The sequence below is a fragment of the Pseudomonas sp. A39 genome (genome assembly GCF_058145955.1).
This window is the reverse complement of the sequence record NZ_JBYVMD010000012.1, coordinates 1-55,401: the sequence shown is the minus strand read 5'-3', so window position 1 is coordinate 55,401 and position 55,401 is coordinate 1. Positions and strand designations below refer to the sequence as shown.

The 55,401-nt window shown below is 57.3% G+C and carries 59 protein-coding genes (1 of these 59 only partly in view); 34 read left to right on the top strand and 25 right to left on the bottom strand.

Annotation, left to right across the window (positions count from 1 at the left end; all coding sequences use genetic code 11):
* From AC3ZU9_RS12020 to AC3ZU9_RS12010, 3 genes are all read right to left on the bottom strand, one after another.
* On the bottom strand, positions 1-876 hold the 5' portion of the coding sequence (locus AC3ZU9_RS12020; RefSeq protein WP_102060525.1) for a zinc-dependent alcohol dehydrogenase family protein. 126 nt of this gene lie to the left of the window's left edge; the window shows 876 of its 1,002 coding nt (coding positions 1-876); its start codon is at positions 874-876; its stop codon lies beyond the left edge, outside the window.
* 68 nt (positions 877-944) lie between these two features.
* A complete protein-coding gene (locus AC3ZU9_RS12015; RefSeq protein ID WP_490090770.1) occupies positions 945-1,922 on the bottom strand; it encodes an LLM class oxidoreductase in 978 nt (325 codons plus the stop codon).
* Positions 1,923-1,931: 9 nt separating this feature from the next.
* Positions 1,932-2,804 (bottom strand): sugar phosphate isomerase/epimerase family protein, encoded by an 873-nt coding sequence (locus tag AC3ZU9_RS12010; RefSeq protein WP_490090769.1) that lies wholly within the window; start codon positions 2,802-2,804, stop codon positions 1,932-1,934.
* 183 nt (positions 2,805-2,987) lie between these two features.
* Here AC3ZU9_RS12010 and AC3ZU9_RS12005 point away from each other — a divergent pair, with 183 nt between their 5' ends.
* From AC3ZU9_RS12005 to AC3ZU9_RS11980, 6 genes are read left to right on the top strand one after another with little or no spacing between them, the layout of a single operon-like run.
* Positions 2,988-3,626: a TVP38/TMEM64 family protein gene (locus AC3ZU9_RS12005; protein ID WP_256581471.1), complete on the top strand. Its 639-nt coding sequence runs from the start codon at positions 2,988-2,990 to the stop codon at positions 3,624-3,626.
* A 10-nt stretch (positions 3,627-3,636) separates the two neighbouring features.
* Positions 3,637-4,020, top strand: coding sequence for a nuclear transport factor 2 family protein (locus AC3ZU9_RS12000; protein ID WP_102060528.1), 384 nt, complete (start codon positions 3,637-3,639; stop codon positions 4,018-4,020).
* Positions 4,021-4,076: 56 nt separating this feature from the next.
* A complete protein-coding gene (locus AC3ZU9_RS11995) occupies positions 4,077-4,463 on the top strand; it encodes a nuclear transport factor 2 family protein (RefSeq protein WP_064052537.1) in 387 nt (128 codons plus the stop codon).
* 44 nt (positions 4,464-4,507) lie between these two features.
* Complete coding sequence (locus AC3ZU9_RS11990) at positions 4,508-4,957, top strand: SRPBCC family protein (RefSeq protein WP_102060529.1); 450 nt, start codon at positions 4,508-4,510, stop codon at positions 4,955-4,957.
* Positions 4,958-5,013: 56 nt separating this feature from the next.
* The gene (locus AC3ZU9_RS11985; RefSeq protein ID WP_102060530.1) at positions 5,014-5,601 is read left to right on the top strand and encodes a flavin reductase family protein; all 588 of its coding nucleotides are present in this window, start codon (positions 5,014-5,016) and stop codon (positions 5,599-5,601) included.
* Positions 5,601-6,635, top strand: coding sequence for an aldo/keto reductase (locus AC3ZU9_RS11980; RefSeq protein ID WP_490090768.1), 1,035 nt, complete (start codon positions 5,601-5,603; stop codon positions 6,633-6,635). The genes AC3ZU9_RS11985 and AC3ZU9_RS11980 overlap by 1 nt, the downstream gene beginning before the upstream one ends.
* 49 nt (positions 6,636-6,684) lie before the next feature.
* On the opposite strand, the gene AC3ZU9_RS11975 is transcribed toward AC3ZU9_RS11980, so the two are convergent.
* The 4 genes from AC3ZU9_RS11975 to AC3ZU9_RS11960 form a co-directional block, all read right to left on the bottom strand.
* Entirely contained in the window at positions 6,685-7,980 is a 1,296-nt protein-coding gene (locus AC3ZU9_RS11975) for an NAD(P)/FAD-dependent oxidoreductase (protein WP_490090767.1), read from the bottom strand.
* 106 nt (positions 7,981-8,086) lie between these two features.
* On the bottom strand, positions 8,087-8,830 hold the full coding sequence (locus AC3ZU9_RS11970; RefSeq protein ID WP_490090766.1) for an SDR family oxidoreductase: 744 nt from the start codon (positions 8,828-8,830) through the stop codon (positions 8,087-8,089).
* A 70-nt stretch (positions 8,831-8,900) separates the two neighbouring features.
* Entirely contained in the window at positions 8,901-10,004 is a 1,104-nt protein-coding gene (locus AC3ZU9_RS11965; RefSeq protein WP_102060534.1) for an alkene reductase, read from the bottom strand.
* Between the two features lie 51 nt (positions 10,005-10,055).
* Positions 10,056-10,637, bottom strand: a complete 582-nt coding sequence (locus AC3ZU9_RS11960) for a TetR/AcrR family transcriptional regulator (RefSeq protein ID WP_490090765.1) — start codon at positions 10,635-10,637, stop codon at positions 10,056-10,058.
* Positions 10,638-10,743: 106 nt separating this feature from the next.
* Between AC3ZU9_RS11960 and AC3ZU9_RS11955 the strand changes: the two genes are divergently transcribed.
* Positions 10,744-11,058: a LysR family transcriptional regulator gene (locus AC3ZU9_RS11955; RefSeq protein ID WP_102060536.1), complete on the top strand. Its 315-nt coding sequence runs from the start codon at positions 10,744-10,746 to the stop codon at positions 11,056-11,058.
* 129 nt (positions 11,059-11,187) lie between these two features.
* Entirely contained in the window at positions 11,188-11,826 is a 639-nt protein-coding gene (locus AC3ZU9_RS11950; protein ID WP_064052529.1) for a TetR/AcrR family transcriptional regulator, read from the top strand.
* Between the two features lie 65 nt (positions 11,827-11,891).
* Here AC3ZU9_RS11950 and AC3ZU9_RS11945 read toward each other — a convergent pair whose 3' ends face one another.
* Genes AC3ZU9_RS11945 through AC3ZU9_RS11935 form a run of 3 tightly spaced genes read right to left on the bottom strand, consistent with a single transcriptional unit; the run spans position 11,892 to position 14,939 of the window.
* Positions 11,892-12,770, bottom strand: a complete 879-nt coding sequence (locus AC3ZU9_RS11945; RefSeq protein ID WP_064052528.1) for an N-acyl homoserine lactonase family protein — start codon at positions 12,768-12,770, stop codon at positions 11,892-11,894.
* 31 nt (positions 12,771-12,801) lie between these two features.
* A complete protein-coding gene (locus AC3ZU9_RS11940; protein ID WP_064052527.1) occupies positions 12,802-13,290 on the bottom strand; it encodes a hypothetical protein in 489 nt (162 codons plus the stop codon).
* Positions 13,287-14,939 (bottom strand): GMC family oxidoreductase, encoded by a 1,653-nt coding sequence (locus tag AC3ZU9_RS11935; protein ID WP_490090764.1) that lies wholly within the window; start codon positions 14,937-14,939, stop codon positions 13,287-13,289. The genes AC3ZU9_RS11940 and AC3ZU9_RS11935 overlap by 4 nt, the downstream gene beginning before the upstream one ends.
* Positions 14,940-15,220: 281 nt before the next feature.
* On the opposite strand from AC3ZU9_RS11935, the gene AC3ZU9_RS11930 reads away from it, so the two are divergent.
* From AC3ZU9_RS11930 to AC3ZU9_RS11885, 10 genes are all read left to right on the top strand, one after another.
* Entirely contained in the window at positions 15,221-16,552 is a 1,332-nt protein-coding gene (locus AC3ZU9_RS11930) for an MFS transporter (RefSeq protein WP_490090763.1), read from the top strand.
* 391 nt (positions 16,553-16,943) lie between these two features.
* Entirely contained in the window at positions 16,944-18,035 is a 1,092-nt protein-coding gene (locus AC3ZU9_RS11925) for an NAD(P)-dependent alcohol dehydrogenase (protein WP_102060539.1), read from the top strand.
* Positions 18,036-18,045: 10 nt separating this feature from the next.
* Positions 18,046-18,339, top strand: a complete 294-nt coding sequence (locus AC3ZU9_RS11920; protein WP_158242094.1) for a putative quinol monooxygenase — start codon at positions 18,046-18,048, stop codon at positions 18,337-18,339.
* A 54-nt stretch (positions 18,340-18,393) separates the two neighbouring features.
* Positions 18,394-19,137, top strand: a complete 744-nt coding sequence (locus AC3ZU9_RS11915; RefSeq protein WP_064052522.1) for an SDR family oxidoreductase — start codon at positions 18,394-18,396, stop codon at positions 19,135-19,137.
* A gap of 66 nt (positions 19,138-19,203) precedes the next feature.
* Positions 19,204-20,292: an ABC transporter substrate-binding protein gene (locus AC3ZU9_RS11910; RefSeq protein ID WP_490090762.1), complete on the top strand. Its 1,089-nt coding sequence runs from the start codon at positions 19,204-19,206 to the stop codon at positions 20,290-20,292.
* 60 nt (positions 20,293-20,352) lie between these two features.
* Entirely contained in the window at positions 20,353-21,891 is a 1,539-nt protein-coding gene (locus AC3ZU9_RS11905) for a sugar ABC transporter ATP-binding protein (RefSeq protein WP_102060543.1), read from the top strand.
* On the top strand, positions 21,888-22,832 hold the full coding sequence (locus tag AC3ZU9_RS11900; protein ID WP_490090761.1) for an ABC transporter permease: 945 nt from the start codon (positions 21,888-21,890) through the stop codon (positions 22,830-22,832). The genes AC3ZU9_RS11905 and AC3ZU9_RS11900 overlap by 4 nt, the downstream gene beginning before the upstream one ends.
* Positions 22,829-23,818 (top strand): ABC transporter permease, encoded by a 990-nt coding sequence (locus AC3ZU9_RS11895; protein WP_102060545.1) that lies wholly within the window; start codon positions 22,829-22,831, stop codon positions 23,816-23,818. Before AC3ZU9_RS11900 ends, AC3ZU9_RS11895 begins: the two co-directional genes overlap by 4 nt.
* A 149-nt stretch (positions 23,819-23,967) precedes the next feature.
* Positions 23,968-25,191: a maltoporin gene (locus AC3ZU9_RS11890; RefSeq protein WP_490090760.1), complete on the top strand. Its 1,224-nt coding sequence runs from the start codon at positions 23,968-23,970 to the stop codon at positions 25,189-25,191.
* Positions 25,192-25,459: 268 nt separating this feature from the next.
* Positions 25,460-26,140, top strand: coding sequence for a GntR family transcriptional regulator (locus AC3ZU9_RS11885; protein ID WP_064052516.1), 681 nt, complete (start codon positions 25,460-25,462; stop codon positions 26,138-26,140).
* Positions 26,141-26,189: 49 nt separating this feature from the next.
* On the opposite strand, the gene AC3ZU9_RS11880 is transcribed toward AC3ZU9_RS11885, so the two are convergent.
* Positions 26,190-27,398, bottom strand: a complete 1,209-nt coding sequence (locus tag AC3ZU9_RS11880) for a pyridoxal phosphate-dependent aminotransferase (RefSeq protein ID WP_490090759.1) — start codon at positions 27,396-27,398, stop codon at positions 26,190-26,192.
* Positions 27,399-27,690: 292 nt separating this feature from the next.
* Between AC3ZU9_RS11880 and AC3ZU9_RS11875 the strand changes: the two genes are divergently transcribed.
* Entirely contained in the window at positions 27,691-28,362 is a 672-nt protein-coding gene (locus tag AC3ZU9_RS11875) for an SDR family oxidoreductase (RefSeq protein ID WP_490090758.1), read from the top strand.
* Positions 28,359-29,015: an NAD-dependent epimerase/dehydratase family protein gene (locus AC3ZU9_RS11870; protein ID WP_490090757.1), complete on the top strand. Its 657-nt coding sequence runs from the start codon at positions 28,359-28,361 to the stop codon at positions 29,013-29,015. Before AC3ZU9_RS11875 ends, AC3ZU9_RS11870 begins: the two co-directional genes overlap by 4 nt.
* Here the strand turns inward: AC3ZU9_RS11870 and AC3ZU9_RS11865 are convergent.
* On the bottom strand, positions 29,012-29,593 hold the full coding sequence (locus tag AC3ZU9_RS11865) for a TetR/AcrR family transcriptional regulator (RefSeq protein ID WP_064052513.1): 582 nt from the start codon (positions 29,591-29,593) through the stop codon (positions 29,012-29,014). The two genes, AC3ZU9_RS11870 and AC3ZU9_RS11865, sit on opposite strands and share 4 nt — an antisense overlap.
* 97 nt (positions 29,594-29,690) lie before the next feature.
* On the bottom strand, positions 29,691-31,136 hold the full coding sequence (locus AC3ZU9_RS11860; protein WP_490090756.1) for an APC family permease: 1,446 nt from the start codon (positions 31,134-31,136) through the stop codon (positions 29,691-29,693).
* Between the two features lie 385 nt (positions 31,137-31,521).
* Between AC3ZU9_RS11860 and AC3ZU9_RS11855 the strand changes: the two genes are divergently transcribed.
* Complete coding sequence (locus AC3ZU9_RS11855; RefSeq protein ID WP_490090796.1) at positions 31,522-32,535, top strand: helix-turn-helix domain-containing protein; 1,014 nt, start codon at positions 31,522-31,524, stop codon at positions 32,533-32,535.
* A gap of 63 nt (positions 32,536-32,598) precedes the next feature.
* Positions 32,599-33,474 carry a LysR family transcriptional regulator gene (locus AC3ZU9_RS11850; protein ID WP_490090755.1) on the top strand — a complete coding sequence of 292 codons (876 nt, stop codon included), beginning with the start codon at positions 32,599-32,601 and terminating at the stop codon, positions 33,472-33,474.
* Between the two features lie 14 nt (positions 33,475-33,488).
* Here AC3ZU9_RS11850 and AC3ZU9_RS11845 read toward each other — a convergent pair whose 3' ends face one another.
* From AC3ZU9_RS11845 to AC3ZU9_RS11825, 5 genes are all read right to left on the bottom strand, one after another.
* Positions 33,489-34,016: a DUF1097 domain-containing protein gene (locus AC3ZU9_RS11845; protein WP_490090754.1), complete on the bottom strand. Its 528-nt coding sequence runs from the start codon at positions 34,014-34,016 to the stop codon at positions 33,489-33,491.
* Between the two features lie 141 nt (positions 34,017-34,157).
* Entirely contained in the window at positions 34,158-35,279 is a 1,122-nt protein-coding gene (locus tag AC3ZU9_RS11840; protein WP_110623609.1) for an LLM class flavin-dependent oxidoreductase, read from the bottom strand.
* Between the two features lie 46 nt (positions 35,280-35,325).
* On the bottom strand, positions 35,326-35,742 hold the full coding sequence (locus tag AC3ZU9_RS11835; protein WP_034105481.1) for a carboxymuconolactone decarboxylase family protein: 417 nt from the start codon (positions 35,740-35,742) through the stop codon (positions 35,326-35,328).
* Between the two features lie 97 nt (positions 35,743-35,839).
* A complete protein-coding gene (gene ribB / locus AC3ZU9_RS11830) occupies positions 35,840-36,487 on the bottom strand; it encodes a 3,4-dihydroxy-2-butanone-4-phosphate synthase (RefSeq protein ID WP_064052508.1) in 648 nt (215 codons plus the stop codon).
* 33 nt (positions 36,488-36,520) lie between these two features.
* Positions 36,521-37,024 (bottom strand): flavin reductase family protein, encoded by a 504-nt coding sequence (locus AC3ZU9_RS11825; RefSeq protein WP_034105483.1) that lies wholly within the window; start codon positions 37,022-37,024, stop codon positions 36,521-36,523.
* Positions 37,025-37,171: 147 nt separating this feature from the next.
* On the opposite strand from AC3ZU9_RS11825, the gene AC3ZU9_RS11820 reads away from it, so the two are divergent.
* Together AC3ZU9_RS11820 and AC3ZU9_RS11815 are read left to right on the top strand one after the other, a co-directional pair.
* A complete protein-coding gene (locus tag AC3ZU9_RS11820; protein WP_490090753.1) occupies positions 37,172-37,798 on the top strand; it encodes a glutathione S-transferase family protein in 627 nt (208 codons plus the stop codon).
* Between the two features lie 17 nt (positions 37,799-37,815).
* Positions 37,816-38,577 (top strand): SDR family oxidoreductase, encoded by a 762-nt coding sequence (locus AC3ZU9_RS11815; protein WP_490090752.1) that lies wholly within the window; start codon positions 37,816-37,818, stop codon positions 38,575-38,577.
* A gap of 108 nt (positions 38,578-38,685) precedes the next feature.
* On the opposite strand, the gene AC3ZU9_RS11810 is transcribed toward AC3ZU9_RS11815, so the two are convergent.
* The 6 genes from AC3ZU9_RS11810 to AC3ZU9_RS11785 form a co-directional block, all read right to left on the bottom strand.
* Positions 38,686-39,924, bottom strand: coding sequence for an alpha/beta fold hydrolase (locus AC3ZU9_RS11810; protein WP_490090751.1), 1,239 nt, complete (start codon positions 39,922-39,924; stop codon positions 38,686-38,688).
* A gap of 180 nt (positions 39,925-40,104) precedes the next feature.
* Positions 40,105-40,827, bottom strand: a complete 723-nt coding sequence (locus AC3ZU9_RS11805) for a GntR family transcriptional regulator (protein WP_034105491.1) — start codon at positions 40,825-40,827, stop codon at positions 40,105-40,107.
* Between the two features lie 286 nt (positions 40,828-41,113).
* Positions 41,114-42,793, bottom strand: a complete 1,680-nt coding sequence (gene ggt / locus AC3ZU9_RS11800; RefSeq protein WP_490090795.1) for a gamma-glutamyltransferase — start codon at positions 42,791-42,793, stop codon at positions 41,114-41,116.
* A 234-nt stretch (positions 42,794-43,027) separates the two neighbouring features.
* Positions 43,028-44,287, bottom strand: coding sequence for a cation:dicarboxylate symporter family transporter (locus tag AC3ZU9_RS11795; protein ID WP_236417011.1), 1,260 nt, complete (start codon positions 44,285-44,287; stop codon positions 43,028-43,030).
* A gap of 113 nt (positions 44,288-44,400) precedes the next feature.
* Positions 44,401-44,826 carry a VOC family protein gene (locus AC3ZU9_RS11790; protein ID WP_032885513.1) on the bottom strand — a complete coding sequence of 142 codons (426 nt, stop codon included), beginning with the start codon at positions 44,824-44,826 and terminating at the stop codon, positions 44,401-44,403.
* A gap of 165 nt (positions 44,827-44,991) precedes the next feature.
* Positions 44,992-45,918 (bottom strand): LysR family transcriptional regulator, encoded by a 927-nt coding sequence (locus tag AC3ZU9_RS11785; RefSeq protein WP_490090750.1) that lies wholly within the window; start codon positions 45,916-45,918, stop codon positions 44,992-44,994.
* An 88-nt stretch (positions 45,919-46,006) separates the two neighbouring features.
* On the opposite strand from AC3ZU9_RS11785, the gene AC3ZU9_RS11780 reads away from it, so the two are divergent.
* Positions 46,007-46,660 (top strand): SDR family oxidoreductase, encoded by a 654-nt coding sequence (locus AC3ZU9_RS11780; RefSeq protein ID WP_490090749.1) that lies wholly within the window; start codon positions 46,007-46,009, stop codon positions 46,658-46,660.
* Between the two features lie 171 nt (positions 46,661-46,831).
* Here AC3ZU9_RS11780 and AC3ZU9_RS11775 read toward each other — a convergent pair whose 3' ends face one another.
* Positions 46,832-47,929, bottom strand: a complete 1,098-nt coding sequence (locus AC3ZU9_RS11775; protein WP_490090748.1) for an oxidoreductase — start codon at positions 47,927-47,929, stop codon at positions 46,832-46,834.
* 102 nt (positions 47,930-48,031) lie between these two features.
* On the opposite strand from AC3ZU9_RS11775, the gene AC3ZU9_RS11770 reads away from it, so the two are divergent.
* From AC3ZU9_RS11770 to AC3ZU9_RS11730, 9 genes are all read left to right on the top strand, one after another.
* The gene (locus AC3ZU9_RS11770; RefSeq protein WP_490090747.1) at positions 48,032-48,967 is read left to right on the top strand and encodes a LysR family transcriptional regulator; all 936 of its coding nucleotides are present in this window, start codon (positions 48,032-48,034) and stop codon (positions 48,965-48,967) included.
* Positions 48,964-49,827: a LysR family transcriptional regulator gene (locus tag AC3ZU9_RS11765; protein ID WP_490090746.1), complete on the top strand. Its 864-nt coding sequence runs from the start codon at positions 48,964-48,966 to the stop codon at positions 49,825-49,827. Before AC3ZU9_RS11770 ends, AC3ZU9_RS11765 begins: the two co-directional genes overlap by 4 nt.
* A gap of 228 nt (positions 49,828-50,055) precedes the next feature.
* Positions 50,056-50,481: a VOC family protein gene (locus tag AC3ZU9_RS11760; RefSeq protein WP_032885513.1), complete on the top strand. Its 426-nt coding sequence runs from the start codon at positions 50,056-50,058 to the stop codon at positions 50,479-50,481.
* A 160-nt stretch (positions 50,482-50,641) separates the two neighbouring features.
* The gene (locus AC3ZU9_RS11755; protein WP_490090745.1) at positions 50,642-51,421 is read left to right on the top strand and encodes a 5-oxoprolinase subunit B family protein; all 780 of its coding nucleotides are present in this window, start codon (positions 50,642-50,644) and stop codon (positions 51,419-51,421) included.
* Positions 51,418-52,359 (top strand): 5-oxoprolinase subunit C family protein, encoded by a 942-nt coding sequence (locus AC3ZU9_RS11750; protein ID WP_490090744.1) that lies wholly within the window; start codon positions 51,418-51,420, stop codon positions 52,357-52,359. The genes AC3ZU9_RS11755 and AC3ZU9_RS11750 overlap by 4 nt, the downstream gene beginning before the upstream one ends.
* The gene (locus AC3ZU9_RS11745; protein ID WP_490090743.1) at positions 52,352-53,122 is read left to right on the top strand and encodes a LamB/YcsF family protein; all 771 of its coding nucleotides are present in this window, start codon (positions 52,352-52,354) and stop codon (positions 53,120-53,122) included. The genes AC3ZU9_RS11750 and AC3ZU9_RS11745 overlap by 8 nt, the downstream gene beginning before the upstream one ends.
* Before the next feature lie 238 nt (positions 53,123-53,360).
* Positions 53,361-54,707: an MFS transporter gene (locus AC3ZU9_RS11740; RefSeq protein ID WP_490090742.1), complete on the top strand. Its 1,347-nt coding sequence runs from the start codon at positions 53,361-53,363 to the stop codon at positions 54,705-54,707.
* A gap of 47 nt (positions 54,708-54,754) precedes the next feature.
* Complete coding sequence (accB, locus tag AC3ZU9_RS11735) at positions 54,755-55,177, top strand: acetyl-CoA carboxylase biotin carboxyl carrier protein (RefSeq protein ID WP_490090741.1); 423 nt, start codon at positions 54,755-54,757, stop codon at positions 55,175-55,177.
* Positions 55,178-55,194: 17 nt separating this feature from the next.
* Positions 55,195-55,401 (top strand): biotin carboxylase N-terminal domain-containing protein (locus AC3ZU9_RS11730; RefSeq protein WP_490090740.1); only part of this gene is annotated, 207 nt, incomplete at its 3' end.

The window sequence follows — 55,401 nt, the reverse complement described above, 5'->3', positions numbered from 1 at the left end:
AAGGCGTGTGGCATGCCGCAGAATCTCACCGTGATGCGCACGCCCCTCCCCGCTCAACATCGGCAACAATACGAATATCCCGGACACCGTCACGCACCGCAGCGAGCTTGGCGCCAGGTTATGAGTGCCGAACGCAAAGCAACTCAATACATGACCATAGGCGCGAGCGGCTACCAGCGAATCATCAAGGGTCTGACCGCCGACGGTATCGTAAACCAGATCGAAACCTGCCCCACCCGTATGCTGTTTTACATACTGCTCAACCGTACTGCTGCGGTAGTCGATGGCCGTTGCACCATAGAACTCAACAATTGCGCGCTTCTGGGATGATGCTGTGGCGAACACCTTGGCGCCATGAGCAACCGCGATTTGTACCGCCATGTGCCCTACTCCACCGGCGCCGCCTTGCACCAGCACAGACTGCCCCGATTGCAGGCCAGCACGGTCAATCAGCCCCTCCCACGCGGTCAGGAATACCAACGGTATCGCCGCGGCTTCGCGCATGCTGAGGTTACTCGGTTTGGGCGCCAGCAGGTCGGCATCGACGGCGGCGTACTCAGCCATGGAACCTTGCAGGCCACGTACGCCACCCGTCAGCCCATACACCGCGTCCCCAACCTTAAAGCCGGTGACACCCTCGCCCACGGCTTCCACCACGCCGGCGAGGTCAGTGCCGAGGATCGCGGGAAGTTCAGGCATCGCATAGGGCGCCTGCCCCTTGCGAATCATGAAATCAATCGGGTTGACCCCGCTTGCCGCTATCTTGACAAGTACTTGGCCGGCTCCAGCCAAAGGGCGATCAACCTGGGTCAGGGTGAACGTACCGTCGGCATAATCGCTCAACACCTGAGCCTGCATCTGTGTCTGTATGCTCATGACGCTCTCCTGTTTACAGCCTTGTAAAACGACAGTCTTTACCTTTGAGTAACAATGGTTGATGCAGCTTAGACACCTCGTGTCAACGCGGGAAATTGCGGCACGATGAACTCTCCCAATTCGTCCAGAACCTCCGGGGCCGAGCGCTGCCCATATTTGAGCTGGATCATCACGTGGTTAACCCCGAAGGATTGCAGGGTGTGCAGCATCTCCAGCAGTGCATTGCGGCCTAACCTGAAGCCTTGGTGAATAGGTGTGGGGGCAGTATCGGGGTCGAGGGTCAGGTCGATAAAGAGGGACTGACTGAATGGCTTGAAGGCATCGCCTGCCTGCTCGCGCACAGTCTCGTGCCAGAGGCGAACGATATCCCTTTGCTTATCCAAGGCGCGCGGGTAAGAGATCCAACCGTCGGCTTCCCTGGCGATCCACTGCAATGTCTGGCGACTACTGCCGGTGATAAGTAATGGAATGGATTGGCCTGAGGGTTTGGGCACCAGGTCTGCATGCCTCAGCTCGCCCTCGCTCCAGCGAATCGGTTCGAACTGAGTGCTGAGGGATTTGCGCATAACCTCCAGATGCTCGACGAATCGCTCCCCACGGCTGTGGGATTCCACATTGAAAGCAGGGTATTCCACCGGACGGTCGCCAGAAGCCACGCCGAGCAACAACCTGCCTCCGCTGAGTTGATCGATGCTCGCTGCAGCCTTGGCCAAATGGAGCGGATGACGAATGGGAACAACGATCGCGGCGGTTCCCAGTGCGATATCCCGGGTTTGCCCGGCAAGATAGCCCAGGTAAGTCCAGGGGTCGTAGATTTGCCCGACATCGCCAAACGTCGGATCGCGCAGCGGGACATCACGAAACCATAAGCAGGCAAAACCGGCCTTTTCCGCCTGCTGAGCCAACGCGACCTGGTTGCGCATTGTGGGCATATCGCCCTCGTAAGCCTCTATCGGAAAAAACAAACCGAGGGTCAGTTTCCCAGGCTGGAAGGTCCGACGAAAACCCGGTAACGCCTGGTACGGTGTACTGGACAACGAAAACATAAAAACTCCTTATTGATGATCGACGTGACGGGCCCAATGCGGGAATTTGCGCACGCGCTCGTCCATGCTGCGCAGGGCCTCCAGCGACTTGCGCAGCTTGGTAAAGGCATCGCCGCTTTCATCCCATCCTTGCCAACCGATATAGCCGTCGTAACCCAACCGCTTCAACAGCGCCATGACCGCAAAATTGTCCATTTCGCCCTGGTCGAGGGTTTCAATGGTCGCGGTCTGGCCCCAGCCCAGAGGGCTACGGCGTGAACCTGAAAGATTCACTTGCTTGAGAAAGGGCAGCGCCCGCCTGAGCGTGGCGCCCAGCCGCTCGCCGTCGCCGGCGTACCAGTGGTAGCCGCAGAAAACGATCCCCAGATTGGGGTGATTGAGTCGCTCACAAATACGCAGGGCGTCGTCGTGCTTTTCGCTCCAGTGCAGTAAATGCGAGTAGATCAGGATGCGGATATTGCGCTGCTGCGCGATAGACAAGGCTTCGGCCAACCAGCGCACCACAGGCTCATCGCCCGCAGGATCCGAACGCGCGAAGTCCCCCGCGGTTTTAATCGCCAATTCAACGGTGGAGCCTGGCGGTGCCACTTTCAGCATCTGATAGATGCCCGCGTTCTGCTCTGCCTCTACGCCAAGGCGCAGGTTGAGCACCACATAGATGCCCGCTACCTCCAGGTCGTAACGCTCCTTGACGCTGCTCAATTGCTGGACAGCTGCCCAGTTGCGTCCATCCCAGATTGAAAGATAGGTGGCGTCATAACCCACCGCCTTAGTCATCTCGCACCTGTCCTCAAAACCGTAGGTGCCCATGGAGCTGTAGAAACAGGTGTCCTGTGCGTAAAACTTTTGCGTCATGGTGCTCTCCAGCAGGCCGTCAGGCATTGATCGCAAAGCACCGTCGAACGTCCACTTCGCCTTCACCAACACCGACAGCAAATGTCTTGACACTAACTGTAGTGATCACTATAAAATACACACAATATGTAGCGATCGCTACCTAAATAGCTTTCAGTGATGTGCCGGACGGGAACCATTCCCACCGACCGAATGAATGGGATAGGCAACGTGATAGACCTCGCCGTACACCACATCGCGCAGTGGATCGAGATTATTCGCTCGCTAGACGTCGTCGGGATTGCGCTGTATGCCGCGATATTTGTGGTGGGCACGGTCGCCTTCGTACCCGCCTCGGTGCTCACGGCGCTCGCCGGTTTTTTGTACGGCCCGATGTGGGGAACGCTGCTCATCTCGCCCGCTGGTTTGCTGTCTGCAGCGATCGCGTTCGCCTTGGGCAGATCGCTTCTGCGCCCTTGGGTCAAACGACGCCTGGCGAACAGCCCCACATCAGCGGCGGTCGACCGCGCTATCGAGTCTGGAGGTTTTCGAATTGTTTTCCTCTTGCGCCTGGCGTCCATCGTGCCGTTCGCTCCGCTGAGCTACGGACTCGGAGCCAGCCGAATCACCCGTCGAGATTTCCTTCTGGCGACCTGGATCGGCCTGCTCCCTGGAACATTTCTGTATGCGTATCTGGGCTCTCTGGCGGCTGATGTCACACAGATAATCAGTGGCGAGGTAACGACCAATCGCTCGACTCAAATGATGACTTGGGCGGGACTGGTCGTTGCATTGATCGCCTTACTGACCATCGCTCGATATGCACGCAAAGCAATCAACCAAGCCCTTCTTCAACCCTCTTCAAACTAGGAGTAACACCATGAGCAACCCAACTTACGTCGAAGACTACAACGCCATCGTCACGGTGCTGAACCACTACAACGAAGGTGGCAAGCAAGCCAAAAGCAGCATCATGAAACCTGCCTTCAGCGAGCAGGCCACCATCTTTGGTGTAGATAGCGAAGGCAAGCTGACCGGAGGCCCGATCCAAGGTCTGTTCGACATCATCGACAGCGCCTTCCGGCCGTCACCGGAAGCCAAAGGTGCCATCGTCAACGTCGATATCGTGGGCACCGCTGCCAGCGCACGCATCGATACCAATGACATCTCCGGCTTCTGCTTCACCGATTTCTTCAACCTGCTGAAGGTTGATGGAAAGTGGACCGTCATCAGCAAGATCTACCACACCCACGTTGCTCCTTAACCCACCCGCTTGAACCGCGCCCCATTGGCGCCAAAACCATGCAAAGGAGTTTGACCATGAGCAAGAACATCAAGGCAGTACCCACCCAGGACTACAACGCCGTTGTCGCCGTGGCCCAGCAATACGCAGACGGCCTGCGTGCCGGCAGCCCGGAAGTGCTGGAGCAGGCCTTCCACAAGGAAGCGGTGATGTACGGCTTCACCAACGGCAAACTGCTGGGCGGCCCGATCAGCAATCTGTTCGACTTCGTCCGCACTAATGGCAAGGCCCCGGATATCAGCACTCGCCTGGACGTGCTGGCGATCACCCCAACCACCGCCGTGGTACGGGTGGACATGGAAAAGGACGCGATTGGCGCCGACTACAACGATTACCTGACACTGATCAAAATCGACGGCACCTGGAAGGTGATCGCCAAGGTTTATCACCAGTTCGAAGGCTGATCCGAGCGGCCTGAACGCAATGCTGTTTCTTAAGGTGATAAATCATGGCAAAAGTTGAATACAGCGCCGTTGTAGACGGCGGCGCCGAGCGCGTTTGGGATGTACTCAAGCGCTTCGGGAAAATCAGCCAGTGGCACCCGGCGATCCCGCAGAGCGTCATCGAAGACGGTCAGCCGGACGGTCTGGTCGGTTGCATCCGTCGGCTGACGTTGCAGGATGGCGCCATTCTGCGCGAGCAGTTGTTGTCGATAGACGCGGTAAATCTGCAGTTCTCCTACCGTTTCGTTGAAGCGCCACTGCCCGTCGACAACTACGTGTTGACCGTGCGCCTGATCCCGTTGACTGGCAAGGACGAAACCGTGATTCTGTGGTCTGCGACCTTCGATACGCGCGAGCCTGACCCAGAGGGGCAATGGACCTCGACCATCGAGTCGCTCATTGTCGGTGGTCATGAAAGCCTCCAGGTTTACCTGAACCAAGCCGCCACCGCGTGAATGTGCCCTACCCCGCTCCAGCAATGGATGCGGGGTTCAATTTTTCTGGAGTTACGATGCACGACCACATTGCCGAAGTGCCGCTTGAAAAAGCTTATCGGCTGATCAACCACGGTCCCACCGTGCTGGTTTCTGCTCAACACGAGGAGACTCGAAATGTGATGGCCGCGGCATGGGCCTGTGCATTGGATTTCTCACCGCCCAAAGTCACTGTGGTGCTGGACAAGATCGCCAAAACCCGCGAACTGGTAGAGCGTAGCGGCCTCTTTGTGATTCAGGTTCCCACCGTGGCACAGCTGCAATTGACCCGCGATGTCGGCAGCGTCAGCCTGCAGGAAGATCCACAGAAGCTGGCTCATAGCGGCGTCGAGCTGTTCAGTTTCAGCGGGCATGACGTGCCATTCGTGGCCGGCTGCTCAGCCTGGCTTGCGTGCAAACTTTTGCCCGAACCGCACAACCAGTCGACCTACGACCTGTTTATCGGTGAAGTCGTCGCTGCCTGGGCCGACACACGGGTATTCAGCGACGGCCATTGGCACTTTGAGCGTGCGCACCCGGACTTTCGTAGCCTGCACTACATCGCAGGTGGCCACTTTTATGCGATCGGAGAAGCGTTGGACGTCGCGACAAAGGAGGACGCGTAATGAACCCCATCGAGAAACGCCCGCTCGGTCAAGCCAACGTGGCACTCAGTGCCGTCGGCTTGGGCACGGTGCAGATCGGCTATAACGCCCACATCGATTACGACCAGGCGCTGGCCATCGTGCAGTCAGCTCATGAAGCGGGTATCCGCTATTTTGACACGGCACCGATGTATGGCACGGGCCGCGCGGAATACACCTTGGGTCGTGCGTTACGCGAACTGAATATACGCAACGATGTGGTCGTCAGCACCAAGGTAGGCCGGGTACTCGACACCGGCGACATCCCGGCTGCCCAGCGCCCGGCGGACTCAAGATGGTTCCTGCACAACCCTCACTACCAGTACGATTATACCTATGACGGATTCATGCGCTCGGTGGACCACAGCCTTGAGCGCTCCGGCCTGGATCGTATCGACGTACTCCTGGTGCACGATCTGGGACGTGCCTGGCATGGTCGACGGGCTGAAGTTTATTGGAATCAGATCCGTGAGAGTGGATTCAAGGCACTGGACGAACTGCGCAGCACAGGGGTGGTGTCTGCCGTTGGCCTGGGTGTCAATGAAACCGAAGTGGTCGTGGAGGTGGCGCGGGAGTTCGCCCTCGACTGTGCGATGATTGCCGGCCGTTATACGCTGCTCAACCATGAGCCACTCAACGGGCATTTTGATGAATTGCAACGTCGCGACGTTTCGATCATCGCGGCAGGCGCCTTCAATTCAGGCGTGCTGGCGATGGGTGCACGTCCCGACGCAATGTTTGATTATCGTGCCGTTCCGGCCGACATCGCAGCGCGCGTGGCCGTCATACAGTCGATCTGCGCCGACCATGGTGTGGCGATGTCGGCTGCGGCGTTGCAGTTTTGCGCCTGTCATCCAGCTGTACGGGCGCTGGTGTTCGGCGCTCAGTCGGTGGCGGAGGTTCAGCAGAACGTCGCAGCGTTTTCGACACGGATCCCCGGCGCATTTTGGGCACAGCTCAAGCAGCAGAAACTTATTCCCGAACACGCACCGGTGCCTGGCGACACCCCGCGCTGACGCGCCAAGAGCGCAGCCCACAAGGCGCTGCGCGCTCCCAGTTAATGATCTAGTGCAGTTTCAACCGAGGCTCGGTGCCTCGTCCCAGGCGGTTACCCAACATCAGCAATGCGGTAGGCACCAGTCCATAGAGCGCGACCTGGTGCATGCGGTACAGCGATGCATAGAACACCCGCGCCAACCATCCTTCCAGCGTCACACTGCCCGTCAGTTTACCCATCAGGTTACCCACCGCCGAAAAGCGTGACAGCGAAACCAGCGAGCCATAGTCCTTGTAGACATAAGTCGGCAGGGCTTTACCTTCAAGCCTGGCCTGCAGGCTCTTGACCAGCATTGACGCTTGCTGGTGGGCGGCCTGAGCACGCGGCGGCACATTCTGCTCACTCCCCGGCTGAGGACACGCGGCACAGTCACCGAACGCAAAAACATTGTCGTCCAGCGTGGTTTGCAACGTGGGTCGCACCTTCAGCTGGTTGATGGGGTTAGTCTCCAGGCCATCAATATCCTTGAGGAAGGACGGTGCACGAATACCGGCCGCCCAAACCTTGAGGCTGGCCTCGATCAATTCTCCGTTGCGGGTTTTAAGGTGCTCGGCGGTGACCTCACTGACGGCGGCGTTTGTCATCACGGTCACCCCCAGTTTTTCCAGCGTGCGGTGCACGGGATCGCCGATGCGCTTGGGCAGCGCTGGCAGCACACGGGGGCCCGCTTCTATCAAGGTGATGTGCATGTCATGCGGCTGAATGCGATCCAGCCCGTAGGCGGCCAGCTCATGGGCAGCGTTGTGCAACTCGGCAGCCAGCTCCACGCCCGTTGCGCCTGCACCGACGATCGCCACACGGATATTCTCACCTGCAACGCCGAGCGCTTGTGCACGCAGGTAATGGTTGAGCAACTGCTGATGGAAGCGTTCGGCTTGCTCGCGGGTGTCGAGGAACAGGCAGTGCTGTGCCGCACCGACGGTGCCAAAATCATTGGTGGTACTGCCGACGGCGATGACCAGGGTGTCATAGTTCAAAACACGTTCAGGCACCAGCTGCCGGCCGGCGCCATCCAGGGTAGGTGCAAGCCGAACGGATCTGGCGGCACGGTCCAGGCCGCTCATGCGGCCGAGTTGGAAATGGAAGTGGTTCCACTTGGCCTGGGCCACGTAGTTCAACTCGTCATCATGGGCATTGAGTGAGCCCGCCGCGACTTCATGCAACAGTGGCTTCCAGATGTGGGTGAGGTTGGCGTCAACGAGGGTGATGTGAGCGGTGCCGCGCTTGCCAAGGGTCTTGCCCAAACGCGTCGCAAGTTCCAGACCGCCAGCGCCACCGCCGACAATCAAAATACGGTGTGTCATTGAAGGGTCTCATTGCTTTTACAGGGGGAGACAGGACGGATCCTGTAGCGCCCAGGCACACGGCGTTGCGCCGGTGCCTGGGCTGGGTGATTTCAACGCTTATGACTTACCAATCCTGACGGGTCGGCGAAATGATCAGGTCGTTGACGGTGACGTTTTCAGGCTGATTCAGTGCATACACCACTGCGCGACCAATGTCGTCCGGCGAGATAGCGATTTTATTCAGCTCTTGAGCCGCTTTACGGCCTGCCGGGTCGGTGACTTTATCGGCCCAACCGGTGTTGATCACACCCGGGCTGACCGTGTTGACACGGATGCCGTGCTGCACGCCCAGCTCTTTGCGCATCGACTCAGTCATGGCCTGCACGAAGAATTTGGTGGAGCTGTAGATACCCGCAGCCGGCCCAACCTGGTGACCGGCGACCGAATCCATATTCAGGATCTGGCCCGACTTCTGTTTCAGCATGAACGGCAACACCGCCGCGATACCATGCAGGTAGCCTTTGATGTTCACGTTGATCATCTTTTCCCAATCATCGGTGGCCAGGTCGACCCAATTGGAAAACAGCATCAAGCCTGCGTTGTTGATCAGGATATCCACCGAACCGAAAGAGTCCTGGGCGAATTGCGCGAGCGCTTTCATATCCTCAGGGTTGGTAACGTCGCTGACGCGACCTACCGCGTCCCCGCCCTTGCCTTTCAACTCGCTGACGATGGCGTCCAGGCCTTGCTGGTCCAGGGCTGCTGCGACAATTCGAACGCCTTTCTCGGACAAGGCACGTGCCGATGCAGCACCCAGGCCGGACGATGCGCCAGTGATGATCGCGGTTTTATTCTGCAGATAGTTCATGGGCGTTCCTCTCGTTGGTGACTGCCCGTCTGTGCGGGCAGTTTTTGGGGTTATCGCGGATATAAGCGGATCAGTAGTTGCCGACAGGCCAGTCGGTGTAGCCTTTGGCGCCGCCGCCGTAATACGACTCGCGCGGTGCGATGGTCAGTTCGGCCCCACGACGCAAGCGCTCAACCAGGTCCGGGTTGGAGATAAACAGGCGACCAAACGCTACGGCGTCGATCTTGCCTTGGGCGCGGCGCTCGATAGCCATGTCCAGGTCGTAGTTGTTGTTGCCGATGAAGGGCCCGTTGAACTGCGCGCTCAATGCGTCCATGTCCACGCCTTCCGGCACTTCACGCGAGGTGGCGGTCGCGCCTTCAACGAAGTGCAGGTACGCCAGGTCGAAGGCGTTCAACTGCTGGATCAGGTAGCCGTACATCGCCATCACGTTGCTGTCGGGCGGCGTGTTGCCTGCGTCAGGCGTGACCGGCGACAGGCGGATGCCAACCCGGTCGTTGCCCCAGATCTTGACGATTGCTTCGGTCACTTCCAGGGTCAGGCGCGCACGGTTCTCGATGGAGCCGCCGTACTGGTCAGTGCGATGGTTGGTCGAGTCCCGTAGGAACTGGTCCAGCAGGTAGCTGTTGGCCGAGTGAACCTCTACCCCGTCAAAACCAGCACGCTTGGCATTCTCGGCAGCACGTTTGTACTGCTCGATGATCCCCGGGATCTCATCGGTTTCAAGCGCCCGTGGCATCGACACCGGGACGAAGCCGTTGGTGGTATAGGTGTCGCCTTCGGCCTTGATCGCGGAAGGCGCGACCGGTGCGGCACCGTCAGGTTGCAGCTCGACACTGGAGAACCGCCCCACATGCCATAGCTGGCTGACGATCTTCCCGCCGGCGGCATGCACGGCGTCCGTGACTTTCTTCCAGCCCGCAACTTGCTCCTCACTCCAGATGCCTGGAGTGGCCGCGTAACCGCGGCCTTGCGCGGAAATATTGGTGGCCTCGGCGACGATCAAGCCCGCGGTGGCGCGTTGAGCGTAATACTCAGCGTGCAGCTCGTTGGGGATACCATCTTCGGCATAGCGGCTACGGGTTACAGGTGCCATCAAAATACGATTGGCAAGTTTCATCGCGCCCAGGTTGATGGGGGTGAATAAGTCGGTACGAGTGGCGTTGTCTGTCATGATAGACCTCTTTTAAATAGACCGGTCGTCTAGTAAGTTGGTAAAAAATAGCTACGACAAAAGTCGCTTTGCCAGAGTCAGGGATATTTCAAAGGCGTCGTCGCGCTTGCCGATCTTCATCATCAACGAAGCGCCGAGCCAAACCTGATAGAGCGATTGCGCAAGCGTCGCGCTTGGCGCTGCGGACGTGATCGAGCCATCGACAAGCCCCTGCTCAATACAGCGCTCAAGCTTTGCGTGGATAGCCTGCGTACCTCGGTCGAGCACCAGGCGCATGCCCTCCGAGAGGTCACAGACCTCGGCGCCCAACTTGACCACCAGGCACTTGTCGGTAGGCAAATCAGAGCACTGGGTCTGCGCCCAATATTGGAAGTAACTCAGCAACCTTTGCGCGGCGGGTGCAGAGCCCATCAACAGCGTGTCGACTGTTGCGAGGTAGTCGGAAAAATACTGTTCAAGCAATGCCTGACCAAATTCTTCCTTGGATTTGAAGTAGTGGTAGAACGAACCTTTCGGTACGCTCGCAGCCGCTACCACCTCAGCTAACCCTACGCTGGTGTAGCCTTTGTGAGTCATCAACGTCCTGGCGACATCCAGGATGTGTTGGCGTGTTTCAGAATGATGCTTTTTCATAATGCAGCCACTCTAATTAAAACTAGACCGGTCGTCTAGTAAATTTTAGAATAGCTTCACGTTCTACGACCAACGGCGAACGAAGACAAATGACAGGGTCAAGCTCATGAACACCCCTCCCCCCACGTCAACGTTCAATACCGAGTGCCTTGCGCAATTCAACCTCAATTGCCTGGTGATCTTCGCTGCGCTTTATCAGGAAAAAAGTGTCACCAGGGCGTCCGAGCGCTTGAACATCGGACAGCCCGCGGTCAGCAACAGCCTGTCGAAGCTCAGGCTGATTTTTCAGGACCCACTGTTTTTTCGCCAAAACGCAGAGATGGTGCCCACCGCAGTCGCCGATGATATTGCGAAGCATGTGATACCGCTATTGAGCGGTATTGGCCATGTACTTGAGCGATACACCGTACCGCCCTTTTGACACGCGTCACGGTAGACCTGAAATCTCAACATTATGCTGCGCAACCGAAAAGTTCATTTTGTGTATCATTAGGGGAGAAATCTATTCCAGGCATGCTGTCTGGCGATACGCCCCAAGGTGCTGCACTCAATGACCGACCCCGCCCCAACCCCTGTTCCACGCGCAAAAGGCCGCCCGCGCGCGTTCGACCGCGACCAGGCTCTGCTGCATGCGCTGGCAGTGTTTTGGAAGCGTGGCTACGAGCCGGCCTCTGTGGCGGAGTTGTGTTCAGCCATGAGTATCAGCCCTCCCAGCCTGTATGCGGCGTTTGGCAACAAAGCCAAGTTGTTTCTGGAAGCGGTTGCCTACTACGAAGCGACCTTCTGGGATGCCACGTGGGAGCGCATGGACACCGAGCCGGACATCGTGCGCGCCATCAGCGACTTCTTCCACACCTCAGCGTCGATCCTGACCGAACCCGAAGCCCCCTGTGGCTGCATGGTCGTACTCGCGGCCGTCAATGTCTCCGACGATGCCGGCGAAGTCACCGCAACCCTCAAGGCCTTGCGTCAGGAGGGCCGTGACTACCTGCAGCAACGATTGGACCGCGCGGTTGCGGACAGGCAACTGCGCCACGACACCAATACCCGCCTGCTCGCCTCTGCCTTGAATACCCTGCTCGAAGGCATGTCGCTGCAAGCGCATGACGCTGCCAGCCGTGAAGACCTCCAAGGCATAGGCGCCACAGCGGTAGCCATGCTTGCTCCTGCCCTCGTAGAGCCCGCATAGGCGCGGACGACCTCTGACAATGGAGGGTGCTGGAAGCACTGCACCCTCCTGGCGATCTCCGTGATTCAATTCACGAACGACTGCTGCCCCTCCCCCAACGCCACCTCGACAATATAATGCCCGTTCTTCGTGACCCGGCTTGGGTACAGATTGGCCATTTCTGTTTCATGGGGAGCAAGCACCCGCGACATCTCTCCGCCGACCGTTTTCATTATTTCATCGGAGGTCATGATTAAATTGGTCTGACTTCCGAATGCCAGCCCTACCGGAAGATAAAAGGGATCGGCCGGGTTGCCGCCATGAAGATTCTCATGGCGGTAAACCAAATCACCGGTATAGACGAACACATCGGCACTTTGCGGCTTGTTATCGTTCCTGATAACAATGTACTGCGACGCAGCAGTGTGGGTGTCTTTCGCCAGGCGCACATCAACACCCGGGAACAGATCTTCAATATCCCCCTTGAGCCCACGCATTCTGCCTTCACGCGCCAACTGCACGGCGTAGATCATGTCACCGGTGTCAGTTGCAGTGAGCAGCCAACGGAACCGGCGCTCCATTGCCATGATCGACACCCAGGAGGCTAACTCTTCCTGCTGAATATAGAAGGTTGCATTGGGGAAAAGCTCCAGCCCTCCCATGTGATCAAAGTGCGCATGGGTGAGTACCACATCCGTCACCTCTTCCGGCTTACAGCCCACTTCAGCCAAGACATCTTGCGGCCCGAACCAATTCTGGACATTGAAGCGATTGACGAATTCGGCACCGTGGGACGCGTTGTTGAGCCCGCAGTCCAGGAGGATGGTACGCCCCTGGCCTTTTAGCAACGTGTAGCAATAAGGGAGCTTTGCGGTTCCAGCATTGTGCTTCCCGTACACCAGAGAGCTCTCAGCGGCATCAGGTACCCATGCGTATTCGAGCATCCAGATTGAGTAATTCGACATTTTCCTATCCTTCTTGTTGTTGGGATTTTGTCTACGTATTGCTCACGATTACAGCCGCGTGATTGGCACAGCATGAATGGCTGAAATCCACCACTTCGAATCCCGGCAAGCATCGGGATGCAGACTCAAGCTCTTTCCACGCCGCTTGCAACAGAGGTAATGGATCGAGCGCCGCCGAATGGCCTGACAAGGTGCCGTCAATCGCCTTGGCGGTTTGTGTGAGGCGCTCCAGCCCACCCTTCATATGCCGGTGAAAATGCGCAGTCCTTTGGGTTGATGTGAGGCCCAGCAAAAGATCCCGGCCCTCTGCTATCTGCGCGACAGCAGCCAGGCGGGCAGCATGATCCAGCGCGGCTCTCGAGCGCTCAAACGACATCGCCAGCAACACAGCGGCAAGCCTGCTTGCCGCGTCTTGAAGCTGCTGGAAAACACGTTGGGCGCCCGCCGCGTAAGCGACGGTGGCGTCATCAAAACCCGCCGAGGAACTGACCCTCGTGAGCACAACACTTGCCCCCTTCATGCGCCGATCTCAACTGACGGGAGTTTTTGCCCCAGGATCATATCGGCGGCTTTTTCCGCAATCATGTAGGTGGTCGCGTTCGTATTGGCAGAGGGCATCGACGGCATAATGGAGGCGTCTACCACCCTTAAGCCCTGCAGACCATGCACGCGAAGCTCGCCGTCAACCACGGTTAACGGCTGATCTTCAGGGCCCATGCGGGCCGTGCCCATCATGTGATACACCGTGGTGCCCATGCGCCTGGCGAAGTCGAGCAACTCATCATCGGTCTGCAGGTCAGCGGACGGAGAGGTTTCCGACTCAACGAATCGTGCCAAGGCGGGGCTGCGGAAAAGCTGGCGGGCCACTTTCATCCCACCAATGAGGACTTTCTGGTCCGTCTCGTGGGCCAGGTAGTTGGGTTGAATTATCGGCTTGTCGAACGCATCACGACTGCGCGCACGCACGTACCCCAAACTCTCGGGGCGCTCCTGCCATACGCCTAACGTAAGCCCAGGGTGAGAATCGAGCAGGCCCACGACGCCCTCACGAAAGCTGGCAGGTGAACACGCAAACTCCAGATCCGGGCGATCCACCGAAGGATCGGATTTGCAGAACAAGTGAACCAGGGAAGGACTGACCGCCAGAAGGCTGGGGCGACGCAGCAACCAACGCCCGATTTCCAGCAACAGCGCGGGGCCCTGCACCATCTGATTGATGGTGCGGATTCCTTTAACGCGCGAAACCATCCGAACCGCATAGTGATCGCGCAGATTCCGCCCCACGCCCTCCAGCGCATGCACGACCGGAACACCAATCTCAGCCAGCACATCGACCGGTCCCACGCCGGAAATCTGCAGCAATTTCGGGGTATTGAGTGCACCGGCAGACAGGATCACCTCATGCCGGGCGTGAATTTCGACCACCTTGCCATGAGGGCCACCCTGGATGTAACGGACGCCCACCGCACGCTTGCCCTCAAAAATGATATTCGTCACCTGGGCATCGGTACGTACGCTGACGTGCTTGCGTTTTTCCGCCGTACGCAGGAACGCCTTGGCGGAGCTGTAGCGAAACCCGTTGTGAATCGTGCGCTGAAAGAACCCCACGCCCTCCTGCCTGCCCGCATTGTGATCCGGATTGCGTGGAATCCCGATTGACTCAGCGGCATCTACCAGCGCGTCGCTGACCGGGTGATGCCAGTCCAGGGGCGAGATCGGCAGCTCACCACGGCGACCACGAAACGTAGCGTTTTCTGGCCCCTCCCACGCTTCTGAGCGTTTGAAATACGGAAGCACATCCTGGTACGCCCAGCCTGGGTTTCCTGCGGCGGCCCAACCATCGTAATCAGCGGCCTGACCGCGGACGTAATTCAAACCGTTGATCGAGCTGGATCCGCCTAACACCCGCCCCTGAGGCAGCGAAAAGCGTCGATTGTTGGTACCTGGACTCGGCTCTGCCTCGAAATTCCAAGTCAACGTCTTGCTGTAAATATTCTTGATGTACCCCGCAGGAATGTGAATCAGCGGGTTCGTGTCACGAGGCCCCGCCTCAAGCACACAAACGCTCTTGCCCCCAGCGCTCAGACGGTTGGTGAGAACGCATCCGGCTGTACCTGCACCTACGACGATGTAATCGAAGACTTCCTTCAGACCGGTATCGATGACCATTGAAGACCTCATTTGCGCATGGGTGCGGACCATGGGTTCCCGGCACCCTTTATTGTATTTATTGAGCAAATTCACGCTATATTATTGTACTACAATATGTCAAGAATACTGATTCACCCCGCTCAGCCTGGTGAGTGTTGACAGGATGCCCAACAGACCTTTCGTCGCCCGCCAGCGCACAGCGCCAACGACGACGTTCCAAATACTTGGCAGACGCGTGAAGAACCCCTAGAGTACGATAGTAGGACGCTAATATTGTAATACAATAATAAGGTAGATATATGACTACTAAAGCCTCTCCCCTCACCGGGGAAATGCCATTGCCGAGTGACAGAATCGATGCAGGCAAACGGCGCGTATTGATCTCCAGCGTCATAGGCAGCGTCATTGAGTGGTACGACTACACGCTCTATGGCGTCGCCGCTGCGCTGGTGTTCAACCACCTTTTTTTCCCCAACTTCAGTCCTGCTGCTGGCACCATCGCGGCATTCGGCTCGTTCGCCGTAGGGTTCATCGCACGGCCGCTGGGTGGTTTTTTTGCGGGACAGATGGGCGACAGACTGGGGCGTAAAAAAACCCTGGTACTGACCCTAATGCTCATGGGCATTTCGACAACATTGATCGGAATGCTACCGACCTACCAACAGATCGGCATGTGGGCCCCCGCACTGCTAATACTGCTGCGCGTCGTGCAAGGGTTTGCAGTGGGTGGAGAATGGGGAGGCGCCGTGCTCATGGCCGTGGAGCATGCGCCTGATAATCGTCGAGGCATGTGGGGAGCATTCCCCCAAACCGGCGTCTCTGCGGGCCTAGTGCTGGGTTCAGCGGCGTTCGCTGCGGCGTCTGCATTACCGGAAGCGGACTTCCTCAGTTGGGGATGGCGTATTCCTTTTCTGTTCAGTGTCTTGCTGGCCGCAGTGGGTCTTTTCATAAGGCTCAAGACCGAAGAATCACCGGCCTTTCTAGCCATGACAAAGTCTGTCGCGCAGCGAAAAAGTCCGATCTCGCAAGTGTTCACGACTCAACGCAAGCCACTGCTTCTGGCGCTGGGCGTGCGTTTTGCAGAAGGTGGAAATTACTATATTTACACCGTGTTCATTCTCGCCTTTGTGTCACAGTACACCCAGATACCCAAGAGCGACGTGCTCCTGGTGGTGATGCTGGCGGCGCTATTCAACATTGTCTCAATCCCCTTCTGGGGTGCCGTCTCAGACCGCATCGGGCGCCGTCCGGTATTCATAGGGGGCGCGTTATTTATCGCAATCACCGCCTACCCGTTCTTTTTGATGGCCATGAGTGGCTCGCTGGTATTGCTGGCGATAGCGCTTATCGCGGTACTGTGCCTCGGCCATGGTCCGGTCTACGGCACACTGGCGGCCTATTACTCAGAACTGTTCCCCACCGCGGTGCGCTATACCGGGATTTCAATCGGCTACCAGGCGGCCTCGATTCTGCTGGGGGGTATTACCCCAATGCTTGCCAGCGCACTGATCCTTTGGGCTGACGGCTCTCCTTGGGCAGTAATCCTCATGATGACCCTGAGCGCTCTGGTTGCGGCAACCACTATGTTCATCAGCCCGGAGACATTCCGGCGAGACCTCAAGAACATCTGACCTGACAATTTCAAACGCTTGGACCGGGTGCCTTCCTTGCTGATCGCAAGCGAGTAAACACCCGGTATATCTCCTTATCCGTCTCACCTTTTAAATGGCTCGATCAGTGGCCAGGCACGCGTGCGCGCCCAATATTCGGGGCTTTCAGCCCATATGGAAAAAATACCCGGCACGTCCCGAAAAGCTGCCGATCACCTATTGCAATTTGGTTTTGTTCGGATATATTCGCTTACAACACACCAATAATATTGTAATACAAGAACACAAATATTGATGCTTCAGCCCTGCCCATCCCGCATTTATCGGTACCACCGATAACAACGCCGCCGGGCATCTGAATACTTGCAAGTCATTCATGAGCGTCTTCAAGACGCCTAAGGAGCACGTCCGCATGCCTCGTATGATTGCTGCAGTGGCCACCCAGGCCAAAAGCCCGCTAGAACTCAGAGAGTTGACGATCGCCGAACCGGAGGGGAATGAAATCCTCATCCGCACGGTCGCCACGGGTATTTGCCACACCGACCTTTTGTTGCGAGACGGTATTTTTGGCCCGAAGCACCCGGTAATCCCGGGCCACGAAGGCGTCGGCATAATCGAGGCTGTCGGTAGCGACGTAAAAAGCCTGCAGGTGGGCGATCACGTTGCGCTGAGCCAGAGTTCCTGCGGCTACTGTTCGGATTGTCGCCGCGCGCACCCAATGAACTGCAGGAACTACGTCCAGTACAACCTGACCGGCGCTCGCCCCAATGGCAAACGCGCCATCCTGGATGCGGACATTGCATCGAATTTCGTCGGCCAGTCCTCGTTCGCCAGCTACATCCTTGCGACAGAAAACAATGCGGTAAAGCTGCCCAAAGACTTTGACTTAAAGATCGCGGCTCCATTGGGATGCGGCATGGCCACGGGTGCAGGCACCGTCATGAACGCGATGCAGCCGCCCGTGGGCGCCACCATCGCGATATTCGGCTGCGGTGCGGTGGGCCTGGCAGCAATCATGGCGGCAAAGATTCGACGTTGCAGCGTGATTGTCGCCGTCGACCTGCACGACTCGCGCCTGCAAATGGCCAAGGACCTTGGGGCCACACACGTCATCAACGGTCGGGCTACGGATATCGTCGAGCAGATTCAGAAAATCACGGACGGCGGTGCAGACTTCAGCATCGATGCCGTCGGTTTGCCCAACGTTATTCGCAACGCCGTCGAGTCGACTCGCCCAGGTGGTCACTGCGCCCTGCTCGGCCTCGATAGCCTGGGCAAAGACATCCCGATCCTCCTCGATTGGATTGCATTCAACCGCAAGCTTCAGGGCGTGATTCTGGGAGACCAGATCCCCCAGGTATTCATCCCTCAGTTGGTGCAGTTGCAGCAGGAAGGGCTGTTTCCGTTCGAGCGTTTCATCACCCACTACCCGTTTGAAAACATCAACGAAGCCATCGCCGATGCCGAGTCCGGCAAGGTCATCAAACCCGTCTTGCTGTTCTGAAGGAGCCCTTATGACTGCCATCTATGTGGTTGCCAGCTTCACCGTAAAACCCGAGAGCATTACGCAAGGCAGCGCCCTGATCCAGGGTCTGGCCGGTCCATCGTTGAAGCAGAAAGGCTGTCTGTTCTACGACGTGTACCAATCGACCGAAAACAACAGCGAGTTCGTCATCGTCGATGGGTGGGCCACTCAGGAGGACGTTGACGGGCATGCCAATAGTGAGCACGTCGCCAAAACAGTCGAAAGGCTCAATCCACTGTTGGCCGAGCCTATTTCGGTCAAGACCTATCGCAAGCTTTCGTAAACCTCCCCACAAGCATGATGCGTTCCCTTAAAACAACAATACGAGGCAACAAAAATGGAAAACGTAAAAGGCAAAGTTGTAGCAATTACAGGCGCCAGCAGCGGTATCGGTGAAGCAACTGCAAGGCACCTGGCCGGCTTGGGCGCCAAAGTCGTCATTGGTGCGCCTGCCAATACCGTGTCCGCGATGGAAAAGATCGTTAAGGAAATTCAGAGCGCTGGCGGCACTGCCACTCACGTAGTGGTCGACGTCACACGCCGCCAGGACGTTCAGCACTTTGTCGACGTCGCCGTGGAAACCTACGGCCGCCTGGACGTGATCGTGAACAACGCCGGGATCATGCCACTGTCCCCGATCGAGGCCCTCAAAGTAGACGAGTGGGACGCCATGATCGACATCAATATCAAGGGCGTCCTGTATGGCATTGCTGCTGCCCTGCCCGTGATGAAAGCGCAGAACAGCGGCCATATCGTCAACATCGCATCGGTGGCGGGCCACATCGTCACCCGCAACAGCGCGGTGTATTGCGGCACCAAGATTGCGGTACGTGCCATCTCCGAAGGCCTGCGCCAGGAGATTGGTGAGCACATTCGCACCACCATCATCTCGCCGGGTGCCGTTGAGTCCAACCTGGCCTCGACCATCACTGACGTCGAAGCCAAGGCCGAAGAGAAGAAAGTGCGCGACATCGCGATGAAAGCTACCGCCATCGCCGGCGCCATTGCGTTCGCGATGTCCCAACCGCCGGAAGTCGACGTCAACGAAATCCTGATCCGTCCTACGGCACAACCTTTCTAACCCTGGGTTTACCGGGCAGCCTGGCTGCCCGGTCGCTGGCTTATAATTACAATAACGGAGTCAAGCATGAAATCATCCATCAAACGGTGGGCAGCTGCGCTCAGCCTGTCTTGCACCGTAGCCCTGTGTGCTCCCGTAGTCTTCGCCGAAGATCTCTACCTGCTGGCTGATACCGCACCTGCGAGCGGGACCAACCCCCAGACCAAGCCTGACGAATTCAAGAAAAAAGGGCCTTGGAAAATTGGCATGAGCCACTACGGTCTTGCCGGTTCAACCCATACCTATCAAACCGCTCACGAAGCCGAACAAGCCGTCAAAGGTATCCCACAAATCAAGGAATACCTCTTCCGAAGTGCGGACCTCAGTCAGTCCAAGCAAGCCGCTGACATTGAAGACCTCATCGCCCAAAAAGTCGATGTGCTCATCGTAGCGCCCCTGACCACCACATCAGCTTCAGCAGGTATCGAGAAAGCCCGTGCGGCAGGTATCCCCGTCGTCGTTTACCTGGGCAAAACCAGTACCGACCAATTCACCACCGAGATCCAGGGAGACGACTTCTTCTTCGGCAAGGTGATGGCCGAATACCTTATCAAGCAGACTAACGGCAAAGGCAACATCTGGTTGCTGCGGGGCGTCGCGGGGCACCCGGTTGATGAGGATCGCTACAAAGGCGCAATGGCAGCCTTCAAAGCCGCGCCAGGCATCAAGATCATTTCCGATCAATACGCCAACTGGTCCTACGATGATGCCAAACGCATGTGCGAAAGCCTCTACCTGTCTAACCCTGAAGTGAACGGCATCTGGGCTGACGGCGCGAACATGTCGCTCGGCTGCGCCGATGCACTGCAGCAAATGGGCGTAGCCACCCTGCCCCCGATCACCGGCGAAGCCATGAACGGCTGGTTGCGCCGCTGGAAGACCGACAACCTGAAATCCATTGGCCCCATCTGCCCACCCGGCTTGAGCGCTGCGGCGGTACGCGCTGCCGTCGCGCTGCTTGAGGGCAAACCTGTCTACAAGCATTACGTGAACCGCCCCGACCCGGTCACTACCGACACTCTGGATAAATACGTGCGCATGGACCTGTCGGATGCCTTCTGGAGCCCTTCCGAAATACCGGAAGAGCAACTCCAGAAATACTACGGCACCAAATAATCCTGATGACGCCATCGCGCAGGCATTTGCATGCCTGCGCCTTTAACCGGAGGATCAACCATGCTACGCGCACAGAAGATCATCAAAACGTTTGGCAATACCACTGTGTTGCATGGCATCGACTTTTCACTTGAAAAAGGTTCGATCCATGCCTTGACCGGCGAGAACGGCGCCGGTAAGTCCACACTTATGAAAATCATCGCGGGCGTGCACAAACCAGACAGCGGCAGCCTGGAACTCAACGGCGAACGCCTGGTGCTCTCCTCCCCTCTGGATGCGCTGCACAAGGGCATCTCCACGGTGTTCCAGGAGTTCACGCTCATCCCTAATCTGTCGGTCGCGGAAAATATCTTCCTGGGACGCGAACCGCGCACACGAATGGGAGCGATGGATTACGCAACCGCCGAGAAAAAAGCCACCGAGATACTCTCTCGGGTCGGACTCAACTTCGACCCAAAGACCCTGGTAAAAAACCTGACCGTCGCACAGCAACAGGCCGTCGAGATTGCCAAGGGCATATCCGCCGATGCTGACATCTTCATTTTCGACGAACCGACCGCCGCGCTCAATGCCGCCGACGTAGAGCGGCTGCAACAGCTCATCTACGAGTTGAGGGACGCCGGCAAGGCGATCATTTACATCTCACATCGGTTGCGGGAAATTTTCGAGATGTGCGACACCGTGACCGTGATGAAGGATGGTCGGCATGTCGCCACGCGTCCAACCGCGTCACTGACCGAGCATGAATTGGTCGCCCTGATGGTGGGCCGAGACCTCGTCGATTTTTTCCCGCCGCGCGGCGAAGTCGCCAAAAACGTGGCACTCGACGTACGTGCACTCAAGGTCGAAGCGCATTCGCCCGACGTCCGATTTTCCCTCAATCGCGGCGAAATATTGGGCGTGGCCGGCCTGGAGGGCCAGGGCCAGCGGGAGATTGCACGCGCCATCGTCGGACTCAAAGCGGCTGCGCATTCGGACATTGTCAAAATGTCCCCCTCCACTGGCGCGACGATCCGGCTGGACCCAACGAACGGTATTGAACCGATGATTCAAGCCGGATTGGGCTTCATCCCCGAGGACAGGAAAAGCGAAGGTCTGTTTTTAAACCTGTCGATCGCCGACAACATCGCGCTGGGTACGCAAATAGGACGCCCCCTTGGCTCGATCCTGACGAATGCAAAATCTGTGGTTGCCGGGCTTATGCGCGATATGAACATCGGCAAAGGCGATTCGCGGGTGATCGTCAAGTCGCTGTCAGGAGGTAACCAGCAAAAAGCCTTGATCGGCCGCTGGCTGGCGTCGGGGGTCGACGTCATCGTTCTTGAAGAGCCGACGCGCGGCGTGGACGTCGGCGCCAAGGCTGAGATTTACCGCCTGCTGCGCGAATTTGTCGAACAGGGCGGAGCACTGTTGGTGCTTTCACGCGAGCTGTTGGAGTTGATCGGCTTGTGCGATCGAATCCTGGTGATCCACGAGGGCCGGATCGTCACACAAATGAGCGGGTCGGAGGCGACCGAAGAACGCATCTTGCACGCCGCCATTGGCACGCAACACTCGGATGTACACGTCGCCTCCCACACAGGAGTTCATGCCTTATGAGCGCCCTCAATCTTTTCGCCATGCCTCGCAACTCAAGAAGTGGCACGCTGCGTATCGCGCTGATGATTCTGGCATTGGTCCTGCTGGTCGCCGCCCTCAGCTCCCCCGAGTTCTTAACCCGGCAAAACCTCTCCAACGTCATGGCGCAAACCGCCCCGCTGGTGCTCGCTTCGGTTGGCCAAATGATGGTCATCGTCACTGGCGGCCTCGATGTTTCCAACGGTGCTGTAGTGAGTCTCACCACGACCCTAGTGGCCATGCCCTACCCGGCCGCGATGACCTTCAGCATCGCCCTGCTGGCAGCGCTGTCAATCGGCCTGATCAACGGGGTTGGGGTGGCCAGGCTCAACGTTCACCCCATCATCATGACGCTGGCAACCATGAGCTTTGCCCAAGGTTTGGCGCTGCTGCTGCGTCCGATACCAGGCGGTGATGTGCCTTCCTGGCTGACGACGCTGGTAAACGGCGATGTCGCAGGTGTGCCCTTGTCACTGTTCTGGATCGGCGTACCGGTAGCGGCGGCGGCCTGGCTGCTGTATCGCCGGCCGTTTGGTGTTCACCTGTTTGCCGCCGGCGGCAGTGCCGAGAATGCGCGTCTGAACGGTATCAATACGCAACGCATCATCATTGCTGCTTACCTGCTGAGCTCGCTGTTTGCGTTCATTGCCGGTCTCTACCTGGCGGGCCGTCTGTCTTCGGGCGACGCCAAAGTCGGCAACGCGTTCAACCTTGATTCGGTGACGGCAGTGGCGTTAGGCGGTGCTCAACTAAGCGGCGGGGTTGGCAGCCTGCTGGGCACTGTAGTGGGCGCACTGCTGGTAAGCCTGATCGGCAATGCGATGAACCTGTCCAACATTTCCGCTTTTATCCAGATCGGTGTGAAAGGGTTACTGCTGCTGGCAGTGGTAAGCCTGCAACGTCGCAAGGAGATTGGTCTATGAACGCCCGCTCTTATACACCGTTACCCCTAGCAGCCAGGACGACCAGCCAACGGGCTAAAACCGTGTTGCACTGGGTCCTGCAACTGCCCCCCTCTTATCTGGTACTCGCCGCACTGCTGGTGATCATTGCCTTCTTCGCCAGCAACCTGTTGAACCCGATGTTCACCTCAATCATCCTGCGCCAGTGTGCGCCACTGGGCATCATCGTATTGGGGCAGGCACTGGTGATGAGAGCCGGGTCAATTGACCTCTCGGTTGTCGGTGTGTCCGCCATGACCATCTACCTCGTCACATCAGGCGTACTCTCCAGCCTGCATCCTGCGCTTATCGTCATCATCCCGATTCTGCTCGGGATGCTGGTGGGCGTGCTCAACGGCATCTTTATCGCCTACATTCGGGCGTCGGCCGTGATGATCACGCTGGGCATGACGACGGTACTGCTCGGCGCTGTTTCCTGGTTGACCACAGGACAGCCACCTGGGGCAGTTCCTAAATGGCTCAACCTGGTAACCAGCGAACGGCTTTTGGGGTTGTCATACGCGATTTACATATGGGTCGGGTTGACCATCGTGTTCGCATTGGCGGTGCGCACACTGGTATTCGGTAAGTTTTTAGCCGCCATCGGCGACAGCCCGAAGGCCTCGACCATCTCCGGGTTGCCCGTGCAGCGAGTGATCTTCATCAGCCACGTCGCAGCGGGCATTTTAGGGGCGATGGGGGCATTACTACAGACCTCGGCATTGGGGGTCGGCAGTATCAAACCAGGGTTGGATATTGCAATGAATGCCATCGCAGCAGCGATATTGGGCGCAGTGACATTCGGCAGCGCGCGCGGCGGCGTGATGGGCCCGTTTATCGCAGTGCTCGCCTTCGGCTACCTCTTTGCGGCACTGACCGTGTTCGGTATCCAGGAGCCCGGCAAGCTGATGGTACAGGGCCTGGTCATCGCCGTGGCAGCGATAAGCGCCGGCGTTCGCCAAAAATAAAGCGCCACGTCAGGCCCGCATAGCCGGGCCTGCCGCTCTCATACTTTCTGAATCACCACCCTTGGCATCTCCACATGCCAGAGGCGATGACGCGTCGCTGTTAGTTAGTCATTTGAATGCAAAACAATAATAAAAAGGATGACACCTTCATGAACAGAAAGATAAAAAACGTCGTAGTGATGATCTGCTCGTCGATAGTGTTCCCACTGTCGGCACATGCACTGGAGTTTTCGGGTTACTTGCGCGCAGGTGCGGGTGGGTCCTCCAGTGGCGGCACTCAATCCTGCTTCCAGCTTCCGGGAGCACAGTCGAAGTATCGGCTGGGAAACGAATGCGAGCAGTACAGTGAACTTGAGTTGCGACAAGACCTGGCGAAGTTTGATGACGGGTCGGTGTTGAGCGTGGATGGCATGGCCGCCTTCTATGAAGGCTACGGGCATACCCCTGAATTCACGGGTGATGACGGCTGGGCAAGGATGGCCCAACTGTACGGCCAATGGAGTAATGTAGCCGCGCTCAACGGCGGCTCGCTCTGGGCAGGCAGACGGTTTTACAAACGAAACGACGTGCTGATTTCAGACTACTTTTACTGGAACCAGAGTGCCACAGGCGCTGGCGTGGAGAATGTTCAATTAGGCGACTACAAGTACAGCTATGCCTTCTCGCGTAAGGACAACGTATTCCAGCGCGACTACATAAACCGCCACGACTTCAATGTCGACGGCATTCAAGTGAACCCCGGCGGTGTACTTCAACTGGGGTTGAGTTACATCGAAAAGCCGAATCGCGAGCAAGTCCATAACGGCTGGGCAGTGACCGCCCAACACAAGCAAACGCCGTTTCTGGGAGGGCATAACACATTTGCCCTTCAGTACGGCGAGGGCTCGGGCACGGGGCTGGGCTACACCGGCGATCCGACGCTGGACGACAGCTCGCGCAGTTGGCGGGCCGTCGAGTATTTCGACTGGCAGGTAACGCCGCGTTTCGGGGGCCAGTTCAACGTGGTCTATCAGCAAGATGAACGCTATATCGGCGGCAGGCAAAGCTGGTTGTCGGTTGGGGTACGTCCGAGCTATGCACTGACGGAACATATCAAACTCGTCACCGAAGTGGGCCATGACCAAGTGAATGCGTCTGGCGGCATGCGCAAGTTGAATAAATTTACGGTTGCGCCCACATGGTCCCCTGCCGGCCAAGACTTCTGGGCTCGGCCGGAAATCCGCTTGTACTACACCTATGCGCAGTGGAACAAGGCAGCGCAAGAGGCGGCATCAGAGCTCGTGCCAGGAACGGCGCTATCTGATAGCGGTGCATTCGGCACCAGTCGCAACGGTTCAAATTTTGGCGTACAGATCGAGTATTGGTGGAAATAAACGAGCTGCTTTAATCAAGGCTCGCCGCACACCGCGGCGAGCGCTCATCAATTTAAAGGCGCGTCGCGCTTTCCCCCCCCGCTTTCTGCGGGGTCGCTTCATCAGCGGCCGAATATGAATACCCGTCAACATTGTATTACAATTACGCCGCAAAGCCTGTGTGCTGCTCCATATGATGGCTCTACAAGCCTACCTGCATACAATCTGCTATTAATATAAACAGATCTATTACGCATCAAGCTGTGTGTGACCTAAAGGCGGGAGTTTTATGAGTAGTGATGCAATGCCGGTAATGAGCCGCCCTGAAACACTCCGAGGGCATGTGGAGAGCTTCCTGCGGGAGGCCATCATGAATGGACGGTTCGCTCCCGGAGAACGGCTGGTGGAGCGCGAGCTTTGTGAGATGCTCAAAGTCAGCCGTCCGCCCCTTCGAGAGGCCCTGCGAAAGCTCGAAGCTGAAAAGCTGATCGTGATCGTGCCGCACAGGGGCCCGGTGGTCGCCAGCCTAGACATTGCTGAAGCTCGCGAACTCTACGCGCTGCGTGGCCTCCTTGAAGGTTTTGCAGCCCATGAATTTGCCAGGCTTGCCTCTGATAAAGATATCGTCAAGTTGGGTAAAGCCGTCAACAACCTGCACAAGCAGTCCAGCAATCCGGATCGCCGCGCACTGATTGAAGCCAAATCAAAAATCTATGACGTCTTGCTCGGCTGCTGCGGCAACCGGCTGATCACTGAAGTACTCCAGGGACTGCTCAGTCGTATCAACCTGCTTCGAGCAACCTCTTTCTCCAGGCCTGAACGATTGCGCGAAAGCCTGGCTGAAATCGATGAGTTGCTGGCCTGCATCAAAAACCGTGATGGCGAAGGTGCCCAACGCATGGCCACCCTGCACATCAAGAATGCCGAAAACGCGGCACTCGAGGTTCTGGAATCCAGCACGGAGCAGTAGCCGACTCACGCCGGGATCCCCCAAGCGATACCGCCACGCGCGCGGATGTTCATTCCGCCGTCAGCGCGAGACAAGCGCGGGTGATACGCTTGCAGGCGTGCTCCAAGGTGGCGGTCGACGTGGCAAAAGAAATGCGGAAGTATCCTTCCAGGCCAAACGCACTCCCCGGTACCACCGCCACCTGCGCAGCTTCGAGCAGGTACCGGCAGACATCCACGTCATTCGTCAGCACTTCACCGGCTGGCGTTTTGCGTCCGAACAGCCCCGAGCATGAAGGGAAGAGATAAAAAGCGCCCTCCGGACGGCGGCATACCAGGCCGGGGGTGGTGTTAAAAGCGTCCAGGCAAAGATCCCTGCGCTGACGAAACACTTCATTACGCTCAGACAGAAAGTCGATAGGCCCGTCCAGCGCTGCCACGGCAGCGGCCTGGGATATCGCGCAGGGGTTGCTGGTGGTCTGCGATTGAATGGTGGCCATGGCGGCGATCAAAGGTTTAGGACCGCCCGCATAACCAATGCGCCAGCCCGTCATTGAATAAGCCTTTGAAACGCCATTCACGGTCAGCACGCGATCATGTAACGCCGGCATCTGCGAAGCCAGGGTGGAAAATACCCATCCGTCGTAACTCAGGTGCTCGTACATGTCGTCCGTCAGCACGTAGACCTGCGGATGCTCCAACAATACGGCGCCCAACCGATCAAGCTCAGTCGCGCTATAACCCGCACCCGTCGGGTTGCTTGGCGAATTCAAAATCAGCCACTTGGTACGCGGCGTGATTGCCTGCTTGAGTTGCTCGGCAGTGATTTTGAAGTGCTGATGGGCCGCACAAGGGACCTCAACGGGCGTGCCCCCTGCCAAGCGCACCATGTCCGGATAGGACACCCAGTAAGGCGCAGGAATGATGACTTCATCCCCAGGGTTAAGGGTGGCCTGCAGCGCATTGATCAGTACTTGCTTACCGCCGGTGCCGACGCTGATTTCGTCGGTCGTGTAGGTGATGCCGTTTTCACGCTGAAACTTGCGAACGATCGCCGCTTTGAGCTCCGGAGTTCCATCCACATCGGTATAGCGGGTCTGGCCTGCATCAATCGCCGCTTTGGCAGCTGCATTGATGTGATCAGGGGTGGGAAAGTCCGGCTCACCGGTCGACAAGCTGATGATATCTACCCCATTGCGGCGCAGCTCTGCGGCCTTGCGCGTGATTGCTAGCGTGGGCGAGGGTTTAACCGCTTTCAGCAGATTTCCGAGCAATTGCATGGGGCCACTCTTCAGCATTCGTTGATAGTGCGTGAATGCTAGCGGCCCCCGCAAAACAATTAAAACAATATATCTGGATGAGTTTAAACAATTATATTTGTTAGCTGTCAGCCGCTTTTTCGCTCCTGACACCGGTGCTATTGCGCAAAATTGGCTCTAAGCATTAGCGCCCGGCGCTTGACAGCTTCTGTAGCGAGCGATATAGAATAAAATTCAACATGCATTCGTCAACACCGTTTGCAGGTTCGCTTGAGCGGGCCATTTGTGAAACATCGCCTGATCTGGAGGAGCTATGCACTCAGTTTTTATCGTCGGTGGTTCGGGTAAAGTGGCCCGAAGCCTTGCTCAACAGCTGGCAGAACGAGGCCATCAACCACATTCGTTATACCGTCATGCGGAACAAGCCGAGGGGCTCGAAGCGCTCGGCGCCATCCCAGTTGCCGGTAACTTGCTTGAGCTTGACACAAAGGCTCTGGCCAAGCTGATGGCGGGCAGTGATACCGTGGTATTCGCGGCCGGTGCCGGCGGCAAAGGCGGCGCACAGATGACGGATGCCATCGACGGTCATGGCCTGGAGCTGTCTGTCGCCGCGGCTCGGTTAGCGGGTATCCGGCGCTTTATTCTGGTTTCGGCGTTTCCAGAGGCATCGCGTGGCAAAACGGTGTCCGAGACCTTCGAAAACTATATGGCCGTGAAGAAACGCGCGGACGTGCACCTCGCTGCAAGCGATCTTGACTGGGTCATTCTGCGCCCCGGCACGTTGCTGGACTCGCCTGGCACTGGCAAAGTCCACGCCGGCCTTGCCATCCCCTACGGCGACGTACCGCGCGAGGATGTCGCAGCAGCCTTGTTGCAGATCATCGAACAGCCCGGTGTGAGTCGCGTCATCATCGAACTGACCCAAGGCACTACGCCGGTCGATGAAGCTATTCAGCCGTTTGATCGGGATCGTCGACAGGCATGAACCCACCAACCACCATAAAGCTGCTGCTGGTCGGCGCGAGCGGGCTGGTCGGGCGTCATGTCCTGGATTTAGCGCTGTCGGACCCACGCGTCGCAAGGGTCTATGCGCCGACGCGAAAAGCGCTGCCGGCACACCCGAAACTCATCGCGACCCTCACCGATTTTGAGCATCTGGGTGAACAGGCAGAGCAATGGCAAGCGGATGCCGTGATCTGCACCCTGGGCACCACGCTGAAAACAGCGGGCTCCAAAGAAGCCTTCGAACGCGTCGACCATACCTACCCACTGGCAGTGGCCAGGTTAGCTGCTGATCACGGCACGTCGACCTATGTGCTCAATTCCGCTATCGGTGCCGATGCAGGGTCTTCATTTTTTTACAACCAAGTCAAAGGACGCCTGGAACAGGATCTGGCGAAAGTTGGATTTGAATCGCTGACGTATGTGCGGCCGGGTGTCATTGGAGGCAAGCGTGAAGAGGTGCGCCCTGCCGAGCACGTCATGATCCTCTTGTTGAAACTCGCGGCGCCGTTGTTGCCGGGGCGCTGGCGACTCAACCCCCCGGCGCTGATCGCGCGGGCACTGCTGGAAGCCGCGATTAATCGGGCCCCAGGCGTGCATGTTGTTACGTCGAGCAGCATGACAAGGCCAGGTTAGGCCAGTAAGCGTCGGCTCATTTCAAGCGCCGCGTCAAAGGGCTCGCGAGTCCGGTTGACCTTGACCAGCAACGAGGCGCCCAACCACATCTGGTAGAGCGCTTCAGCCAGCATCGCGGCGTCAACGGACGCGGCGATTGAGCCATCGGCTTTGCCCTGCTCAACACAACGAATCATCCGCTCGATAATCAGGGCAGTACCCTTCTCAAGCACACCGCGCATGTTTTCGGACAGGTCGCACACTTCCGCCCCCAATTTGACCACCAGGCATTTTTGATCGGTGTGATCAAACGCCTGTGTCTCGGCCCAATAGCGTAGATAGATCAGCAGACGTTCGGCGCCGGAGCCCTCACTGGCCAACTGCACATCGACACGCGTGAGGTACTCGTCAAAGTACTCTTCGAGCAGCGCTTGGCCAAACTCATCCTTGGAACGGAAGTAGTGGTAGAACGACCCTTTCGGCACACCCGCGGCCGCGAGCAGCTCGGTAAGGCCGACGGCGGTGTAACCTTTCTGGGTCATCAGCGACCTGGCGACATCAATGATGTGCTGGCGCATGTCATGGGCGGGTTTCTTCATAATGCGGCGCATGCTATCAAAAAAAACGATCAAGCGGCAGGCGCCCGGTGGAGCGCCTGCCGTTGTTCACATGTGCAGCAAGGAGGAAGAAGGGAACTCAACCCACCTGTTTCAACAGCGCAAATCTCGCAGGGCTCATCACCTTCATCATCAAGGCGGCGGCACAGCCCACGACAAATGAAATCATCACAATCATTTCCATGATGGAGGCTGCAAGTCCGGCATTCTCACCGCCAACCAGCGCGGGCAGATTCTGGACCGCCACGATCAGGCAAGCGACCAATCCGAGGAACCCGCCGGTGGGTGCCACAACGGTGTTCCAGAACGGATGTGGCGTGTCGCTTCGGCGGAAAAACACCAGTACCGAAACGCACGTCAGGGACAGGATCACCATGTAACCCAGTGTTCCCGCTGTCGCACCCCACGCATAGATCTGGGTGACCGGGTCCATCCCGATCAGCGCGCAAATGGCGACCGCCAGCAGCGACAACGTTGTTTGCAATACCGAGGACACAAAGGGCGACCCGTGTTTCTGATGCACGCTCCCCAACTTTGAATGCAGCACGCCAAAGCGTCCCAGCACGTATTGATAGCGAACGACGATGTTATGCAGCGACAACACGCATGCAAACAGACTGGTCACCAGCAAAACCTGCATTACATCCACAAAGGCTTTGTTGGTGAATCGCTCCACCATGGTCAGATACATATCACCTGGGTGATCGGTCGCTTGCTGTACCACTTGCGATAACCCCACACCGTTCACCTGGCACCACATCGACACGGCGTAGAACACGCCAATCACAAATACCGCGATGTACGTGGCCTTTGGAATGGTCACATTCGGGTTTATCGCTTCTTCGCGATAGACCACCGTCGACTCAAACCCCGTGAAGCAATAGATGGCAAACATGATCCCAAGGCCCGGCGACCCCGACAGAATACTGGTCGCCGAAAACGGCTCCAGCGCATCCGGGCCAATACTGCCGCTGCCAATAATGGCGGCGTCCACCACCAACACAATCAGAATTTCCAGCACCAATGCCACACCCAGGAATTTGCTGCTCAGTTCAATCTTCTGATAGCCCAGGATCCCTACCAACGCGGTAATAGCTAATGCCAGAAGCCACCAGGAAATAGTGATACCCAGCGTGGTCAACAACAGCTGCGACAAGGCGAAGCCAATGTAAGCCTCCAACGCCACCAGGATCATGAAGTACGAGATCACTGCCAGGGTCGCGGATCCCAACCCAATGGACCGCCCCATGCCTTTTTGGATATAGGAATAGAACGCCCCTGCGTTGGTGATGTACCTCGACATGTAGATGAAACCCACACTGAAGAGAAACATGATCACCGTTGCAATCATTGCGTCAAAAGGCGCTGCGGCGCCATTGCCCATGGAGATAATCAGCGGCGTATTGGCAACCATCACGGTTAATGGCGCGGCCGTTGCAATCACCATCAGCACAATCGAGGTAACACCTAAAGACCCGGACAAGCCCGGTTTGCTATCAGTAATGCCTGGCTCTGCAGTGTGCATATTCGCCCCTATGGATATTGTTTTCCCGCAAGAAATCACTGATCTACCTTCGACGTCCCTGCCCTGACGGTTTCAGTAAGTTCGCAGTTGTCTGAACCGCAACTAAAGTGACGCGCGTTTAAAGGGAGTGCCCCTGATACGCCGACTCACCGAATCGACAACATGCGTCGTGATCATTGTTGCGCCCGCGTAAAATTCGCCGCTATCCAATATCGGCGCGTGGTGCACGCCAAACATGACTGTTTTTCAGCACGCACCAAAAGGAAAACCCCATGCTTCGTTACCGTGCATTTAGCGATCAATTCTTTTATCTGAAGCGCTGATTGCGCGCGGCAAGCTGGAACGAACATTGCTGCTTCAACGGCAGACTTCGGAGACTGTCGTGATGCAGCACAATCCAGATACCGCCCTCCCGCCCTGCGCACTTCCAAGAGTTGCATGTGAGCGGTCAAATGACCCGTTCCTTCAATCGAGAATTCTTCCTGACTGGATGCAGGACTATACCCAGCTCTCCTGTGGCAACTTTGAAGGCGGCGTCGCGCGTGCATCTCTTGGGCGAGTCCAAGTGTTCAGAGAATGGATCAATCAAGCCGTCGATCAACGCTCGGTCGCTGACACCGATGTCGTGATGATAGGTGTGACCTTGCATGAAGGGACGTGCTCTTGGCAGAACAGGGAAATGCAGGCCGACTCGTTATTCATCATGCGCCAAGGTGAAGAAGCCCGTTTCTGTGCGACAACCAAGTCCGACATCCTGGCGGCGACAATTGACGTGTCATTCCTGAACACGCTGTCCCAGGGCCTTTACGGGGTGAGCGCCGACCGCCTGGTCAACGGCGCCTGCCTGCTCAAAGGCGATACACAGGGGATCGCTCGATACAAATCCTTGCTGCTATCAGGCCTGGGTTCAGCCGTGGCGTGTCCGGACTCGATCGACAGTGAGGCCACGCGCCTGCAACTCTGCGAGGATGTCACCGTGGCGGCGCTTGAAGCGATGGGCAGTTTGTCCCATACGCCATCTTCTTCACCGCGAGATCATCGGGTTCATCGAGCGATGGTAGACAGGGCGCGCGCGTTTATTTTGAGCCAGCCAACGGCCAACCACTCAGTGGAAGCCTTGTGCGAACACTTGCACATGAGCAGGCGTGGACTGCACAGCGCATTCATTCAGGTGGTGGGTGTCAATCCGTGCACGTATATCCGCCAAGTGCGCTTGCACGGCGCCCGCAAAGACATTTTAAGTGGCGTGCCTTCGGTGTCTGAAGCCGCCATGCGCTGGGGGTTTTGGCACTTTGGTATGTTCTCCCACTACTACAAAAACCAGTTTGGAGAGTTACCTTCGGAAACGTACCGCAACCCGCCCTGTGTCGGGATGGGAACCTGGCCCCCACTGAGTTGAAAGGCCCTTCCAACGACAAAAATATGAATATATTTCCAAACGAAACATAACTATTATTTGCGCATGATCAAAGAACTGAAAACCCTTATCGCCGTAGCGAGAGAAGGCACATTTGCAGCCGCCGGCAGCAAAATCGGCCTGACTCAAGCAGCGGTCAGCGCGCAGATGCAACGCCTTGAGGCCGAGCTTGGGGTCGAGTTGTTCGACCGCAAAGGGCGTTCGGCGCAACTCAATCAGATGGGGCATCAAGTACTGGCTCAAGGCCAGCAACTGGTGCTTCAGTTTAAAAACCTGGGCACAAGCTCGGTGGGCCTGCCAGCCAGCATTCTGGTGACTATCGGTGCGATTGCATCCGTTCAGCGCTCTTATCTCCCGGAAGCGCTGGCTGAATTTCACCAGCGCTCCCCGGCCTGTAGAACACGCGTCATACCGGGCCTTTCGATGGAGTTGGTGAACCAGGTCGACTCGGGTGAAATCGACATGGCCGCAATCATCCGCCCACCCTTTTCTCTTCAAAGCGATCTGCGCTGGACAACCTTGGCGCGCGAACCGTATCGACTGATCGTCCCCGCCGATATGCCCGGAGACGATTGGGCCGAGTTGGTGTCGAGCCAGCCCTTTATCCGCTACGACCGTTCATCTTTTGGCGGGCGGCAGGTTGATCGGTTCTTGCGACAGACCCATTTTTCATTGCATGAAGTCTGCGAACTCGATGAACTCGATGCGATCATCAAGCTGGTCGCTAACGGTGTTGGTGTGGCCTTGGTACCGGAAACGGCCACCCGCAAGGAGTGGCCTGCTGAAGTGCGCGCGATCGACCTGAAACAGCGTACGTTCCATCGCGATATAGGCCTGGTTCATCGCGCGCGCCGCAGCCTTACCGAACCGGTGAAATTACTGGCGCAACTGATTACCGAGCAAGCGGTGAAAAAGCACTAGATAAGTCGCGAGGCTCAGTCATCGATCTTGTGCGCGCGAAGCAGCGTCCACCGCCCGCGCTCATCCAGGAACTTGCGCCCCGAATGGTTGATGAACCCCAACAGCACGCCCAGGCAAAGCGTGACCATGATGTAAAACCACTTGTCCGGCCCTACAAAGAACGTACACGCCACAGCACCAAACATCATCGGAATATTTGAAAACAGCCCCCATGGGGTGAACAGCAAGTGCGTCGCGCACAGCGCTATGGTGACCAGGCCAACCGAAAGTGCAGACGCCACCAACGGGTGCAAGCCCTGATGTGCAAACAGCGAATCCAGGTAAATAAAAACGATGCCCCATACCACTCCCGCCACCGCACTCAGGCAGGCATCAGCGAATTTGTCGGCTCTGGCGCCCCCGCTCAGGTAGATAGGCAGCGCAACAAAGGTGCACGGCAGCGCGCCCAGTAAACCGAGCGGGCTCATCAGGTACAACAGCACGTAAAGCCCTACGGTAATACCGATCCACACACTCAAATTCAACGAAAATCTTGTCGACATCCTATTCACTCCTGCAACGCGTTTATTGTTGTTTGTCGTGCATCAGGCGCTTCTGGAAAACATCGATTTGTGTATCTTTGCCGCGTGCGAACGTCAGCCAGGCCTCATTGATCATGAGGCCTGGCTGTGTTGGCTCAACACTCAGCGACGCAGGCCGGCCTGCTTCAGCAATGGCATCACCCGCTCATTGAAAAACGGCAGCTCTTCGTTGTAATCGACCATGGTCAACAACGTACCGTCGACTCCGGTTTTCTTCAGGTCGATCAGGCCTTGGGCCACTTGCTCCGGAGAACCAATCAAGGGATAACCGCCCCAGCCCGCGATGAAGCGTTCTTTGAACTTCGCGTACATCTCTGCGGAGTGGTTCTGCGACTGGACTTGCAGCACATCGGCCAGGTTGTCGCACGCCACGCGGTCGCCCTTTTCTTTGACGTAGTAGTCGTAGTATTCGCGCGCTTCCTTTTCCGTTTCTCGCACAATGACCGGACACGATGTGAAGGTCCCCAGTTCCCGGCCAAACTTGGAGCGGGCCAGGTCCTTGACGTGCTTGACCCAGGCGGCGCCTTTCTCCATGTCCTGCATGAAGCCGAAGTTGAAATCGCAGTGCTTGGCCGTGAAATCCAGACCTTTACCCGACGACCCGGCGCAGATCATCACCGGGCGCCCCGCCTTGTTGTAAGGTTTGGGCTCCATGACGGCGTCTTTGGTCTTGTGGAAGTCACCGTTGTAGTCCACACCATTACGCGCCCACAACGCAGCAACGATATCCATCCATTCATCCGCATACTCATAGCGCTGGTCGTGTTCCATCATCTCGCGGCCAAACATCTCCATTTCCGGAGTAAACCAGCCGGTCACCAGGTTCAAGCCAAAACGGCCTTTGGAAATATGGTCGATGGTGGTCGCCATTTTAGCCGCAACGATCGGATGAATAGTGGGCACGTGGGTGGTGGAGAAAAACTGCAGCTTGGTGGTAACTGCAGCCATCGCAGCGGCCCAGGTGAACGTCTCCATGTTGGTGCCGTTGAAGTTGGTCTCACCACCGAAACCACGCCAACGCGCGATAGGTACCATGCACTCCCAACCCGCCGCTTCCAGCTGCTGAGCGATCTTTACGTTGTGCTCGAAGGTCGGCTCAAACGTGGATTCAGCCGTGGTGATTGCGCAGGCGTTTGAGCAGTTGGTTCCGAACACCCCCAATTTCAGCGCGTTGTCGTTGAACATAGGGTTGCCGGTTTCGTGAAAGCGTTCTTGCATGTCCATTTCACATTCCTCTTTTTATTGTTGTTGATGCTTACGGAGCGCTGGGTCAGACGCCCATATCGTCAAACACTTCCTGCGCCAGGCGGAAGCCATCAATCGAAGCCGGCACACCACAATAAATCGCCACTTGGAGCAGTACTTCGCGAATTTCTTCTTTGCTCAAACCATTATTGATCGCGCCGCGCACATGCAACTTCAACTCGTGAGGACGGTTCAATGCCGAAATCATGCCCAGGTTCAGGAAGGAGCGTGTACGGCGATCCAGACCCGGACGATTCCAAATAGCGTCCCAGCAATACTCGGTCACCAACTCCTGCACCGGCCAGTTAAAATCCGTGGCCTTGGCAATGGAACCATCCACATAAGCTTCACCCAGCACTTCACGGCGGGTCTTGAGGCCATCATGGAAACGCTCGGAAAGTTGGTTGCCATCGGGCGAAGTAATTTTTGCTTGGCTGTTCATTTCATCTTCCTCGGGGTGAGTTAATACCTTGGCGACCTTATGACTGCCTACACAGCCATCGCGCTAAAGTGTTGCGGTTAAACATTCAGGTTTAGAGCTATGCCACCAAACTGGGCCTTACTTGTTTAGTGCTAACAGCATTCGCTGCTTTCCACACAATCAACTCTGCAATCGAAATAATGATGAGTTCGTGCTGTTGTGCGAACACTTCAAGATCAGCACGACGCGCCATGCTGCCGTCGTCCTTGAGGATCTCGCAGATCACACCTACCGGCGACAACCCTGCCAGCTCAGCAAGATCCACAGCCGCTTCGGTGTGACCAGCGCGCTCTTCAACGCCACCGTTGCGGGCGATCAGCGGAAAAATATGCCCTGGCCTTGAAAGTGCCTGTGCCGTCGTGTCAGCCGCCGCAAGTGCTCGAAGCGTCAACGCGCGCTCTGCCGCTGAAACTCCGGTGGTGACGCCTGCTATCAAATCGACAGAAACGGTGAACGCGGTTTTCATGGAGTCGGTGTTGCGCTCCACCATCAGCGGTAATTCCAGGCGCCGTGCAATGCGTTCAGGCATCGGCGCACAGACGATCCCACGGCATCGGCTGACCATAAACGTCAACGCCTGCGTGGTGGCGAACTCGGCAGCCATCACGACATCACCTTCGTTTTCGCGGCTCTCGTCATCCACCACGATCACCATCCCGCCGGTGGCGATGACTTCCAGTGCTTTCTCAATCGTTGCAAAGCCCATAACAACCTCTACGGTCTCAAGTCTCAGGAGATATCACTTGATCGCGGCGGATCTGGCGAAGCGCCCGTCTTCGTACAAAAGTGGCGAAATATCCGGCCGGGTATCGACCCACAGCACTCGGCCGAAAATCACATCGTGAGAGCCGATGGTCGCCACTTCACACACCTCGCACACCAGCGCCGCCTGCGCGTCGGCCAGCACCGGCACGCCGTGCTCCTCTACCCACTGACCATGCTCAAAGCGCTCCTGCCCTTTGAGCTGGCCGCTGAAAATCGGCACCAGATCGACGTGGGAGAGGTGCAGCATGTTCACCGCGAAGCGACCGCTCACCTCCAGCGCAGTACTGATGGAGGCCGAGCGATTGACGCAGACGAGGATGGTGGCGGGGTCGGCAGTCACCGATTGAACCGCCGTCGCAGCCATACCGAACGGCTGGCCCAGGTGGCGCGTAGTGATCAGCGAGATGGTCGATGTCAATCGACGCATCGCCAGCTTGAAGTCGTTAACGAGTTCTTTTTCTTGTTGTTGTTCTTTCATGTCTGCCTCTTCCAAGGAGTCCCATGGGGTGTTGGAATGAAAACTTACAGATCGTCAGACAATCTGTCAAAATATTTTGCATGATTGACAGATTGTCTGACGACTTTTATAAGTGATCGAGCATTTAATTCAACGAGGGACACACCCATGCCACGCACGCTGTATGGCCATATGAAATCCAGCAACGTCATGAAAGTCGTCTGGCTGATGGACGAACTGGGGCTCGCCTACGAGAGGATCGACTTGGGCAATGTTTTCGGCGGGCTTGAAGAGGACGATTACCGCGGGATGAACCCCACCAGTCTGGTTCCAACCCTGGTCGACGGTGACTTCACGATTTGGGAAAGCAACGCAGTGATGCGTTACCTGTGCAACGCTTATGCACCGACCAGCCCCCTCTATCCGGCGGCGCCCAAGCTCCGTGCGGTGGTCGACCAGTGGCTGGATTGCCAACAGACACAGCTCACCCGACCACAGACCGTGGTGTTCTTCCAGTTGATTCGTACCGCCCCGGAAAAACGCGATACACCCGCGTTGGAAACCGCGATTCGCGAAGCCGGCAAGGTCTGGGGCTGGATCGAACAGCGCCTGGCCACACATGAGTACATCTGCGGGCAAACGATGACCATCGCCGACATTGCCTGGGCCGTGCACGCACACCGGTGGCTGAACATGGACTTCGACCGGGCGGAGTTCCCCAACCTCAAGGCCTGGTACGCAAGGATGCTCAAGCATCAATCCTTTCGCCAGAAATGGGCCGGCCCGGTGGTTTGATCAGAGAGATGAGTGCTATGGAATTACACAATAAGGTCTGCATCGTCACGGGCGCCGCCAGCGGCATTGGTAAAGCGGTGGCCACACTTTTTGCAAAAAACGGGGCGTCGGTGATCGTGGCCGATGTGAACATCGAGGCCGCACGCGCTACGGCGGATGAGATCGACGCTTTCGCGATCGCATGCAACGTCGCCGTGAACGCCGACGTACAGTCGATGGTTGAAACGGTCATTGAGCATTTTGGCCGCATCGACGTGCTGGTAAACAACGCCGGCTTCGGCATGACCGGCAACGTTGTCACCATCGAAGAAGAGGATTGGGACCGCCTGATGTCGGTCAATCTCAAAGGCATGTTTCTGTGTGCCAAGCATGTGGTGCCCGTCATGGCCAGGCAGAAGTCCGGGTCCATCGTCAACACCACGTCCTATACAGCCACCAGCGCGATTGCCAACCGTACCGCCTATGTGGCCTCCAAAGGCGGCGTATCGGCGCTCACACGTGCAATGGCACTGGACCATGCTGCAGATGGCATCCGCGTGAACGCCGTCGCGCCGGGCACCATCGACAGCCCTTACTTCGACCGGATTTTTGCCCAGTCAGATAACCCGCAGGCACTGCGTGCAGCGTTCGACGCACGCGCCGTGTTGAATCGAATGGGGCGGCCGGAGGAGATCGCCGAGGCCTTCCTGTTTCTCGCCTCCGACCGCTCACGCTTTGCGACCGGCAGCATCCTGACGGTGGATGGCGGCTCTTCGATCGGCAACCACCTGGTTGACTGACCTTTACCTGTGACCTTTGCCCGGTGAATGCCGGGCTTTTTTTGCACACAGATAAACGAAAGCCGCCGGCCACACGAACCGTGCGACCGGCGGCTCGTTCACGCGTAGTCAGGCCGTCGCCAGCCCTGCACGCTGTGCAACATGGGCCAGGCCCTGCATCAGATAATGCCGAAAGTGATCCGGATGCTCAGTCATCGGGAAATGCCCTAGCCCGTCCATCACCAGGTGTAACGAACCCGGTATCAACTCGGCCAGTTTGGCGCCGTCCGCGGGCGTAGCCGAGTAATCATAAGTGCCCGAAAGCAGCGCCACCGGTGTGCGTCCTGCATCGATTCGCGGCGCGGTCTTGGCCCCGTCGAACTCGTCGCTGTAGAACGCCAAGTCACCGGGATAGATACCCGGGCCGCCCTGGGAGTAAATCCAACTGGCGCGGCGCCGATCCTCGACAGGGCTGGTCGGGCTCATCAAACCTCGTACGTAGGCGCCGTTGTGCAGCCCACCATGAACTTGCACATGATTCTGGTAAGGGTTGCGACGGCCACGCGACTGGAAGGGGGGCTCCAACGCCACCACGCCGATCAATTGCTCAGGGTGTTCGGCCGCCAGCACCAGGGACATCGCCGCGCCCATGGAACCGCCGACAACGATGGCCGGCGCGCCGATCACCTGCTCAATAAACGCCGTGCACCATTGTTGATAACGTTCGCTGGTCAGCAGGTACGGTGCTCCATCCCACGTTCGCGGTGGCATCGACTTACCATGGAACGGAAGATCGATCGCATACATACGAAATTGCTGCGCCATCTGGACGTCCGCCATCTGCGCGAAATACTGCCGCCCATCAGCACCTGCAGTGTGCAGGAACAGCAAGGGAATACCTTCCCCAGCCACTTCGTAATACATCTCGTAGGCCTGCCCCGCCGCGTGCACCTCGGCATACTGGCCTTGAATCTGGGAAAGGGACCGCTCGACAGCGTGTGCCGGTGTAGAAGGAGTCAGGGTTACCAACTCAAACAAACGCTCGAGAAACGGTCGCGCCTGGGCAATCAGTTGTGCATCGCCGCTCACCTCAAATGCCGGGTTGGCAATCTGCAGTGCTGTAAAGCTGTGATAAGTGGCAACCGGCGGAGTAGTCAACACGCGCGCCCATTCAGGTTCGTCGGCCTCGATGCGGATCGTTGGCTCACCCGTAAAGCCTTTGAATAGTCGCCCGTCGACAACACTCAGCCCAATGGACTGCCCGCCTACCCTGAACTCGACAGCTACCGATAAACCAGGCGCCAGGCGACGCAGCTCGGGGTCCGGGTAAGCGTCAACCAGCCGCTCATTCAAACTGATGAAAGTCATTATTTTTCTCCTGCGCCACTGTTGCAGTGCCGCGTCATCACGTCAGTGTCCTACCGCCCAAAGCGGGCTGCATGGAGTGCAAACCGGTGCGCATTTATCAACTGCCAGGCGACAGGATAAAGGCGAGACCACGCCGTGATGAATATCCAGATTTGCAGACAATCTGTCAATCATACAAAGCTACGCTTCCTCCTCGACACTCTCCAGATAGCTGATAGCCACATTGGCCGACAGCTGGATATGCTTGCGACAGGCCTCCCCCGCCCTGGCGCCGTCTCTGGCTTTGATCGCCGCAACGATCTCTTTGATCTCCTCAACCGAATGCTGGAGCCGCCCAGGTTGAGTCATCGACATTGCCCGCAGCAGCGTGATGCGGTTATGCAGCGTCGTCAGCATCTGAACAATAAAGACGTTGTTACTGCCCTCCATCAAACACACATAGAACTGGGTTTTCGCTTCGATCAGGGCATCACGTGCGACGCGCGTGCTATCCAAGTCGCGGTCCGGGTATTGCCAGTATTGTTGGGCACGAAACTCGAACATCGCGGCAGCTTCCTCCAGCCGTCGAATCTGCGCGTCGGTACCGAGCAAGGCGAATTCCTGGCCGGAAAAACTCTCCAGCAGACCGCGCACGGCGTAGAGCTGACGCGTTTCATCCAGGGAGATCTTGTTCACCGACGGCCCTTTGTGAGGGTTGCAGGTAATCAAGCCTTCCGCCTCGAGCTGGCGCAGTGCCTCGCGAATGGAGGTACGCCCTACCCCTGTCATCTCACACAGTTCTCGTTCGACCAAGCGCTGCCCAGGGCGCAAAACTCCGGTGGAGATAGCTTCCCGAATCTTGTCTTCCACCAACAAACGCAGGGTCGCGCCACGCTTGGGCACTTGAAGGCTTGATTCACTCATCGACGCACTCTCCTCATACGAATCTTCTTTCTCAGGGCTGCTCACGGGTCAGCAGGCGAGCTCGGCGACATCGGGTGTCGAAACTCGCTGCTCCCGGAACCTGAGATTGTCTGATTGTATGTGAACTACGCAACCTACAGCTACAAAAAGGCAGTTTTGCAGGCACGACCATGCGCTCAGCCAAACAGCAGCAGAGAAGATACGTTCAACGAGCGCTGAAGTATAAACAGCGTACTTTCAGTACAGGTCTAACCGACAAGGGACGCATAGCGCGCCCCTTGACTCACTATCTAGCAATCGATGTCACACCCCTGCCCCTGGGATCCGACACGGGCTCAGGCACGCCATGCTGAACCCTAATTGCCTGAATATCACCGTTGAAGCCCTGGCTTGCGAGGTTATAGCCTGCTGCTTCGACATCCGCTGCCAATGGCCCGGAAATCGGCGCGTAGGGCTCCCAGAAGATCGTGTTGGCAGGCAGCAGTTGGTGGTGAAAACGCATCGCACCCACCGCGTCTTTCAGTCCCAGGTGGAAGTCATACACGTTACTGACAGCTTGGAAGATAGACGTAAAAATCCGCGAACCACCCGGTGTACCAATGACCAGGACGACCTTGCCGTCCTTCAGGAAAATCGTTGGAGTCATCGAAGACAATGGCCGCTTTCCGGGTTCGATAGCATTGGTATCAGTGCCCACGACGCCCATCTGATTGGGCACCCCCGCCAGTGCCGAAAAGTCATCCATCTCATCATTTAGCAAAATACCGGTTTTTTCTGCGACCACACCGGAGCCGAAAAAGCCATTGAGCGTGTAGGTGTTGGAAACGGCATTGCCCCATTTATCGACGATTGAGAAGTGCGTGGTCTGGGGTTTTTCCGGCGATTCAATATTCAGACCGGCGACAACCTTATTGGTGTCCGAAGGGACCGACAAATTGACCTGCGACGCCCGGCCCGCCAGGTAGTGCTCGTCGATCAACTCATGCACCGGCACCGTGTAAAAATCCGGATCGCCCAGGTACTGCGCCCGATCGGCAAACACCCGCTTCTCGATCTCCGCCACCAGGTGCATATAGCGCGCGGAATTGAGCGGCACGCCCTGGAAATCCTCGCGGCGCATCTCTTTCATCTTCAACAGTTGCACCAGCGCGACCCCGCCGGAGCTGGGCGGTGGAGCGGTGACAATCTGGAAGCCATTCCAGTTGGCTTGTATGGGATCTCGCCACACGGCTTTGTAGTCGGCCAGGTCCTGCGTGCTGATCAGCCCGCCATTGGCACTCATATCGGTCACGATCAACGCAGCGGTTTTACCGGCGTAGAATCCTTTAGGACCTTGCGCGGCGATGCGTCGGAGTACCGCCTCAAGTTCGGGCTGCTTAAAGGTGGTACCGGCCTGCAGCTTGCCGAAATGTTCAGCGAAGTTGGTTTTACCGGCGAAGCGTTTTTCGTTTTCGCTCGTAGCGATACTGGCCAGTGCTTCATCGACGACGAAACCATGGCGCGCATAGTGAATGGCCGGTTCGATCAGCTGCGTCCATTTGAGCTTGCCAAAACGTTTGTGCGCTTCCCACAGACCGGCGACCGTCCCCGGCACGCCCACCGACCGGTGGCCGATCACACTGCCTTGCGGTTGGTCGGCAGCAATCACTTTTTTACCCGAGCTGTCGACGAACATGTCTCGCGTCGCTTTCAGCGGCGCACGCTCGCGGTAATCGAGAAAGTAGGGTTTGCCCTTGAAGTAGACGGTCATGAAACCGCCGCCGCCGATGTTCCCGGCTTCGGGGTAGGTCACGGCCAGGGAAAAGGCAACGGCGACAGCCGCATCCACGGCATTCCCGCCTTTGGCAAAGATTGCGTTGGCGGTGTCCGCAGCAAATTGGTCAGGTACGGCCACCGCAGAGTGCGTCAACGCCGTGCGTGGGCTGGCGACCGCCAGTTGATAAGTTCCCATAAATAGCAACACCATCCATAGTGCGACGCAGCGACGCGTCCGATAGAACACTGATTTCTTGCACATAGACCACCTGTTTTTTTTATAAATAATGGCAGCACAGTGGCAACTAACAGGGCACGATTATTTATCTGAACCGAGCACCCGGGCGCCTGAAAAGAATCAACACGCAACAACTTCTTATTGGTTTTTCAGCCAAAAAAAGAGCCCTCGACGCGGTTAACGTGGAAGGCTCTTGTGTGTCGCTGATTAAGCGTTCTGCTCGACCCCTACTGAACTTTTTCGCTCCAGGGGGGCTTTCTCCCACTTGGCGATAACCAGGGGTGCGATTGCATTACCCAGCACGTTCAAGGTGGTAGTGCCGCTGTCGATGATCCGGAAGATCCCTGCAATCAACGCGACCCCTTCCAGCGGCAGCCCGGCAGACGCCAAAGTAGCCGACAGAATGATGATGGCGAACCCAGGTACACCCGCAGCGCCCTTTGACGTCAGCACCATCGTGACCACCAGCAGAATTTGCTGAGTCAGTGACAGGTCGATGCCATAGAGCTGGGCAATGAAGATCGTCGCCACACCGAGGAAGATCGAAGCACCGTCCAGGTTGAACGCATAACCCACCGGCACCACGAAGCTGACGATGCGCCGAGGCACGCCGTAGGCTTCCAGCTTGGTCATCAACTGCGGCATGACCGCCGCAGACGCTGCACTGGAGAAGGCCAGAATCAGCTCATCGCGGAAGTACTTGATCAACTTGAAGACGTTTTCGCCGATCAGGTAGCAGATACCGCCGAGCATCACCAGGGCAAAGGTAATCAGCGCCAGGTACACCACACCGATCAACTTGAGCAACGGCAGCAACGAGGCAAATCCGAAGGTCGCTACAGTGGCGCCGATCATGCCGAATACACCGATCGGTGCGTAGGCCATGACAAACGACACCACCTTGAACATGGCGTCGGAGAAGCCCTGCACAACCGCTACAACCGGCGCACTTTTGGCTTTGGGCAACGTGTTTAACGCCATGCCCAGCAGCACCGCAAAGAACAGCACCGACAGCAACTTCCCTTCCGACATCGCGACAATCACGTTATCGGGCACGATGTTTTGCAGGATGATCAACGCGCCTTTCGACGGTTCCATATGCACGGCTGCTGCGTTGTGCGCGATGCCCGCGATTTCGGTGCCTTTACCCGGCTCGAAAATGTTAGCGAAGCACAAGCCGAGCACGATGGCGAGGCTGGTGATTGCAAAGAAGTAGATCAACGACTTTGCGCCCATGCGACCGAACGATTTGTTATCACCGCCCCCAGCAATGCCGAGGATCATGCAGCAGAAAACAATCGGCACGACGACCATTTTCATCATCTTGATGAAGATATCACCGAGCGGTTTAAGTATTTCGGTACTGACCCAAACTTGATTTTCCGGGTGGGTATTGAAATACCAACCCACGAGCACGCCAAGCAACAGCCCGGCAACGATTTGCCAAACTAAGGGGATACGTTTCATGTCTAGCCTTTTTGTTGGAATGAAAGGACTGCGTGACGGCAGTAGCTAGATTCATGAGCTTCCAGCTCATTTATGTTTTCCTGGCGCACTCTTTGGCGTGCGCCAGGTTTTTATTATTTAGCGAAGAGCTGGCTCATATCCTTGAACGCCTTAAACTCCAGCGCATTGCCGCACGGGTCGAACAGGAACATGGTGGCCTGCTCGCCGACCTGGCCTTTAAAGCGAATGTAGGGTTCGATCACAAACTTGGTCGCACGCGCCTTCAAGCGCTCGGCGAGGGCTTCCCATTGCGCCCACTCCAAAATGATGCCGAAGTGCGGAACCGGTACGTCGTGGCCATCTACCGGGTTGCTGTGCACGCTTTCCTGCGAAGCAGTCTTAGGGTGCTCATGGATAACCAGTTGATGGCCGTAGAAATCGAAGTCTACCCACTGGTCGCTCGAGCGACCTTCGGAAAGACCGAACACCTCACCGTAGAAGTGACGTGTGGCGGCCAGGTCATACACCGGGATGGCGAGGTGGAAAGGAGAAAGACTCATCAGGACTCCGATAACAATTTTTTATTGGTTTGTGGTGCCGGACACCGTGGTCGCTGCCCGACGGCTTTTTTGAAGGTGGATTTATGCTAAAGCCACACCACCTTAAAAAAAATCAATATAAATTTTTCACAAGCACAATTTAATTTTGTTAATCAGCGTCTCTGCTTACTGCTCCCAACCCGCCTGAATCGCATGGGTAATTTGATCGACAAACACCCTTGTCTTCGTCGGCACCAGCCGCCCCGGGGGCATCACAGCGTAGATCCCACCCGCTTCCGCCCCCTCCCATTGCGTCAGTACTTGCACAAGCTTGCCATCGCGCACCGCCGCGCCGGCCAGCCAATCAGGCGTGAGAATGATCCCAACACCCTCCACCGCCGCCTGTAAAAGCGACTCCGAACTGTCGGATATCAGCGGCCCCGTCGGTCGAAAAGTCTTTTGCTGGCTGCCGTTTTTCAGCACCCAATCCGGCCAGCTGGAGAGGCTGCAGAATCCCAGGCACGCATGCTCGGCCAACGCTTCAAGGGTTTGGGGCAGGCCATGGGACGCTATGTAGCTGGGCGCGGCATATAGCCGATTGCGAAAAGGCGCGATCTGTTTTGCTACCAGCGTGCTGTCGCGCAGAACGCCGACGCGAATCGCAACATCGAAACCTTCCGCCACGACATCCACGAACCGATCAGCAAAACGCGCGTCCACGCGGATTTTCGGGTGCTGGGCAATAAACGCGGGCAGCAGCGGCGCAACCCATCGACGGCCAAAGGTGATGGGCAGTGACACCCTGAGCAAACCCTGGGGGCTGGTGGCGAAGTTACTCGCCTCCTGGCTCGCGCCGTCCAACTCATCCAGCAATGCGCGAACCCGTTGGTAATACAGCGTGCCCACCTCCGTCAGCGCCACGCGTCGCGTGGTCCTGGAGAGCAGACGTATGCCAAGTCGCTCCTCCAACTGCCCGACCCGACGCGAAACAATCGTAGCGTCGCGCCCTATCACTTTGGCCGCTTCGGTGAAGCTGAGCGCTTCCACCACTGCCACAAACGCCGATAACTCATCCAGCGTCACGCGGCCCAACAACTCGTGCATTTTTTGCATGATAGTTATTCGCCATCCAAAGATTATCTCCAATTATGCAACTGTTAGCCTGAGTGCAACATCCAAACCTAATAGAGAGATAACCGTTATGAAGACTTTTCTAAGCATCGGCACCGGACCAGGCATTGGCTATGAAACCGCTGCACGTTTCGCCCGTGAAGGCTTCCGGGTCGTACTCAGTGCGCGCAACCGGGACAAGACCCAGGCACTGGTAAAGCGCCTGCAAGAGGCCGGTTATGAGGCTTACGCCGAGCAGGTCGATGCCGCAGACCCACAGGCCATCGCACAGTTGGTCGAATACACCCACACACGTTTTGGTGGTCTCGATGTGACGCACTACAACGCCGCGATCATTCGCCAGGCGTCCCTCTCCGAACAGCCGCTCGACACCTTCAACCATGACCTTAACGTCAACATCGGTGGCGCACTGGCCGCGGCACAGGCCAGCCTCAACCTTATGTGCGCACGCAAGAGCGGCACACTCCTGCTCACGGGTGGCTTCTTCGGCATCGAACCGAATGCAGATTACCTTTCGTTGAGCCTGGGTAAGGCCGGTATTCGTGCCTTGACGGCGGGCCTCTTCGAGTCGGCCAAAACCCACAACGTGCATGTGGCTACGGTCACTGTGGCTGCGTTCGTCAAACCGGAATCCGAGGAGGCGGTTGGCATTGCAAAGGCGTTCTGGGACCTGCACAGCCAGACAGAGTCGAACTGGACGGCTGAGGTCACCTACTCGCGCTAGAGGCTGATGTCGCACCGTGATTGCTTGATAAGCCCACATAGCCCGTGATCACTTTTTAATCCAGGGCCATGCCCTTATGGCCCTGAATCTGATGCCACAAAGACTTGAATCAAGTGACGATAGTTGACGCAAATATTGAAGTACCTACCCGCCGACCTATAACTCCCATATTTATTTCAACTCGCGATCCTTGATGTGGGCAATCGGCGCAAGCAGCGACGGGTCGAAGGGTTCCGGCGCGCGCCCCTCCAGCAACCGTTGTACAAGGTCCGGATTGGCCAAGGCAGCCTTACCGACAGCGACGATATCTGCGCCAGCATGCAGGGTTTGTTCAACGCTGGGCGAGTCCTGCACTCCGCCATTGGCGATCAACGCGACACCGGGCGCGTAACGGCGAGCCAGCGTTACCAGGCTTGCCTCGTTACCGATGAAAGCCGGCTGCCAGGCTTGATGCTCCGTCACATGGATGAAGTCAACCCCCGCGTCAGCCAAACTGCCGAAGATCGTCTGTGCGTCATGTTCCCCACCCGCCCATTTGTGCTGAAAGTCATTGACCTTGCCCTGGGAAATACGCACACCCACCGGCGAGTGCCCGACCACCTTTTTTACCGCCGCGATGACCTCAAGCGTCAGGCTCAAGCGCTGGAGAACATCACCGCCCCATCGATCTTCGCGTTGATTGGAGTAGTCCGTCATGAACTGATCCAGCAAATAACCATTGGCGCCATGGATCTCGACACCGTCGAAACCAGCGATCTCAACAGCCCGCTTAGCCGCCTGGGCGAACCCGTCAATGGCATCCGCGATAGCTTCATCACTCATGGCCTTGGGCACCCGGTACGCCCCCTCGCCGTAATAGAACTTCATCTGCTGACCTTTCGGGCGAATGGCCGAAGGGCCGGCAGACTGCTCAACAAAACGGTTGGCCTGGCTCAGTGCGCCGGCATGCATGATCTGCGCGATGGCAGCACTTTCATGGCGATGAATCGCCTCGACCACCGCGCGCCAGGCCAGTGCCTGTTCTCTGTCGGTGATACCGGGCTGGTTCAGGTAGCCTTGGGCATAGTGGCGATCGGTGTAGATTCCCTCCGTGATGACCAACCCAAAACCGCCACGGGCAAAACGCTCGTAGTATCGGACCATTGCAGGCGTGGCATTGCCGCTCTCGCTCGCACTGACGCGTGTCATGGGTGCAAGCACCATGCGATTTTTCAGTTTAAGAGCACCCATATCGAATGGAGTTACAATGCGCGGGTTTAATGCTGTCATGATTTGCCCTCAATTATTCGCCAGCCACGACGATAAGCGGGGCAATAGCTGATTAGAAGCGCACGCTCGCAATAAGGCGCCTTAACGAAAACGGTTATAGCCATGCAGATTCCCGAGATAGAGGTGTTCGCCAACGTCGCCATCAGCAGCAGTCTGTCCGAGGCCGCACGGCGGCTTGGGTTGTCGGCGATGACCGTCTCACGGCGTCTGGCGGCCCTGGAAAAAGAGCTGGGTGTGCGCCTGGTACACCGCACCACGCGCTCCGTCGCACTCACGCCGGAAGGCGAAATGTACCTGCCTTACGCGAAGACCATGCTCGAGGCGAACGAAGCTGCGCGCGCCACGTTGAAAACCAGTGCGGGCAGTGCCAACGGCATATTGAGGGTTACCGCCCCCAGCGTCTTTGGCCAAACCGTCATCATGCCGTTGCTCCCAGCGCTGCTGGCTGACAACCCGACCCTCAAGGTCGACCTGACGCTATCGGACAGCATTATCGACATCGCCGGGCTCGGCATTGATGTGGCCATCCGCATCGCCACACTGCGCGACTCAACGTTGGTGGCCACACCCCTGGCACCAAATCCGCGTGTAGTCTGCGCAAGCCCAGCCTACCTGACGCGGTGGGGCACACCGACGGTGCTGGATGATCTCAATCATCATCAGTGCATCGCGTTGCACAGCATGCCCTACTGGCCGTTCACCAACGGTGAGAACGCCGTGGCCATTCGAGCTCAGGGAGCGTTTTCCGCCAACAGTGTCGAGGCGGTGCGCACGGCAAGCAAACAGGGCCTGGGCCTGGCCATGCTGACGTATTGGGATATTCGCAACGAGCTTGCTGAAGGTTCGCTCGTAAGGGTCAACCTTAAGGACGTACTGCCCGAGCAACTGTCGATCACGGCGGTGCTTCCGACCCGTCACCATGTTCCGCACAGAGTGCGCGTGTTCGTTGAGCACCTGGAAAAAGTGCTCAACTATACACACAGCGAACCAGTCGACCTTATGCGCCAACACCCAATAACGAATCCAGGTGCAACATGATCAGAGAGTTGAAGACATTTATCTGCGTTACGCAGCGGGGCACGTTCGCGGCGGCTGGCCAGCAGGTTGGGCTGACGCAGTCGGCCGTCAGCGCCCAGATCAAAAGCCTTGAGGACAGCTTGGGGGTCAAACTGTTTGATCGTACCGGACGCTCAGCCACGCTCAATTCAGCCGGTCAACGTGCCATTCCCCTGGCCGAGGAAATCCTGCGGCTTTTCGGTCGGATGGGTGCCGCAGACACCGGCAATGACTTCCACGGAGCACTGCGAATCGGCGCGATCGGCACGGTTCAGACCGGGATCCTGCCGCAGGCGCTGGTGGCTTTGAAATCACAGGCCCCTTTCATCGAAACCAACCTTGTACCGGGTGTGTCGTTGAACCTGCTCAGCCAGGTGGACGCCGGTGAGTTGGACCTGGCCATCATGATCAGACCGCCGTTTTCACTACCCAAGGATCTGCATGCCGAAGTCATCGCGCGCGAGGCTTTCGTATTGATCACGTCCAAAGATGTGGTGGGTGACGATCCGCTGGCGATTCTGGCAGAACAACCTTTTGTACGGTATGACCGAGGCTCCTTTGGCGGGCGGTTGGTTACCCAGTTTCTCAAGCAACAAAAAATCCATGTGCATCAGGCACTGGAGCTGGATGAACTGGATGCCATTGTCAAAATGGTACGCAGTGGGCTCGGCGTTTCGCTGGTACCGAAGGCGGGTTTATGGCTCGAACATGCGGATGATGTCAGGGTGCTGGAGTTGCGCAAACTCACGTTTTTCAGGGAGATCGTACTGGTCTCGAAATACCGGCAAAAACATTCGCCCCTGTTCAACATTTTCCGGACCTGCGTTCTTGATGCGGTGTGATGCCTTTCGAGTGCATATGGGCAACAGAAAATCAACCGCGGCACCGCAAGCTTTTCAGCCTTTGTACGAACCATCGTGGTGCAGCACGAACAACAATGGTGCAAAAGCTTATGTTACCGATTTACTCATCGAAATTATTCGTGCTCAGGACACAGAATTTGCGCTTTTCCCCACCGTGTTTCCGGATAAGAATTGATTCAGATCAAAACAAATCAATAGGAAACCACCGTGAGCCTCTCTCCTTTCCATCTGGCAATTCCCGTCTACGATCTGGCCGCCACACGTCACTTCTACGGTGAGGTGTTCGGTCTTTCCGAAGGTCGCTCGAGCGACCAGTGGGTAGACTTCGATTTCTACGGCCATCAACTGGTTATCCATGAGCACCCTAAGACTGCTTCGCAGGAAAGCGTGCACAGCAACCCGGTAGATGGCCACGACGTACCGGTTCCGCACTTCGGCATCATTTTGGAGTGGGCGCAATGGGAAGCCCTCGCCGAGCGCTTGAAGGCGCGTGCGACCAAGTTTGTGATCGAACCCTACATTCGCTTTAAAGGCCAGGTCGGCGAGCAGGCCACCATGTTCCTGTTCGACCCGTGCGGCAATGCGCTGGAGTTCAAGGCGTTCAAGGATATGAGCCAGCTCTTCGCCAAGTAATCTGTTGTTCAAGCGACCGTCGCCAATAGAGCGACGGCGCACTAACAAGCCGTGAAGCCTTGCTGTGTTGCGCCGGATACCTGTGAAAGCTTGTGCTTTCTCTGTCTCGCTGCACGCGCCTGGCCGATGCTTTGCCTGCCGCATGAGGATAGAGAACACTATGTCCGACCTCAGTCGCATTTTGGATGAGCCGCCAAGGGCGTCGCTCTCCCCCGTTAAATGGCACTTTGAGCCGTGCGGTGATCGCTGCGTGATCCTGGTATTCGGCAGCGTATTTTCCATTGAGCTCAACCGCCAGGCCGCCTCGGTCGGCAGTCAATTACGCACCCTGGTTGCTCAAGGCAAGCTGCGGGGCATCACGGATGTTGTATCTGCGATGGTAAGCGTCGGCGTTCATTACTCTCCCGAGTCAATTGCCAGCCTTTTCCCCGGTGTGTCGCCTTACGAATCGATCTGCACACTTGTGACCGAGCGTCTCAAGGACTCGCGCAGTGCTGCAGCAACGATCGGCACCCGCCTCGACATTCCCGTGTGCTACGACCCCGAATATGCCCCGGACCTTGAAGATATCGCACAGGCCTGTGGCCTGTCCGCCAATGAGGTGATCACCGCTCACACGGCCGACTGGCTGGATGTGTTGATGGTCGGTTTCGCGCCAGGCCATCCCTACATCGGCATGCACGACAGCGCCCTGTCGCTGCCGCGTCGTGCGACACCGCGCACGCTGGTCAAGCAAGGCAGCATCGGCATCGCCAACCGACAAAGTGTGATTTACCCGGCTGATCTCCCCGGCGGTTGGAACCTCATAGGGCGAACACCGCTGCCCATGTTTTCCCCCTTGAGTGAGCCGCCGTGTCGTTTACAGGGCGGCGACCAGATTCGATTTGTACCCATTACCCGCCATGAATTTGATCTGTTGGCTCGGGAGAACATGAAGTGACCATCAAGGTAATCAAACCCGGCATGCTCTCTACCTTCCAGGACACCGGGCGGTATGGGTTCCAGCATTGGGGCGTCCCCGTGACCGGCGTGATGGATGAGGATGCGCATGCACTCTGTAACCTGCTGGTCGGCAACCCTCGTACCTTCAGCACGTTGGAAATGACCCTCCAGGGCCCGACGCTGCACTTTCAGGCCAAAGCCGTGATTGCGCTCGCCGGCGCGGACCTCGGCGCCGAGCTGGATGCGATTCCGCTCAAGCCCGGCGTGGCAGCTTTGGTGTCTCCAGGCAGTACCTTGAGTTTCGGCAAACGGCGACAGGGCGCCCGCAGCTATCTCGCGGTAGCTGGCGGCTTTTTGCTGCAACCGCTGATGAACAGCACCAGCACTTATTCCCGGGGCGGATTCGGCGGGCTGCGCGGCCGCGCGCTGCAAGCCGGGGATTTGATCCCCATTTGCTCATCGTTTGCCAACCCGCCACGTCTCAGCCCCCGCTCCCACTTTGGGCTGTATGAAGCGGTTGCCTGCGAACAGATAAGAGTGATCGCCGGGCGAGAATGGAAGGACTTTTCCGCTGAGTCCCAAGCGCACTTCTTGAACCATGACTACACCTTGAGCGGTGACTCGGACCGTATGGGCTACCGACTCGATGGCACACCGCTGGCGTTGTCTTCGCCCAAAGAACTGTTATCGGAAAGTGTCACGTTCGGCACCGTCCAGGTGCCCCCCAGCGGCAAGCCGCTGATCCTGATGGCCGACCGACAAACGACCGGCGGATATCCACGTATCGCCCAAGTAGCCAGTGTCGATTTGCCACGGCTCGCGCAATTACTGCCGGGCGACAAGTTGCGATTCTCTCTTATAGATTTGAGCGCCGCCGAAGCCTTGCTGCTCACCCGCGCTCGCACGCTCAAAGCGATGGAGGCCTTTAATGCCTGAAATAGATTTCAACAGCGACCTTGGCGAAGGTTTCAGCATTTATCGCGCAGGCGACGATGCGGCGATTCTTCCACACCTCACCTCAGCCAATATCGCCTGCGGCTTTCACGCCGGGGATTCGCGCTCCATGCGCTCAACCGTGGCGCTGGCAGCACAGTTGGGTGTGGCAATCGGTGCCCATCCTGGCTTTGACGACCTGCAAGGTTTCGGTCGCCGAATGATGACGCTGTCCGAGGATGAAGTGTACGAACTCATCGTTTACCAAGTCGGTGCGTTGCTGGGCTTTACCAAAGCGGCCAAGGTCGAACTGCGCCACGTCAAACCCCATGGTGCGCTTTACAACTTCGCGGCGGTGCACCGCCCCACTGCCGACGCGATCTGCAGAGCAGTCAAGGACATTGATCCGGGCCTGATTCTTTTCGGCTTGTCGGGAAGTGCCTTGGTCACCGCCGCCCAAGCCTGCGGTTTGACCGTGGCACATGAAGTGTTTGCCGATCGCAGCTACCAGGAGGACGGCACACTGACGCCCCGCAGCCAGCCTGGCGCAATGATTGAAAACCTCCACGATGCGATCGATCAAGTCATGAACATGCTGCACTTGGGCGAAGTGCGCACCACCCAAGGGACCTGGGTACCAGTGAAAGCACACACGCTTTGCATACACGGCGACCAGCCCGGCGCTGCAGCGTTTGCCCGTGCGATCAAGCACGCACTGCTCAAAGAAGGCATCACCATTCAAAAACCCGCGCGTGCGCGTACTTAAGTGACACCCACAACGTTTACCCATAATAAAAAGGAAACAACCATGCCTCGCGAATCAACCTCCTCGTTTTAACTGCCGAGCTTAAACCTCGTCTGAAAGCTGAATAGTCAATTACGGATGCGTCTGGGCGCCTGAATGCCCGGATCAACCGTGCACTGTCGGTTTCAGGACGTCACTTTCAAGGCAGGCCCCTCTGCCACTTAACTCTTTTGGCCATTGGCCAGAGTGGAAGGTATTTATGTCTCGTGTTCTTTCTGAAACTACGCATTCGCCGCACCTCGACGTCGATGCAAACGCCACCGGTGACACAACGCAGTCGGCCGTCATTGCCAAGCGCGCGGCCATGGCTTCGGCCACCGGCACCGCCGTTGAATACTATGAGTTCAGTATCTACGGCTATATGGCGACCATCATCGCGCCTTTGTTCTTTCCCGGTGATAACCCCGCCGCGGCCCTCCTCGCCACGTTGGCGGTGTTCGGTATTGCCTTTGTCATTCGCCCGATCGGCGGCGTGCTGCTCGGTCGCCTTGCCGATCGTATCGGTCGACGTCGAGTGCTGCTCAGCACCGTGATCGGGATGGGCACCGCAACTGCACTGATAGGCGTGCTGCCCACCACCGCCCAGATCGGCCTCGCAGCCCCTATTCTGCTGGTGCTATTGCGGTTGTCCCAAGGCTTCTTCGCCGGTGGCGAAGTGGTAGGCGCCGCGGCGTTTGTGGCGGAATCCTCGCCCAACGGCAGACGCGGGTTCTTCGGTTCATTCACACCGCTGGGCGTTGCCGTGGGTGGCGCCACCGGCGCGATTGTCTGCGGTATTACCACCGGGCTGCTCAGTACCGAGCAATTGCAGGCATGGGGCTGGCGTATCCCGTTCTTCCTGTCCATCCCGCTGGTTATTTTTTCGTTTTACATGCGGCATAACGTTGAGGAAACGCCGGAATTCAAAGCCTTCCTGGCGAAGGAAAAGCCTCCGGTAGCGCCGGTCAAAGAGGTGTTCAGCAAAAATCTGCCGGCACTGCTGCGGGTCATCGTCTTCGCGTCTGCGCAGAATGCGGGTTACTTCATCGGGATGGTGTTCATGAACATCTACCTCACAACTTACCTGCACTTCGAAAAATCCAAAGTCTACTGGGTGATTGCAGTTATCAGCCTGTGCATGGCGGCGATGATGCCCTTCTGGGGTGGTTTGTCAGACCGCATCGGTCGCAGGAAGGCGCTGAGCATCGGCTTTCTGGGCTACGCCATTCTGGTGATTCCCATGATGATCCTGATGGACAGCGGCAGCCTATGGATCGCTGCGCTGGCGATGTTTGTCGCCACCTTGCCCATGCCAATTGTGCAGTCGGTGGGCTACCCCACTTACGCCGAGCAATTTCCAACGCGTGTGCGCTACACGGCCATGGCGATCAGCATCAACCTGGGCGCCATCCTGGGAGGCGGGATAACCCCCTACGTGGTCACCTCGATTATCACCAAGACCGGTAATTTACTGGTACCGGGCTATTTCATGGCGGGTGCTGCGGTGTGTGCCTTGCTGGCGATTCTCACGCTGCGTGAAACGTCCAAGGGCAACCTCCTTAGATAGTTCGACGCTTCGTTTAGCCCCCAACCCACACATAAGGTTGCAGCAGCATGGACATTGAAAAAGTAAAAGAACTGGTCAAGTTGATCGAAGGATCGGGCCTGGCGGAAATCGACTTCAAAGAAGGCAACAATCGGGTCCGCCTTCGTCGAAACAGTAAACCCGCCGCTCACATCCCCGCGGTGGACGCTCCACAGATAGCCGAACTGCAGCAGGCTCCGGTCAAGCCTAAACCCGTCGGGACGGTTATCTCGGCACCGATGGTGGGCGTGTTCTACCGAAAGGCATCGGCGACTTCAGCAGCGTTCGTTGAGATTGGCCAATCCGTGGCAAAGGGCGATGTCTTGTGCATCGTGGAAGCCATGAAAATGATGAACACCGTGGAGGCAACCTGCAGTGGGGTCATTGAGGCAATCATGGTCGAAGACGGTCAGCCCGTTGAATACGACCAGCCCATGTTCAGCATTGTTTGAGCGACGCGGAGGTCAGAATGAGTGAAGTCGCAAAACTGCAAAAAGTAGTGATCGCCAACCGTGGCGAAATTGCTTTGCGTATCGTACGCGCCTGTAAAGAACTGGGCATCAAGACCGTCGCTGTTTACTCGACGGCCGATACCGAACTGATGCACGTGAAACTGGCGGACGAAAGCATTTGCATCGGCCCGCCACTGGCCACGAACTCGTACCTGAAAGTCTCG

Excerpts from the sequence above, each read along its gene's own strand:
- AC3ZU9_RS12015 (WP_490090770.1), bottom strand. The coding sequence starts at position 1,922 with ATGTTTTCGTTGTCCAGTACACCGTACCAGGCGTTACCGGGTTTTCGT.
- AC3ZU9_RS12010 (WP_490090769.1), bottom strand. The coding sequence starts at position 2,804 with ATGCCTGACGGCCTGCTGGAGAGCACCATGACGCAAAAGTTTTACGCA.
- AC3ZU9_RS12000 (WP_102060528.1), top strand. The coding sequence starts at position 3,637 with ATGAGCAACCCAACTTACGTCGAAGACTACAACGCCATCGTCACGGTG.
- AC3ZU9_RS11995 (WP_064052537.1), top strand. The coding sequence starts at position 4,077 with ATGAGCAAGAACATCAAGGCAGTACCCACCCAGGACTACAACGCCGTT.
- AC3ZU9_RS11990 (WP_102060529.1), top strand. The coding sequence starts at position 4,508 with ATGGCAAAAGTTGAATACAGCGCCGTTGTAGACGGCGGCGCCGAGCGC.
- AC3ZU9_RS11985 (WP_102060530.1), top strand. The coding sequence starts at position 5,014 with ATGCACGACCACATTGCCGAAGTGCCGCTTGAAAAAGCTTATCGGCTG.
- AC3ZU9_RS11980 (WP_490090768.1), top strand. The coding sequence starts at position 5,601 with ATGAACCCCATCGAGAAACGCCCGCTCGGTCAAGCCAACGTGGCACTC.
- AC3ZU9_RS11975 (WP_490090767.1), bottom strand. The coding sequence starts at position 7,980 with ATGACACACCGTATTTTGATTGTCGGCGGTGGCGCTGGCGGTCTGGAA.
- AC3ZU9_RS11970 (WP_490090766.1), bottom strand. The coding sequence starts at position 8,830 with ATGAACTATCTGCAGAATAAAACCGCGATCATCACTGGCGCATCGTCC.
- AC3ZU9_RS11965 (WP_102060534.1), bottom strand. The coding sequence starts at position 10,004 with ATGACAGACAACGCCACTCGTACCGACTTATTCACCCCCATCAACCTG.
- AC3ZU9_RS11960 (WP_490090765.1), bottom strand. The coding sequence starts at position 10,637 with ATGAAAAAGCATCATTCTGAAACACGCCAACACATCCTGGATGTCGCC.
- AC3ZU9_RS11955 (WP_102060536.1), top strand. The coding sequence starts at position 10,744 with ATGAACACCCCTCCCCCCACGTCAACGTTCAATACCGAGTGCCTTGCG.
- AC3ZU9_RS11950 (WP_064052529.1), top strand. The coding sequence starts at position 11,188 with ATGACCGACCCCGCCCCAACCCCTGTTCCACGCGCAAAAGGCCGCCCG.
- AC3ZU9_RS11945 (WP_064052528.1), bottom strand. The coding sequence starts at position 12,770 with ATGTCGAATTACTCAATCTGGATGCTCGAATACGCATGGGTACCTGAT.
- AC3ZU9_RS11940 (WP_064052527.1), bottom strand. The coding sequence starts at position 13,290 with ATGAAGGGGGCAAGTGTTGTGCTCACGAGGGTCAGTTCCTCGGCGGGT.
- AC3ZU9_RS11935 (WP_490090764.1), bottom strand. The coding sequence starts at position 14,939 with ATGGTCATCGATACCGGTCTGAAGGAAGTCTTCGATTACATCGTCGTA.
- AC3ZU9_RS11930 (WP_490090763.1), top strand. The coding sequence starts at position 15,221 with ATGACTACTAAAGCCTCTCCCCTCACCGGGGAAATGCCATTGCCGAGT.
- AC3ZU9_RS11925 (WP_102060539.1), top strand. The coding sequence starts at position 16,944 with ATGCCTCGTATGATTGCTGCAGTGGCCACCCAGGCCAAAAGCCCGCTA.
- AC3ZU9_RS11920 (WP_158242094.1), top strand. The coding sequence starts at position 18,046 with ATGACTGCCATCTATGTGGTTGCCAGCTTCACCGTAAAACCCGAGAGC.
- AC3ZU9_RS11915 (WP_064052522.1), top strand. The coding sequence starts at position 18,394 with ATGGAAAACGTAAAAGGCAAAGTTGTAGCAATTACAGGCGCCAGCAGC.
- AC3ZU9_RS11910 (WP_490090762.1), top strand. The coding sequence starts at position 19,204 with ATGAAATCATCCATCAAACGGTGGGCAGCTGCGCTCAGCCTGTCTTGC.
- AC3ZU9_RS11905 (WP_102060543.1), top strand. The coding sequence starts at position 20,353 with ATGCTACGCGCACAGAAGATCATCAAAACGTTTGGCAATACCACTGTG.
- AC3ZU9_RS11900 (WP_490090761.1), top strand. The coding sequence starts at position 21,888 with ATGAGCGCCCTCAATCTTTTCGCCATGCCTCGCAACTCAAGAAGTGGC.
- AC3ZU9_RS11895 (WP_102060545.1), top strand. The coding sequence starts at position 22,829 with ATGAACGCCCGCTCTTATACACCGTTACCCCTAGCAGCCAGGACGACC.
- AC3ZU9_RS11890 (WP_490090760.1), top strand. The coding sequence starts at position 23,968 with ATGAACAGAAAGATAAAAAACGTCGTAGTGATGATCTGCTCGTCGATA.
- AC3ZU9_RS11885 (WP_064052516.1), top strand. The coding sequence starts at position 25,460 with ATGAGTAGTGATGCAATGCCGGTAATGAGCCGCCCTGAAACACTCCGA.
- AC3ZU9_RS11880 (WP_490090759.1), bottom strand. The coding sequence starts at position 27,398 with ATGCAATTGCTCGGAAATCTGCTGAAAGCGGTTAAACCCTCGCCCACG.
- AC3ZU9_RS11875 (WP_490090758.1), top strand. The coding sequence starts at position 27,691 with ATGCACTCAGTTTTTATCGTCGGTGGTTCGGGTAAAGTGGCCCGAAGC.
- AC3ZU9_RS11870 (WP_490090757.1), top strand. The coding sequence starts at position 28,359 with ATGAACCCACCAACCACCATAAAGCTGCTGCTGGTCGGCGCGAGCGGG.
- AC3ZU9_RS11865 (WP_064052513.1), bottom strand. The coding sequence starts at position 29,593 with ATGAAGAAACCCGCCCATGACATGCGCCAGCACATCATTGATGTCGCC.
- AC3ZU9_RS11860 (WP_490090756.1), bottom strand. The coding sequence starts at position 31,136 with ATGCACACTGCAGAGCCAGGCATTACTGATAGCAAACCGGGCTTGTCC.
- AC3ZU9_RS11855 (WP_490090796.1), top strand. The coding sequence starts at position 31,522 with ATGCAGCACAATCCAGATACCGCCCTCCCGCCCTGCGCACTTCCAAGA.
- AC3ZU9_RS11850 (WP_490090755.1), top strand. The coding sequence starts at position 32,599 with ATGATCAAAGAACTGAAAACCCTTATCGCCGTAGCGAGAGAAGGCACA.
- AC3ZU9_RS11845 (WP_490090754.1), bottom strand. The coding sequence starts at position 34,016 with ATGTCGACAAGATTTTCGTTGAATTTGAGTGTGTGGATCGGTATTACC.
- AC3ZU9_RS11840 (WP_110623609.1), bottom strand. The coding sequence starts at position 35,279 with ATGGACATGCAAGAACGCTTTCACGAAACCGGCAACCCTATGTTCAAC.
- AC3ZU9_RS11835 (WP_034105481.1), bottom strand. The coding sequence starts at position 35,742 with ATGAACAGCCAAGCAAAAATTACTTCGCCCGATGGCAACCAACTTTCC.
- ribB (WP_064052508.1), bottom strand. The coding sequence starts at position 36,487 with ATGGGCTTTGCAACGATTGAGAAAGCACTGGAAGTCATCGCCACCGGC.
- AC3ZU9_RS11825 (WP_034105483.1), bottom strand. The coding sequence starts at position 37,024 with ATGAAAGAACAACAACAAGAAAAAGAACTCGTTAACGACTTCAAGCTG.
- AC3ZU9_RS11820 (WP_490090753.1), top strand. The coding sequence starts at position 37,172 with ATGCCACGCACGCTGTATGGCCATATGAAATCCAGCAACGTCATGAAA.
- AC3ZU9_RS11815 (WP_490090752.1), top strand. The coding sequence starts at position 37,816 with ATGGAATTACACAATAAGGTCTGCATCGTCACGGGCGCCGCCAGCGGC.
- AC3ZU9_RS11810 (WP_490090751.1), bottom strand. The coding sequence starts at position 39,924 with ATGACTTTCATCAGTTTGAATGAGCGGCTGGTTGACGCTTACCCGGAC.
- AC3ZU9_RS11805 (WP_034105491.1), bottom strand. The coding sequence starts at position 40,827 with ATGAGTGAATCAAGCCTTCAAGTGCCCAAGCGTGGCGCGACCCTGCGT.
- ggt (WP_490090795.1), bottom strand. The coding sequence starts at position 42,793 with ATGGTGTTGCTATTTATGGGAACTTATCAACTGGCGGTCGCCAGCCCA.
- AC3ZU9_RS11795 (WP_236417011.1), bottom strand. The coding sequence starts at position 44,287 with ATGAAACGTATCCCCTTAGTTTGGCAAATCGTTGCCGGGCTGTTGCTT.
- AC3ZU9_RS11790 (WP_032885513.1), bottom strand. The coding sequence starts at position 44,826 with ATGAGTCTTTCTCCTTTCCACCTCGCCATCCCGGTGTATGACCTGGCC.
- AC3ZU9_RS11785 (WP_490090750.1), bottom strand. The coding sequence starts at position 45,918 with ATGCAAAAAATGCACGAGTTGTTGGGCCGCGTGACGCTGGATGAGTTA.
- AC3ZU9_RS11780 (WP_490090749.1), top strand. The coding sequence starts at position 46,007 with ATGAAGACTTTTCTAAGCATCGGCACCGGACCAGGCATTGGCTATGAA.
- AC3ZU9_RS11775 (WP_490090748.1), bottom strand. The coding sequence starts at position 47,929 with ATGACAGCATTAAACCCGCGCATTGTAACTCCATTCGATATGGGTGCT.
- AC3ZU9_RS11770 (WP_490090747.1), top strand. The coding sequence starts at position 48,032 with ATGCAGATTCCCGAGATAGAGGTGTTCGCCAACGTCGCCATCAGCAGC.
- AC3ZU9_RS11765 (WP_490090746.1), top strand. The coding sequence starts at position 48,964 with ATGATCAGAGAGTTGAAGACATTTATCTGCGTTACGCAGCGGGGCACG.
- AC3ZU9_RS11755 (WP_490090745.1), top strand. The coding sequence starts at position 50,642 with ATGTCCGACCTCAGTCGCATTTTGGATGAGCCGCCAAGGGCGTCGCTC.
- AC3ZU9_RS11745 (WP_490090743.1), top strand. The coding sequence starts at position 52,352 with ATGCCTGAAATAGATTTCAACAGCGACCTTGGCGAAGGTTTCAGCATT.
- AC3ZU9_RS11740 (WP_490090742.1), top strand. The coding sequence starts at position 53,361 with ATGTCTCGTGTTCTTTCTGAAACTACGCATTCGCCGCACCTCGACGTC.
- accB (WP_490090741.1), top strand. The coding sequence starts at position 54,755 with ATGGACATTGAAAAAGTAAAAGAACTGGTCAAGTTGATCGAAGGATCG.